The sequence below is a fragment of the Caballeronia sp. LZ035 genome, assembly GCF_031451175.1.
GTDB lineage: Bacteria > Pseudomonadota > Gammaproteobacteria > Burkholderiales > Burkholderiaceae > Caballeronia.
Genome location: NZ_JARUXS010000001.1, coordinates 3,128,228 through 3,184,464 on the forward strand (window position 1 = coordinate 3,128,228; position 56,237 = coordinate 3,184,464).

General features: G+C 61.1%; 54 protein-coding genes and 1 pseudogene (1 of these 55 cut by a window edge). 28 read left to right on the forward strand and 27 right to left on the reverse strand.

What is annotated here, in order from left to right; translation table 11 throughout:
* Positions 1-193 (forward strand): hypothetical protein (locus QCE88_RS14630; protein ID WP_309903001.1); only part of this gene is annotated, 193 nt, incomplete at its 5' end.
* Between the two features lie 40 nt (positions 194-233).
* Here the strand turns inward: QCE88_RS14630 and QCE88_RS14635 are convergent.
* Entirely contained in the window at positions 234-1,010 is a 777-nt protein-coding gene (locus tag QCE88_RS14635; RefSeq protein ID WP_309903003.1) for an enoyl-CoA hydratase, read from the reverse strand.
* Between the two features lie 136 nt (positions 1,011-1,146).
* Here QCE88_RS14635 and paaN point away from each other — a divergent pair, with 136 nt between their 5' ends.
* The 4 genes from paaN (at position 1,147) to paaK (ending at position 5,646) form a co-directional block, all read left to right on the forward strand.
* Positions 1,147-2,856 carry a phenylacetic acid degradation protein PaaN gene (paaN, locus tag QCE88_RS14640; protein WP_309903005.1) on the forward strand — a complete coding sequence of 570 codons (1,710 nt, stop codon included), beginning with the start codon at positions 1,147-1,149 and terminating at the stop codon, positions 2,854-2,856.
* 169 nt (positions 2,857-3,025) lie between these two features.
* The gene (gene paaG, locus QCE88_RS14645) at positions 3,026-3,817 is read left to right on the forward strand and encodes a 2-(1,2-epoxy-1,2-dihydrophenyl)acetyl-CoA isomerase PaaG (protein ID WP_309903007.1); all 792 of its coding nucleotides are present in this window, start codon (positions 3,026-3,028) and stop codon (positions 3,815-3,817) included.
* A 71-nt stretch (positions 3,818-3,888) separates the two neighbouring features.
* Positions 3,889-4,275 (forward strand): hydroxyphenylacetyl-CoA thioesterase PaaI, encoded by a 387-nt coding sequence (paaI, locus tag QCE88_RS14650; protein ID WP_309903600.1) that lies wholly within the window; start codon positions 3,889-3,891, stop codon positions 4,273-4,275.
* A 69-nt stretch (positions 4,276-4,344) separates the two neighbouring features.
* Complete coding sequence (gene paaK / locus QCE88_RS14655; protein ID WP_309903009.1) at positions 4,345-5,646, forward strand: phenylacetate--CoA ligase PaaK; 1,302 nt, start codon at positions 4,345-4,347, stop codon at positions 5,644-5,646.
* A gap of 65 nt (positions 5,647-5,711) precedes the next feature.
* Here the strand turns inward: paaK and QCE88_RS14660 are convergent, their stop codons facing one another.
* Positions 5,712-6,911, reverse strand: coding sequence for an MltA domain-containing protein (locus tag QCE88_RS14660; RefSeq protein WP_309903010.1), 1,200 nt, complete (start codon positions 6,909-6,911; stop codon positions 5,712-5,714).
* A gap of 65 nt (positions 6,912-6,976) precedes the next feature.
* Here QCE88_RS14660 and QCE88_RS14665 point away from each other — a divergent pair, with 65 nt between their 5' ends.
* Genes QCE88_RS14665 through QCE88_RS14680 form a run of 4 tightly spaced genes read left to right on the forward strand, consistent with a single transcriptional unit; the run spans position 6,977 to position 7,990 of the window.
* Positions 6,977-7,204, forward strand: a complete 228-nt coding sequence (locus QCE88_RS14665) for a hypothetical protein (protein ID WP_309903013.1) — start codon at positions 6,977-6,979, stop codon at positions 7,202-7,204.
* Between the two features lie 9 nt (positions 7,205-7,213).
* Complete coding sequence (locus QCE88_RS14670) at positions 7,214-7,360, forward strand: hypothetical protein (protein ID WP_309903015.1); 147 nt, start codon at positions 7,214-7,216, stop codon at positions 7,358-7,360.
* On the forward strand, positions 7,357-7,524 hold the full coding sequence (locus QCE88_RS14675; protein ID WP_309903017.1) for a hypothetical protein: 168 nt from the start codon (positions 7,357-7,359) through the stop codon (positions 7,522-7,524). Before QCE88_RS14670 ends, QCE88_RS14675 begins: the two co-directional genes overlap by 4 nt.
* Positions 7,525-7,534: 10 nt before the next feature.
* Positions 7,535-7,990 (forward strand): hypothetical protein, encoded by a 456-nt coding sequence (locus QCE88_RS14680; protein ID WP_309903019.1) that lies wholly within the window; start codon positions 7,535-7,537, stop codon positions 7,988-7,990.
* Positions 7,991-8,045: 55 nt separating this feature from the next.
* Here the strand turns inward: QCE88_RS14680 and QCE88_RS14685 are convergent, their stop codons facing one another.
* The 4 genes from QCE88_RS14685 to QCE88_RS14700 all read right to left on the reverse strand — a co-directional run bounded on the left by QCE88_RS14685 (position 8,046) and on the right by QCE88_RS14700 (position 14,379).
* Positions 8,046-10,226 (reverse strand): hypothetical protein, encoded by a 2,181-nt coding sequence (locus tag QCE88_RS14685; RefSeq protein ID WP_309903021.1) that lies wholly within the window; start codon positions 10,224-10,226, stop codon positions 8,046-8,048.
* A 13-nt stretch (positions 10,227-10,239) separates the two neighbouring features.
* Entirely contained in the window at positions 10,240-12,477 is a 2,238-nt protein-coding gene (locus QCE88_RS14690; protein ID WP_309903023.1) for a lytic transglycosylase domain-containing protein, read from the reverse strand.
* Positions 12,478-12,479: 2 nt separating this feature from the next.
* The gene (locus QCE88_RS14695) at positions 12,480-13,082 is read right to left on the reverse strand and encodes a hypothetical protein (protein WP_309903024.1); all 603 of its coding nucleotides are present in this window, start codon (positions 13,080-13,082) and stop codon (positions 12,480-12,482) included.
* A 490-nt stretch (positions 13,083-13,572) separates the two neighbouring features.
* A complete protein-coding gene (locus QCE88_RS14700) occupies positions 13,573-14,379 on the reverse strand; it encodes a hypothetical protein (RefSeq protein ID WP_309903026.1) in 807 nt (268 codons plus the stop codon).
* A 769-nt stretch (positions 14,380-15,148) separates the two neighbouring features.
* On the opposite strand from QCE88_RS14700, the gene QCE88_RS14705 reads away from it, so the two are divergent.
* Positions 15,149-15,733: a recombinase family protein gene (locus tag QCE88_RS14705; RefSeq protein ID WP_309903028.1), complete on the forward strand. Its 585-nt coding sequence runs from the start codon at positions 15,149-15,151 to the stop codon at positions 15,731-15,733.
* A gap of 164 nt (positions 15,734-15,897) precedes the next feature.
* Here QCE88_RS14705 and QCE88_RS42050 read toward each other — a convergent pair whose 3' ends face one another.
* From QCE88_RS42050 to QCE88_RS14755, 12 genes are all read right to left on the reverse strand, one after another.
* On the reverse strand, positions 15,898-16,260 hold the full coding sequence (locus tag QCE88_RS42050; protein WP_409018094.1) for an STAS-like domain-containing protein: 363 nt from the start codon (positions 16,258-16,260) through the stop codon (positions 15,898-15,900).
* 3 nt (positions 16,261-16,263) lie between these two features.
* Positions 16,264-17,139, reverse strand: coding sequence for a hypothetical protein (locus QCE88_RS14710; protein WP_309903030.1), 876 nt, complete (start codon positions 17,137-17,139; stop codon positions 16,264-16,266).
* Between the two features lie 278 nt (positions 17,140-17,417).
* Positions 17,418-18,296 (reverse strand): hypothetical protein, encoded by an 879-nt coding sequence (locus QCE88_RS14715; RefSeq protein ID WP_309903032.1) that lies wholly within the window; start codon positions 18,294-18,296, stop codon positions 17,418-17,420.
* Between the two features lie 148 nt (positions 18,297-18,444).
* Positions 18,445-18,882 (reverse strand): hypothetical protein, encoded by a 438-nt coding sequence (locus QCE88_RS14720; protein WP_309903034.1) that lies wholly within the window; start codon positions 18,880-18,882, stop codon positions 18,445-18,447.
* A gap of 624 nt (positions 18,883-19,506) precedes the next feature.
* Positions 19,507-21,960, reverse strand: coding sequence for an AAA family ATPase (locus QCE88_RS14725; RefSeq protein WP_309903036.1), 2,454 nt, complete (start codon positions 21,958-21,960; stop codon positions 19,507-19,509).
* Positions 21,961-22,619: 659 nt separating this feature from the next.
* Complete coding sequence (locus tag QCE88_RS42055) at positions 22,620-22,817, reverse strand: helix-turn-helix transcriptional regulator (RefSeq protein ID WP_409018095.1); 198 nt, start codon at positions 22,815-22,817, stop codon at positions 22,620-22,622.
* Positions 22,818-22,969: 152 nt separating this feature from the next.
* Positions 22,970-23,119 (reverse strand): hypothetical protein, encoded by a 150-nt coding sequence (locus tag QCE88_RS14730; RefSeq protein WP_309903038.1) that lies wholly within the window; start codon positions 23,117-23,119, stop codon positions 22,970-22,972.
* Between the two features lie 10 nt (positions 23,120-23,129).
* Positions 23,130-23,366 (reverse strand): hypothetical protein, encoded by a 237-nt coding sequence (locus QCE88_RS14735; protein ID WP_309903040.1) that lies wholly within the window; start codon positions 23,364-23,366, stop codon positions 23,130-23,132.
* A gap of 11 nt (positions 23,367-23,377) precedes the next feature.
* Entirely contained in the window at positions 23,378-24,061 is a 684-nt protein-coding gene (locus QCE88_RS14740; protein WP_309903041.1) for a hypothetical protein, read from the reverse strand.
* Positions 24,058-24,267 (reverse strand): AlpA family phage regulatory protein, encoded by a 210-nt coding sequence (locus QCE88_RS14745; RefSeq protein WP_309903042.1) that lies wholly within the window; start codon positions 24,265-24,267, stop codon positions 24,058-24,060. Before QCE88_RS14745 ends, QCE88_RS14740 begins: the two co-directional genes overlap by 4 nt.
* On the reverse strand, positions 24,264-24,551 hold the full coding sequence (locus QCE88_RS14750; RefSeq protein WP_309903043.1) for a helix-turn-helix domain-containing protein: 288 nt from the start codon (positions 24,549-24,551) through the stop codon (positions 24,264-24,266). The genes QCE88_RS14745 and QCE88_RS14750 overlap by 4 nt, the downstream gene beginning before the upstream one ends.
* A 526-nt stretch (positions 24,552-25,077) precedes the next feature.
* Positions 25,078-26,274, reverse strand: coding sequence for a phage integrase central domain-containing protein (locus tag QCE88_RS14755; protein WP_309903044.1), 1,197 nt, complete (start codon positions 26,272-26,274; stop codon positions 25,078-25,080).
* Positions 26,275-26,471: 197 nt separating this feature from the next.
* On the opposite strand from QCE88_RS14755, the gene QCE88_RS14760 reads away from it, so the two are divergent.
* Positions 26,472-26,621 carry a hypothetical protein gene (locus QCE88_RS14760; protein ID WP_309903046.1) on the forward strand — a complete coding sequence of 50 codons (150 nt, stop codon included), beginning with the start codon at positions 26,472-26,474 and terminating at the stop codon, positions 26,619-26,621.
* A 40-nt stretch (positions 26,622-26,661) separates the two neighbouring features.
* On the opposite strand, the gene apaG is transcribed toward QCE88_RS14760, so the two are convergent.
* Positions 26,662-27,036 (reverse strand): Co2+/Mg2+ efflux protein ApaG, encoded by a 375-nt coding sequence (apaG, locus tag QCE88_RS14765; protein ID WP_309903048.1) that lies wholly within the window; start codon positions 27,034-27,036, stop codon positions 26,662-26,664.
* Between the two features lie 267 nt (positions 27,037-27,303).
* Between apaG and rpe the strand changes: the two genes are divergently transcribed.
* The 8 genes from rpe (at position 27,304) to QCE88_RS14805 (ending at position 34,523) form a co-directional block, all read left to right on the forward strand.
* A complete protein-coding gene (gene rpe / locus QCE88_RS14770) occupies positions 27,304-27,993 on the forward strand; it encodes a ribulose-phosphate 3-epimerase (RefSeq protein ID WP_309903050.1) in 690 nt (229 codons plus the stop codon).
* Positions 27,990-28,730 carry a phosphoglycolate phosphatase gene (locus QCE88_RS14775; RefSeq protein ID WP_309903052.1) on the forward strand — a complete coding sequence of 247 codons (741 nt, stop codon included), beginning with the start codon at positions 27,990-27,992 and terminating at the stop codon, positions 28,728-28,730. Before rpe ends, QCE88_RS14775 begins: the two co-directional genes overlap by 4 nt.
* 392 nt (positions 28,731-29,122) lie before the next feature.
* Complete coding sequence (trpE, locus tag QCE88_RS14780; RefSeq protein ID WP_309903054.1) at positions 29,123-30,619, forward strand: anthranilate synthase component I; 1,497 nt, start codon at positions 29,123-29,125, stop codon at positions 30,617-30,619.
* Positions 30,620-30,631: 12 nt separating this feature from the next.
* Positions 30,632-31,219 (forward strand): aminodeoxychorismate/anthranilate synthase component II, encoded by a 588-nt coding sequence (locus QCE88_RS14785; RefSeq protein ID WP_309833461.1) that lies wholly within the window; start codon positions 30,632-30,634, stop codon positions 31,217-31,219.
* 14 nt (positions 31,220-31,233) lie between these two features.
* Entirely contained in the window at positions 31,234-32,268 is a 1,035-nt protein-coding gene (gene trpD / locus QCE88_RS14790) for an anthranilate phosphoribosyltransferase (RefSeq protein ID WP_309833463.1), read from the forward strand.
* A gap of 11 nt (positions 32,269-32,279) precedes the next feature.
* Positions 32,280-33,065, forward strand: coding sequence for an indole-3-glycerol phosphate synthase TrpC (trpC, locus tag QCE88_RS14795; protein ID WP_309903056.1), 786 nt, complete (start codon positions 32,280-32,282; stop codon positions 33,063-33,065).
* A gap of 21 nt (positions 33,066-33,086) precedes the next feature.
* Positions 33,087-33,734 (forward strand): CYTH domain-containing protein, encoded by a 648-nt coding sequence (locus QCE88_RS14800; protein ID WP_309903059.1) that lies wholly within the window; start codon positions 33,087-33,089, stop codon positions 33,732-33,734.
* A gap of 9 nt (positions 33,735-33,743) precedes the next feature.
* Entirely contained in the window at positions 33,744-34,523 is a 780-nt protein-coding gene (locus QCE88_RS14805; RefSeq protein ID WP_309903061.1) for a uracil-DNA glycosylase, read from the forward strand.
* A gap of 99 nt (positions 34,524-34,622) precedes the next feature.
* Here the strand turns inward: QCE88_RS14805 and QCE88_RS14810 are convergent, their stop codons facing one another.
* From QCE88_RS14810 to QCE88_RS14825, 4 genes are all read right to left on the reverse strand, one after another.
* Positions 34,623-35,219, reverse strand: coding sequence for an NAD(P)H-dependent oxidoreductase (locus tag QCE88_RS14810; RefSeq protein WP_309903063.1), 597 nt, complete (start codon positions 35,217-35,219; stop codon positions 34,623-34,625).
* A 182-nt stretch (positions 35,220-35,401) separates the two neighbouring features.
* A complete protein-coding gene (locus tag QCE88_RS14815) occupies positions 35,402-37,201 on the reverse strand; it encodes a PDZ domain-containing protein (RefSeq protein WP_309903602.1) in 1,800 nt (599 codons plus the stop codon).
* A gap of 148 nt (positions 37,202-37,349) precedes the next feature.
* The gene (locus QCE88_RS14820; RefSeq protein ID WP_309903065.1) at positions 37,350-38,081 is read right to left on the reverse strand and encodes a DsbC family protein; all 732 of its coding nucleotides are present in this window, start codon (positions 38,079-38,081) and stop codon (positions 37,350-37,352) included.
* Positions 38,082-38,158: 77 nt separating this feature from the next.
* The gene (locus tag QCE88_RS14825) at positions 38,159-39,331 is read right to left on the reverse strand and encodes a UbiH/UbiF family hydroxylase (RefSeq protein ID WP_309903067.1); all 1,173 of its coding nucleotides are present in this window, start codon (positions 39,329-39,331) and stop codon (positions 38,159-38,161) included.
* Between the two features lie 231 nt (positions 39,332-39,562).
* Between QCE88_RS14825 and ychF the strand changes: the two genes are divergently transcribed.
* From ychF to QCE88_RS14855, 6 genes and pseudogenes are all read left to right on the forward strand, one after another.
* On the forward strand, positions 39,563-40,657 hold the full coding sequence (ychF, locus tag QCE88_RS14830; protein WP_309903070.1) for a redox-regulated ATPase YchF: 1,095 nt from the start codon (positions 39,563-39,565) through the stop codon (positions 40,655-40,657).
* A 206-nt stretch (positions 40,658-40,863) separates the two neighbouring features.
* Positions 40,864-42,075 carry an integrase arm-type DNA-binding domain-containing protein gene (locus QCE88_RS14835; protein ID WP_309903072.1) on the forward strand — a complete coding sequence of 404 codons (1,212 nt, stop codon included), beginning with the start codon at positions 40,864-40,866 and terminating at the stop codon, positions 42,073-42,075.
* 345 nt (positions 42,076-42,420) lie between these two features.
* Positions 42,421-43,482 carry a Fic family protein gene (locus tag QCE88_RS14840; protein ID WP_309903076.1) on the forward strand — a complete coding sequence of 354 codons (1,062 nt, stop codon included), beginning with the start codon at positions 42,421-42,423 and terminating at the stop codon, positions 43,480-43,482.
* The gene (locus QCE88_RS14845; protein WP_309903077.1) at positions 43,482-46,358 is read left to right on the forward strand and encodes an SNF2-related protein; all 2,877 of its coding nucleotides are present in this window, start codon (positions 43,482-43,484) and stop codon (positions 46,356-46,358) included. The genes QCE88_RS14840 and QCE88_RS14845 overlap by 1 nt, the downstream gene beginning before the upstream one ends.
* Positions 46,355-48,025 (forward strand): annotated as a pseudogene (locus QCE88_RS14850) (ABC transporter); the annotation flags it as partial. The gene QCE88_RS14845 and the pseudogene QCE88_RS14850, both read left to right, overlap by 4 nt.
* A 37-nt stretch (positions 48,026-48,062) precedes the next feature.
* Positions 48,063-48,719, forward strand: coding sequence for a hypothetical protein (locus QCE88_RS14855; protein WP_309903081.1), 657 nt, complete (start codon positions 48,063-48,065; stop codon positions 48,717-48,719).
* 48 nt (positions 48,720-48,767) lie between these two features.
* On the opposite strand, the gene QCE88_RS14860 is transcribed toward QCE88_RS14855, so the two are convergent.
* On the reverse strand, positions 48,768-49,619 hold the full coding sequence (locus tag QCE88_RS14860) for an integrase domain-containing protein (RefSeq protein WP_309903083.1): 852 nt from the start codon (positions 49,617-49,619) through the stop codon (positions 48,768-48,770).
* A gap of 251 nt (positions 49,620-49,870) precedes the next feature.
* Here QCE88_RS14860 and ettA point away from each other — a divergent pair, with 251 nt between their 5' ends.
* Together ettA and QCE88_RS14870 are read left to right on the forward strand one after the other, a co-directional pair.
* Positions 49,871-51,538, forward strand: a complete 1,668-nt coding sequence (ettA, locus tag QCE88_RS14865; protein ID WP_309903085.1) for an energy-dependent translational throttle protein EttA — start codon at positions 49,871-49,873, stop codon at positions 51,536-51,538.
* A 184-nt stretch (positions 51,539-51,722) separates the two neighbouring features.
* On the forward strand, positions 51,723-52,850 hold the full coding sequence (locus QCE88_RS14870; RefSeq protein WP_309903087.1) for a DUF748 domain-containing protein: 1,128 nt from the start codon (positions 51,723-51,725) through the stop codon (positions 52,848-52,850).
* A gap of 24 nt (positions 52,851-52,874) precedes the next feature.
* Here QCE88_RS14870 and QCE88_RS14875 read toward each other — a convergent pair whose 3' ends face one another.
* The 3 genes from QCE88_RS14875 to QCE88_RS14885 form a co-directional block, all read right to left on the reverse strand.
* Complete coding sequence (locus QCE88_RS14875) at positions 52,875-53,498, reverse strand: HAD family phosphatase (RefSeq protein WP_309903089.1); 624 nt, start codon at positions 53,496-53,498, stop codon at positions 52,875-52,877.
* A 19-nt stretch (positions 53,499-53,517) separates the two neighbouring features.
* Positions 53,518-55,347 (reverse strand): aminopeptidase P family protein, encoded by a 1,830-nt coding sequence (locus QCE88_RS14880; protein WP_309903091.1) that lies wholly within the window; start codon positions 55,345-55,347, stop codon positions 53,518-53,520.
* Between the two features lie 96 nt (positions 55,348-55,443).
* Complete coding sequence (locus QCE88_RS14885) at positions 55,444-55,716, reverse strand: hypothetical protein (protein WP_309903094.1); 273 nt, start codon at positions 55,714-55,716, stop codon at positions 55,444-55,446.
* A 353-nt stretch (positions 55,717-56,069) separates the two neighbouring features.
* On the opposite strand from QCE88_RS14885, the gene hemA reads away from it, so the two are divergent.
* Positions 56,070-56,237, forward strand: partial view of a glutamyl-tRNA reductase gene (hemA, locus tag QCE88_RS14890; protein ID WP_309903096.1) — the start only. 1,128 nt of this gene lie beyond the right edge of the window; only the first 168 of its 1,296 coding nucleotides appear in the window; the start codon lies at positions 56,070-56,072; its stop codon lies beyond the right edge, outside the window.

Sequence of the window (56,237 nt, forward strand, 5' to 3'; positions counted from 1 at the left end):
TCTTGCGTCGCTGCATCAGCAGCAGAGAAACGAGATTATGAACAACGTTTTGAAGTCTGTCAACAAGAAATTCGAACTTTCTTTCTCGCCAACCGCGCTTGAAGCATTCAACCACCTGCCCCGCAACGCCCCCTTCAAACCGCCTTTCCCGCTCCCTTCGCGTTCATCGAATCGCGAAGGAACGAAATTCTAGTTAGCCGCCTCGAGAAGCGCAAGCACTTTTTGATGGCCCATCACCGATGTTTGAATACCGGCTTCCTCTTCTCGACGAACGCCGCCATACCCTCTTTCTGGTCCTCAGTCGCAAACAGCGAGTGGAACAGGCGCCGCTCAAAATGCACACCCTCGGAAAGCGTCGTCTCGTAGGCGCGATTGACAGCTTCCTTGGCCATCATCACGGCAGGCAAAGAGAAGCCGGCAATGACGGTGGCGGCCTCGATGGCTTCTTCGAGAAGTCGATCGGCGCCGACGACGCGCGACACCAGACCTGCACGCTCAGCTTCGTTCGCGTCGATCATGCGCGCGGTGAGGCACATGTCCATCGCCTTGGCCTTTGACACAGCGCGCGGCAGACGCTGCGTGCCGCCCGCGCCCGGAATCACGCCGAGCTTGATCTCCGGCTGACCAAACTTGGCCGTGTCCGCGGCGATGACGATGTCGCACATCATCGCGAGTTCGCAACCGCCGCCGAGCGCAAATCCCGCCACCGCTGCAATCACCGGCTTCCGGATGGAGCGGATGGCCTCCCAGTTGCGCGTGATGTAGTCGCCTTTATAGACGTCCATGTAGGAATAACCGGACATCATGCCGATATCCGCGCCCGCGGCGAACGCCTTCTCGCTACCAGTCAGAACGATCGCGCCAATGTTCTCGTCGGCGTCGAATGCCTTCAACGCACTTCCCAACTCGTTCATCAGCGCGTCGTTCAACGCGTTCAGCGCCTTCGGACGGTGCAGCGTGATCAGTCCGACGCGATCGCGCGTCTCGACCAGCAGATTCTCGTATGCCATTCGCTCCTCCTTGCGATCCTCAGGTAAGCCCTAATGAAAACAGTTCGTCACCCCAACCCGATGATGCTAACATTACCAACCAACCGGTCGGTTAATTATTTAACCCGGCGCCTTCCTCCGTTCTCCTCAAGCGACCATGACACATCCGCTATTCACGAAGCACGAAGCGACGCTCGATCGGGCGCTCGCCGCCATCGAAACGCGCGGCTACTGGAGCCCCTTTGCCGAAATGCCGAGCCCCAAAGTGTACGGGGAAACGGCCAATGCCGACGGCGAAGCCGCGTTCAAGGCGCATCTCGGAAAGACGTTCGAACTGGATCAACCCTCAACGGGTGACACCGTCGGAAGCGAGCGTTCGCCATTCGGCATCGATCTCGATATCCGCTACCCGAAATCCTCTCCCGACGCGCTCATCCAGGCGGCCTCGAAGGCACAGGCCGGATGGCGCGCCGCCGGACCCCGCGCGTGGGTCGGCGTGAGTCTCGAAATTCTCGCGCGCGTGAACCGTGCGAGCTTCGAGATCGGCTACAGCGTCATGCACACGACCGGTCAGGCATTCATGATGGCCTTCCAGGCAGGCGGTCCGCACGCCCAGGATCGCGCGCTCGAAGCCGTGGTCTATGCCTGGGACCAGTTGCGCCGCATTCCGGCCGAGGCACACTGGGAAAAGCCTCAAGGCAAGAACCCGCCGCTGGCGATGCAAAAACGCTTCGCGGTCGTTCCGCGCGGCACCGGCCTCGTACTCGGCTGCTGCACGTTCCCGACCTGGAACGGCTATCCGGGCATGTTCGCCGATCTCGCGACCGGCAACACGGTCATCGTCAAACCGCATCCGGGCGCGATCCTGCCGCTGGCGATCACCGTGCGCATCGCGCGTGACGTACTGCGCGAAGCGGGCTTCGATCCGAACATCGTGACCCTGCTCGCCACCGAACCCAACGACGGTGCGCTGGTCCAGGAACTCGCCGTACGCCCCGAAATCAAGCTCATCGATTTCACCGGCAGCACGCAGAACGGCACCTGGCTCGAGCGCCATGCGCATCAGGCCCAGGTCTATACCGAGAAGGCGGGCGTGAACCAGATCGTCATCGACTCGGTTGACGACATGAAGGCTGCCGCCCGCAATATCGCATTCTCCCTCGCGCTCTACTCGGGCCAGATGTGCACGGCGCCGCAGAACATCTATGTGCCGCGCGACGGCATTCGCACCGCCGAGGGCCAACTGAGCTTTGCCGACGTGGCCCGTACGCTCGCCGGCGCCCTCGAAAAGCTGACATCCGATCCGGCCCGTGCCGTGGAACTCACCGGCGCGATCCAGAACGAGGGCGTCGTGGAGCGTATTGCCGAGGCACGCAAACTCGGCGACGTGCTGCTCGACAGCCAGTCGCTCACCCACCCGAGCTTCCCGCAAGCGCGAGTTCATACGCCGCTGATGCTCACGCTCGACGCCCGGACGGACAACGCGAAGTTCACCCGTGAATGGTTCGGTCCGATCTCGTTCGTCGTCGCCACCGATTCGACCGCGCAGTCGCTCGAACTGGCCGGCGCCATTGCGCACGAACACGGCGCGCTGACGCTTTCGGTCTACAGCACCGACGACCAGGTGATCGACGCCGCGCACGAAGCGGCCATCGAGGGCGGCGTCGCGCTCTCGATCAACCTGACCGGTGGGGTCTTCGTCAACCAGACCGCCGCGTTCTCCGACTTCCACGGCACGGGCGCGAACCCGGCAGCCAACGCCGCGCTCTCGGACGCCGCTTTCGTGGCGAACCGCTTCCGCGTGGTGCAAAGCAGGGTCCATGTTGCGCCGAAGGCCGCGCCCGCGGAAGTCGTCCAAACGGCATAAGCCGCGCGACACAAGAGGTGCAAGGCCGGATGCACCTGCTGCAGGGTGCATTCGTCCTATGCCATTCGGCCGAATGGAAAGCAGCGCGGCGCGCGGCTAGTATCGGAACGGTAACGAAACCCACCAGCCGGGCGCCGCTGCGGCAAGCATCGGCGACAGAGGAGAGCTCATGTCCGAAAAATCCGTGTTGTTCCATGTCGATGCCGAAACCCGCGTCGCAACCGTGACGCTCAATCGCCCCGACAAGCTGAACAGCTTCACGCGCGAGATGCATCGCGAGCTGAATCAGGCGCTCACCGAAGTCGAAGCGAGCCCTGCGCGCGCGCTCGTCATCACCGGCGCGGGCCGGGGGTTTTGCGCGGGGCAGGACCTGGCCGACCTCGACTTCACGCCGGGCGCCATGTCGGACCTCGGCGATCTGATCGAGGCGCACTTCAATCCGCTGGTGCGTCGCCTCCAGGCATCGCCGCTGCCGATCATCGCCGCGGTGAACGGCACGGCGGCGGGCGCGGGCGCCAATCTCGCCATGGCCTGCGACCTCGTGATCGCAGCCCGCTCGGCGAGCTTCATCCAGGCGTTCGTGAAGATCGGGCTCGTGCCCGATTCGGGGGGCACCTGGCTTCTGCCTCGCCGCGTCGGCGAAGCCCGCGCGCTCGGTCTGGCGCTCACGGGCGAAAAGCTCGGCGCGGAAAAGGCGGAAGCGTGGGGAATCGTCTGGCGCGTCGTCGAAGACGGCGAGTTGCAGCACGCCGCGGCTCAGCTTGCCGCTCAGCTCGCCCAGCAGCCTGCCCGCGCCGTGACTGCGATCAAGCAGGCCATGCGTGCCAGCGCCACCCAGTCTTTCGACCAGCAGCTCGACCTCGAACGCGATCTGCAACGCACGCTCGGCGCATCGCACGACTACATCGAAGGCGTCGCCGCATTCAAGGAGAAGCGCTCGCCGCGCTTCGAAGGGCTGTAAGCGCACGCAGCCGCAGACACGGAGATACACCTGTGACACCTCAAGAACTTGCCGAAGCCACAGCCCGCACCATGTACGAAGCAGACGCCTGCTCGCGCGCGCTCGGTATCGAATTGATCGAAGTGCGGCCGGGCTATGCGCGGCTGCAAATGGACGTGCGGCCCGACTTCCTCAACGGCCACGCCATCTGCCACGGCGGACTGATGTTCACGCTCGCAGATTCCGCGTTCGCCTTCGCGTGCAACTCGTACAACATCAGTACCGTCGCGGCGGGTTGTTCGATCGAGTTCCTGCGACCCGTCCGGGGCGGTGATCGTCTTACCGCCGAAGCGGTCGAGCAGACATTAAGCGGACGCACCGGCATCTACGACATCCGCGTGACGAACCGCGAAGGCGAGCCGGTCGCAATGTTCCGCGGCAAGTCGGCGCAAATCAAGGGCACCGTGATACCCGTCTGACGGAACTCATTCATGAAAGCGGATGGGGATGAAAAGCCGCGCCGCACAGTCAGCATCAAGGAGACAGCAATGAACGCACCGCTGCCGCTCGAGCCGATCGAGAAGGCGAGCCGCGACGAACTCGTCGCGCTGCAACTCGAGCGCCTCAAATGGACGCTCAAGCACGCCTACGAGAATTCGCCGGTCTACCGGCGCAAGTTCGATGAAGCCGGCGTGCATCCGGACGAAGTCACGTCGCTGGCCGATCTCGCGCGCTTCCCGTTCACGACGAAGAAGGACCTGCGCGACAACTATCCGTTCGGCATGTTCGCCGTGCCGCAGGAACGCGTGTCGCGCATTCACGCTTCCTCGGGTACCACAGGCAAGCCCACGGTGGTCGGCTATACGACGCAGGATCTCGACAACTGGGCGAATCTCGTCGCGCGCTCGATTCGCGCGGCCGGCGCGCGGCGCGGCGACAAGGTTCACGTGAGCTACGGCTACGGGCTCTTCACCGGCGGTCTCGGCGCGCACTACGGCGCGGAACGCGCGGGTCTGACCGTCATTCCGTTCGGCGGCGGCCAGACCGAGAAACAAGTCCAGCTGATCCAGGACTTCCGCCCCGACATCATCATGGTCACGCCGAGCTACATGCTGTCGATCGCGGACGAACTCGAACGCCAGGGCGTCGAGCCGGCGAACTGCTCGCTGCGCATCGGCATCTTTGGCGCCGAGCCGTGGACGAACGACATGCGCCGCGCCATCGAGACGCGCATGGGTATCGATGCCGTCGACATCTATGGTCTTTCGGAAGTGATGGGGCCGGGCGTGGCGTCGGAGTGCGCCGAGACGAAAGACGGTCCGACCATCTGGGAGGACCACTTCTACCCCGAGATCATCGATCCCGACACGGGCGAAGTGCTGCCCGACGGTGAATTCGGCGAACTCGTCTTCACCTCGCTCACGAAGGAAGCGCTGCCGATCATCCGCTATCGCACGCGCGACCTGACGCGGCTGCTGCCCGGCACAGCGCGCACGATGCGCCGCATGGAGAAGATCACCGGCCGCTCCGACGACATGATGATCGTGCGCGGCGTCAACGTCTTCCCCACGCAGATCGAGGAACTGCTGCTGAAGCGTCCCGTTCTCGCGCCGCATTATCAAATCGTGCTGACCAGGGAAGGGCCGCTCGACGTGCTGACCCTGAACGTCGAACCCTGTCCCGAATCGGCGCCGGACTCGGGCGCGCTGGACTCGGCGAAAGCCGCGCTCGCCTACGACATCAAGGCGATGATCGGCGTCAGCGCCGTCATCAACGTGCTAGGCGTGAACGGCATCGAACGTTCCGTGGGCAAGGCGCGGAGAGTCGTCGATCGCAGAAACCTGGCGTGAACGCATAAAAAAAGCTCGCGGACACAACGGCCGCGAGCTTTCATTACCGCGGAGACATGCCGCGATCAGGAGTTCGGCAACAGCAGCCACATGCGGCCGCCCTGCTTCATGCGTCCCGCCAGGTCGCCGGCGTCGTCGCCCAGTCCCCAGAAGTAGTCGGCGCGCACGCCGCCCTTGATCGCCGACCCCGTGTCCTGCGCGAACACGAGACGGTTCATCGGCTGATTGCTGAGCGGACGCGTGGTCTGGAGGAACACCGGCGTGCCGAGCGGAATCGCCGAAGGATCCACGGCGATCGATCGTTCCGGCGTCAGCGGCACGCCCAGCGCGCCGACCGGACCGTCGCCGAGACTCGCGGCCATCGTCTCGTTCGACGGCATGTCGCGGAAGAAGACGAAACGCGGATTCACGTCGAGCAGTGCGTCGACCCGCGCCGGATTCGCTTTGGCCCATGCCTTGATGCCCTGCATGGTGGCCTGCGCGGGCGTGAGTTCGCCGCGATCGAGCAACTCCCTGCCGATCGACCGGTATGGCTGATTATTCGTGCCGCCGAATCCGACGCGCATCACGCTGCCGTCTTCCATCGTCACGCGCCCCGAACCCTGCACTTGCAGGAAGAATGCTTCGATCGGATCGTCGACCCAAACCAGCTCGTTGCCGTTCAATACGCCCGAACGTTCGAGCTGCGCGCGCGGCGGCAGCGCCGAGCCCGCCTTGTAGCGATACGGAAAGCGATACAGCGCGTACTGATACGGCCCGTGCCGCGTGCGCGAGCCGCGTAGCAAGGGCTCGTAGTAGCCGGTCACGAGACCGTCGAGCGTGCCGTCGGTATTGGCGAGCTGGAAGGGCGTGAAATAGGCCTCGAAGAAACTGCGCGCGGCCGACATGTCGAGGTCATCGAGCTGCTGCGCTGCCGCGCATGCCTTCTGCCAGGTGGCCTGACGCGCAAGCCGGCTGCAGTTCTGACGCAGTGCCGCCGTGGCGCCGATCAGTGAATCGTCCTGCCAGCCCGGCACCTGCTGCCAGCTCACGGGCGTGAGGCGCGACGCGGCGCGCTGGCCCGGTACGATGGGCGTGCCCGTCGCCGTGGTGGGACCCGGCTTCACGTAATTGCCGCCTCCGCACGAGGCGAGCAGGACAGCGGTTGCGATCGATGCGGCCCAGGCTGCTGCCTGCGCGGCTGTGCGTGCGGCTGTCCGCGAGAAACACCTACAATGCTCGTTCTTGATGGGAACTGCGCTAGTCTTCCGAAAGGCAAGCTGCATAAGGCTCTGCTGGATTTTATGAATTTCTCATCCCCGTAGGATCCCCCAAAAAGGAACCCGACGAAATGAACGAAGAACAGAAACAGACTCTAGCGGATATGGAGCGTGAGTGCGACCAAATGTGTGATCGACTCGAATGGCTCAAAGCGCGCTACAGCCTGACAGAGCAAGGCGAAGTTAATTTGGAACTTGAAGACGAGATCGCCCGGGCTGAAGGGAAGTTCCTTAGTTTGGTCGTTGCTTGCATGGCCCACCGCGGCACGCCGCCGACAATCCCCGGCTACATCAACTAGGAGCCCGCCGTGCTCGAATTCTTCCTGATCGGCGTAGCGCTCGCCGTGTTGGTCCTCATCCTGTCAATTGGCGGTGCGCTGCTGACCAACTGGCTGTTTCCCAAACCGCTGGACCTGGGCTCGATTTTGGACGACAAGAAGGAGAACGGGGTATGAAAAAAGCGATTCGCGTCCTCGCCTGGGGCGTTCTCAGTCCCGTGTATATCGCGCAACTGATCCCGCTTCTGACCGTGTTCTACACCCGCCATCTCTTCCGCCGCGCGGTTCGCAAGCAGCCCATTCCGGGACTACGCGAATTCTGGGCAAACCCCAAAGCATAAGGAGCTGGACATGCTCACCTTGCTTCTGATCGTTGTCGGCTTTTTCGTCTCCGTGGTGCTTCTGGCGCTTATCCCCGATGAGAAGGTGGAGGCGGGTTTGGGGAGGCTTCTGATAGGCGTTGCGATGGGCATAGTCGGGCTGGCGCTGCTGTCCCGCACGTTCGCTATGCTGCTTGGGAGTCTCGTCGCCGTGACCCTGGGCGGTCTTCTGCTGTCATACACCATCATGACGGCGCTGGGTCTTCTGCTTTACCCGTTCTGGGCGCTGTCAGCCTACAAGAAGACCGGCAGCAAGCCTTCCAAAGCGCAGTTTCTTGACTGCCTGTTGTGGGTTCGAAGCAAGCAGCGCCGAGCCGTGACCGAAGAAGCGGACCGGGTACGCCGCGAAGCGGCGCGGGAATCCCGCATGATCGCTCGGGATCGCCGTGAAGCCGAACGAGAAGCACGCAGACACCGAACCGCGTAATCTGCAAACCCCGAGCCCCAAACGAGAAGCCCCTCTTTCGAGGGGCTTTTTTCATTTAACCGCGTTCGTCGTTCCTGTCACGGTAGTTAGGCGGGAGAGTAGACGAGGCTTTCAGGTTGTTGCTCGCCGCACGGGTCACCGCTGCGGTTCCTGTAGCGTCACCTTGAGCGCGGTAAAGAGCCTCTACAACCTTACGGGGCCATCCTTCGCTGCGGATGGATTTCATCCCGCCTGGAGCCATTGCGCGATCAATCAAACGCTTGGCAACGCCTTCGGTCATCCCCTGCCCCTTAAGGGCGTTCAGCGCCATGCGGCCCGCGAATCCCAAACCCGTGGCGTGCGCGATGCCATGCACCGCCACATGCGACAGCACGTCGCCTACCTTTTCGTCATCAAGGCCCTTGCCTCCTGATGCGACCTTGGAGTTTGTCCGCATGCGGCTCGCCTCCTTGGCAAACACCCTGTACGCTTCGCCGGCAACCTTGGGGCCGAGAATCGCCTCGCTTTCAGCACTCTTCAGATTGGCCGCAATCTCTTTCATGCGGGTGGGACCAAGCTGTGCGGCGTGCGTCAGATATTCATCCATCGAATTGATCGCGCCCACCGCGACGTACTTGCGCTGCTCATCGGTGTAGTTCGCCATCATCTTCTGAACGTCGATACCCTTCCAACCCTTTGCCCAGCCCCAGCCAAGAGACTGCGCGCCATGGATCCCCGTATTGTTCGTTTCGGAACCCAGGCGGGCATTCATAGCACGCGCAGCGCCAAGCGTGCCCGACACTTCCGCCTTCAGATTGTTTTGCAACGACTGGAGCGCGCCATACCGCAGCGTGCCTGTGCCTTCCTGCTTCAGCGCCTTACCAACACCCTTGATAGTGTCATCGAGGACCGCGGCAGGCACTTCCGATCCAACCTTGAACTTGGGGGCCTTCGCAACATCGCTGCTCGGATCGCTCTTGCGCAGCGTGTGGTAATTGTCCATCGAGTCACGATAGACGGTCTTGATTTCCGGATGGTCAAGAAGCTTCTTGAGTTCCGGCGATACCGGGATAATCTCTTGCCGGCTTTGGCTGTACAGGTCGTTCTTCTTGTCCGTCAGGTCTTTGACGTTATCGAGCGCTTCCTTACGGGCGCGGTCCAGATTACCCGGCTTCATGCCCAAACCAACCGTACCGGGCGCTTGGTCCGCCATCACGTCGCCTGTATTCCGCACCAAGCGGCCTTGGCGGTTTGCCGCGTCCGCGTCAAGATGTGCTCCCGCACGTTCTGCGGCGCCTTCAGACGTACCCGCGGCCTTGGCAACGAGGCCTTGCAGTGAGCGCGACGGAAAGTCCACCATGCGAGCGCCGGGGTTCAGTTTCAGGAAGTTATCCACCTGCGCTTGCGTCACGCCGTCCTTAGCCAAAGCGCGCGCGATCTCGGTTCCAGAAACACCTTCCGGAGCCAGCTTACCCGCGATGGTGCGACCGCCCAGGCGGTTCGCGACAACCCCCGCAGCGCCACCAATCAGCGCCCCCTGGGCTGCACCAGGCAAAGCGCCCTGTACTGCACCTTGCATCCGGTTGCCTTCACCCGCGTCCGCAGCGCCTGATACCGCACCTTGGATGCCGCCGTAGCGTGCGCCCTTGCCTGCGGTGGAATCCAGCGCCTTACCCGCGAGGTTTGCGCCGCCTGCCACCGTGCGGCCTACTGCGGTATCCGCGATTGCGCCGCCCAAGCGGGCAGCGCCGGGGATGTTCTCCGCTGCGAGTCTAGCGCCGAGCTTACCGACAGAGGCAATCGCCTTGCCCCCGGTAACTGCATCGACGCCCGGAATCGCCATCGTAATGGCGGCGACTGCGAGGTCGATACCCGCTGCCGCCCACGGCGAGTCGTGGTCGAATTGCGACGACTCCGCTTTGATGGTCTTGTAGGTGTCGTCGTTAATCAGTTTCATCGCGTGCAGCGCATCCGCACCGCCCCCGAGCGTGGCGCTTTGCAGCACCTTCGAGCCAACTTGATGCAAGGTCGTCCCCTGCTTGGGCTTCACTTCAGCGGGACCGTTATCCGACTTGGAGGCCTGCGGCTGTTGTTTCGGAGCTTGCGAGGGCTGCCCGCCAGATTGCGGCGAAGACTGGAACGGGTTGGGCGCCGTACCCGTAACCGGCGCGTTACCCGCCTGCGTCGAGGCATCGGGCTTACCGTCATCGCGTCCGCCCACTTCGATTTCAACGCCACCAAGATTAATTTTTGCCATGATCGATTACCTCTTATTTGACGTTCGAAAAGTAGGAGTCGGGAGAGACGTATTCCGGGTTGTCGCGCCCATCGGGGAGCCGGGCTACGCTCTTACGGTTGATGTGCTGAACTCCGTCCTTATCCGTCCAGTACGGCGCGCCAAGTGAGCGTTCGTACTGCCCGTAAAGAGCCCGGCCTTGTTCAACCGTGGCTGAGGGGTTGGCTTGGTGGAAACGATTCATCCAATCATCCATCGACACCTGCGCTTGCGCTCCGTAATACAGGTTGTCCGACAGATCAATGAACGCTTCAGGCTTGAGCGACAGATTGGGCTTGGTGGTCGCGAAGACTTTGCCCATCGCGGCGGTTGCGGCGGAACGTTGTGCCCCGGGCGGCGCCGAACGCTGCATTTCGACAACAAGCGAATTTGTGTTCTTCAGGATCTCTTGTTGCTGCGCATTCAGCATCCACGGGTGCTCCGCTTGAAAAGCGGTGATGCCCCCGCCGACTAGGCTCGGATCGGCGCGCACCTTGCCTGCAATATCCGCACTGATCTGCGCGACGTTCTTCGCGCCGGTTATCGCCGTTTCGGTGCCCTTCGCACGGTCCGCCCACGCCTTATCGTTCGTTGCTGCGACCTTGGCTGCTACTGCGGGCGTCGTGGCCTGGGGAAGCGTCTTCGAGTAGCCAGGCACATAGGGCATGCCAGAAGCAAGATTAGCCGTGCGGCGTTGGTCTTCCTGTTGCGCAATGACTTGCTTGTCTGCCGCCGCGGTGTCGCGTGCCTGTTGCTCTTGAACCTGCTTCCGGTCGAACTCTTGCTGTTCGCGGGCGTTCTTCGCTTCCTTGAGTTGCTGATCCTGCTGCTTGATTTGCAGTTCCTGCTGATCCTTAAGCGTCTGTGTGCGGCTCGCGAGAGTAGCGATAGCGGGGCGGTCAAGATCGAAGTTGCCCGTGATCTTGAGCCCTGCAAGCGCCGAATGCATCGCCGGGTTCTGGCCGATCTGGGTCAGCGCCGCATCCCAAGAGCGTTGATCCGTAACGCCCGCCGTCAGCGTTGCAACAGCTTCATTCGCGGACTTCTGGACAGAGTTGCGCTTGCCTGCGAGGTCCAATTGCTGGCCCCGCAACGCATCCGCACGCGCCATCAAGGTTTGCGCAGCCGGGACATTACCGGCAGCCGCAGCGTTTTGCGCCGCACGCTCATAGCCCGCGATCATGCGACTTTGGGCGTCCACCGCTTGACCCATAGAGACAGGCGTTTGCGTAACACCCGCGCGCTCTTGCGTCTCAACGTGATCCGCCGGCGTGGGCGTGTTATCCGCCTGCTTTGCGGCCATGCCCGCGTTGTATTGCGCGGTGTACTTGGCGTTCTTGCCGAGATAGCCTTGCATCGAGGGCGATTGCAGCGCGCCGGGTTGCTGCGCGGCTTTCGGTCCAAGGTAATAGTAGGCTAAGCCCTTGTTGAAATCGCCGCCCGCAGCGTCCACATAGCCTTTCAGAACCTTGAAGCCTGATTCCGGGTCGTTCGCGTCGAGATTGTCCGGGATGCCGTAGCCCGCATGCTTCGCAGTGGCCGGGAGAATCTGCCCGGGGCCGGTTGCGCCGGATTGCGGGTTGTAATTATCAACACCGCCAGACGATTCCGTAGCCAGAAGAGCGTAGCTTTTGCCAGGCGGGAAACCGTATTTCCGATCCCATTCGGCGTATTGTTCCGCGCTGTACTTGCCCATCGGCTTGAACCCGGAAGTGCTGCCTCCGGGTTGCATGCCACTTGTGGACGTGCCCGGCAGCATGCCTGTGCCGGTCTGCGTGCCACCTGCCGGGCCTTGCTGCCCACCAGCTTGCGGACCGTCGTTACCGCCTTGGAACGGGTTCGGCGTCGTGCCCGTTTGGCGCGGAGCGTTGGGCGTCATCTGCCCAGCGATTTGCTGCCCCTGCTGCGGGGGCGTCGAGTTGTCAGTACCGGCGAGCGTGTTTCCAGCCACGTCACCCGGCGAAGAGAAAGCCTGCTTCGCAAAGTTGTTGACCGCCTCCGCCTGATCCAACTCGGCGTGCTGCTGCTGCAACTTCAAAGCGTTGGACTGGTTCGCGAGTTGACCCGCCACAAGCTCCTGAGAGCGTGACTGCTTCAGGAAGTCAAGGTTCTGGGCTGTCTGGGACTGATTCTGCATCCCTTGAGCCATGCCCGTAAGCAGACTGCCCAAGAAGCCCGTACCGGTCGGTTGGCCGTTGTTGTCGTTACCGGGAAATCCCCATGAGTTCGCCATTTTTACGCTCCCGCCTTTTCGATTTGTTCAATTGTTTGCGCCATGAATTCCCGTGCGCGCTCACGTTCGTATTGAGGAGATATGCGCCACCGCTTTACAGCCGCAGTACGCGCTACCCATTCGCTCGCGTTCTGCTTGGTGGACGGTCCCGTCTTAGGCGCCCGCACGGCCATTACCGCGATTCGGTCGCTTCTCAAACCGAAATACACGGGTTCGCGCTCAAGAGCGTTCGCAAGGATTTCCGTCCGATCTGCGGGGATCCACCAGCCCGTTGGGTAACGGCACTCTGTAGGGATAGTCACGAGCCAGACATCGTCATTTGCTCGATAGAGCGTCATGTCGAAAAGGCCAGTGCTCTTGTCGCGCCAGAATTCGATGCTTATCTCGTTCTCGGAGATATGCGTGTACACCTGATGCTCCGCATCGAACCACTTATGCGTGGATTTAAGCGTGGCGCTGACGTTAGGCTGTTTAGCGGCCTTCATGGCGCGCGCCATATTGAAAGCGCCGAGTCGCTGAGCAACACGGACAGTCAATGCGGTAGCCAAACGGCAGCGCGCACGATCACGTGTCGAGATAATAACTTTCTGGGAATTAGCCATCATGAACACCTTCGGAGTCGATCCCGCGCATAAGCGCAGGGAGCTATAGGCTTTGTCAGAAACGCGATGTTCTGCAAAGTAGGCAAACCAAAGCTTGCGATTGGAAGGCGAAACTTGAGGGCTCTGATTCCGCGGAGTCGGAAATGCGCGGGTGCAGGCCAAGAGAATTACTTGCGGGTCGTTGTGCCCAGTACAGCGGAGGATTACTGCTTATCCGGCGTTGTGTCAGATCGGCCCTTGTGGCCTGTGTGATGTAAGAGCGCATTGAGCGCCTAGGTATTACGGGTGATTCGAGGCGATACGCTCAGTCTTTGAACTGGCCGGCCAGTTGTGGCCTAGAGGGTACTGCGGGGTAAAAAAGGTAAATCGCGGTAAAACTGAGTCTTGTGCTCAGCGGCCATTAGGGCCTCGTTAAAAGAACTATACAGTCCTGTTTTACCGATTGCAAGGGACTACGTGAAGAAAGTTACTCAACAAGGTATTACACGACACTTTAGCGCATGCGCCGGAAGTTAATCGTCCCGATAGACGAGAGAGTCCCGCCGCCTGTATAGCCCGCTTGCGCGACAAGATATACGGTCGTCGGGATCGCGACATTGATACGGCGCGAAGGCGCTACGATACTGCACGGAACCTGAATCTGTCCGGAGGCGAGCAGGATTTGGTTAGCCTGGATGGCGTTGTTCCCAAAATTTTGAAACGTTTGGCTAATCAAACTAATACCCGTCTGAAGGTTCAGTAGGTTGATCGTTCCTGTACCGAAAACCGCGGTTGTCGCCGTTACATCCCAGTCGCCCGCTTGGATTACGAACGCCGCAGCATTACGCACTACGTTAGTCGGAGTCACGATACCTGCGCTTGAGAAGGTTACGTATTCCCCGACAGCGCCGGGTTGCGCGTCATCAGCCAAGATCGTCCCCGCAACGCCAAGGGTAGAACTCGGAGTGATCTGGACGTTGTTCAGAATGAAATTCCCCTCTGCCGCGTTCTGAAAAGCGTTTAGCTCAGCCGCAACAGTGCGCTGGGATATTTGATCTCCGGCGTTGAACGATAGCGCGGTCGTTCCGTCCTGCCCGCGTGTGATAGAAAAAATATTTCCGCTCACCGCAGTTACCAAAACAATCTCGATCTGCGAACCGGTCGCGGTATCGGACAACGTCGCGTAGAACGATTGGCCGGCGCCAACCGCGGGGAACAGCGCAGCGCCAGCCCCGAGCGTAACTGTCGGCGAGGTATTCGTGATCGGCGCCGATAGCGTGCCGATGGGGTTGTTCTTGTACAAAAGGCGTTGGGTTGCCATAGTTCGCACTCCTTAGTCAATAAGGGTCATGATACACCCTCGTTGATTCATATTGTGCGTCTATGTCTCTCTTTGTAGCTTATTGCCCCTCTAAACCCTTAGATGTCTATATCAAATGCTACAAAATAAGGCCCCTGTAAAATTTTTTCGCGCAGAATTTTGGAATTGGGCCCAAGGCTTAGTTCTGCCCGCGCGGGGGCTGGAGGCCAGCACGAAAGGTATTTGTAATAAATGAAAAGCGTTTCTTTTTTGCAAGATTTTGGACGCAGGGATAATTAAACAAATAGATACCTTACTTTTCCTCGCCGGGGCCCCTACATATTCTGGGAGCGTGAAAATGGGGCCCCAAAAACAGCCGGAAACGCGAAACTGCAAGAGACATACAATGCAGTGAGCGCTTACACCGTTATCCAACTAGGACCGGCCTGCCCGGCTGCGGCTCGTGCGGATGCCTCGCAGGAAATAAGGAGGGTCCCTCTGGAGAGAAGGGTTCTCGTAGACGCCTGGCCCTCGCCGGCTTCATGCCTGGGCCCTCTGCCCGCTGGGCGCAACGCCTGGCTCTTGCCTGGCGCTCTATATAGAGCACGCGCGTTCCTACACACGACACGCCATGAATGCACACGTGTAGACATGGTTCATAAACGACCGGTTGAGGCACACGTCGCGGGGTATCTAATGAATGTTCCAAAAACTAGGTTGCATTAGTTTTGCAACGTGATAAGATTCGTTCATGGTTTTTGAAACACAGCCCTGCAACGGAGAGAACAACATGTCCCGCACCTTCGCATACTGCCGCGTGAGCACGACTGAGCAAACAACCGCCAATCAAGTTCTGGAGATTCAGAACGCGGGCTTCTCCCTCGATCCGAAGCGCATCATCGAGGAGAGCATCAGCGGCTCGACCGTCGCAGCCATGCGCCCGGGGTTCGCGAAGCTTTTGGAACGCATGGAAGAAGATGACGTTCTGATCGTCACGAAGCTGGACCGCCTGGGCCGTAACGCGATGGATGTACGCGCCACGGTAGAACGGCTCCAAGACGCGGGTATTCGCGTCCACTGTCTTCAGCTTGGCGGCGCGGATCTGACTAGTCCGACTGGCAAGTTGACCATGACCATTCTGAGCGCGGTAGCGGAGTTTGAACGGGGTCTGCTGATCGAGCGCACGAACGCCGGCCTCGGGCGCGCGAAGGCCGAAGGCAAAGCGCTTGGCCGGCCCGCTGCGCTGTCCGAGGCGGAGGCAGAAGAGGCGCTTGCCCGTCTCGACGCGGGAGAATCGATGGTGAAGGTCGCTGAAGACCTCGGCGTGTCGCGCACGACGCTGCATCGACTGAAGATCGCGAAGGCGGCAGCGTAAATCGATTGGCGCCGCAGCGCGCGAAGCACCTGGGCGCTCGGTGCGCCACTTTCTTGGCCCGCTGGCAACAGCGGGCTTTTTCTATGCGCGATCCCGCCCGTCAAACAGAACGATCTTCGACCAAACAAAAACGGCCCTGAGGGCCGTTTCGTCACACTTTCGGTTCAACAGTGTCGATGCTGGAGCCTTTGCGCGTGCTTAGCAGCTACCAGAGCCTGGATCTGCGCTCGTGCCGCGCTACCTCGCTCCTTTTCCAAGCGTTCCTTCAGGGCATGAGCGATGACGCGAAGAACGTGCTTATCGGCATGTAGGATCTTCACTTGCTGAACAAAGCCTGCGATTCCCAAACCAACGGCGAGCATCCCGAAAAGCTCGTCGGCATACGACTCCGAGATGCTCTGTACGCGGCTAAGGTCGATCGAGACACATCCGCTCCGGCGAAGCTCCGCTAGCACATTGGCGCGCAGTTCCGTTGCCAGACGGCGAGACGACAAATCGGTATGTTCAGGAGTTAAGGCGCAGTTCATAACTCACCCCTCAAGTAATGTAATCAGGTTCGCCGTAGTTTCGTCTGTAGTCTGTGCGGAACCCGTTGCTTCCTGCACAAGAATTTCTCTAATTACTCGTGTATCGAAGCGGACGGCTAGGGCCACACCCTGGCAGTGACTTGGTGCCGCCCGAATGACATGCGGCACTACCGGGGGCTTGTACAGCAAGCTACCGCCCGATGCCAACCAAAGCCGACCACGATACTTCTCAACAAGCGACATCAGCTTCGCCAAGCCGAGACCCATGTGATGGTTGTCGCTCTCCTTGATCGCGGCAAATCCGCCCATGGGGTTCCCCATCATATCCGGAGGAAGCGATTGCATCATATCGTCAACGACCTTGGTCTTCTTAGACGTATTCCCTTTCTGAATACACCAACTGATGGCTTCAGCGTCCGACCCGATGCCCGCGATTCCGGCGCGCTGGGTTTCTCGAAGGAAACCCATGCCGCAATCAGCCAAGGAAAACTCAAACCAGTTGCTGTCTTGCCGCTTCGTGTTACGCCATGTCTGCGCCATCGAGAAACCAGTGCTCTTGCCGTGCGACCAGACGTTGTCATGCAAATCGCCCACAACCTCAGCGAGATCATGCACGAACTGGTCCAAGCCCTTCGCCGCAAAAATATGGCGAATGCAATCGTTGACCCTTTCACTGGCCTGATCAGTGGTCTCGGCGCTCTTTAATAGGACCAGTCCACTGTAGTTTCGACCCTCATTTCTCCGATCGTACGGGTACTCGTCAACTGCGCCCAACGCCGTGGGCAGTCGAAGCGCTTGCGCGTAACCCTGGTTCTGATCGTAATCGAAGCGAAGATCCTCGAAGCGGATCCCGGCGTGTCGCCCCGTAGCCGCCAGCATTGTCCAGTACCCCGGTGAGTAGTGACCCCGCGGGATCTCTTTCACTACTCCCCCGCGTGCACCGTGAAGAAACGCCACCAACCCATCCGTCATCTGCCGTATTCCCGGTTCTTGGTAACGCTAGTCGCTTCTACGCGAATAGCCTTGTTCGCAACGACATGCGCCGGAACAGAGATTCAGCAGCGCTTTCTGCGCTGCTGCTTTGAAAATATCAATTATTGACCGTTTGGTCAATGCCTCGCGTGGAGCGGATGTGGCGCGCGAAGCCTTAGCCAAAGTCATCGGTGAGCGTCTAGCACGCCAGACTGGCGAACGGCGTCCGATGGATATTGGTCGTCCAGCCAGCGCCACGCTTTCATCATTTCCGCTGTCTCGCGATCAACCCGCCCGGACGCAATCGCGGTGCTGGCTGAACTGCCCATGACCGAAGCAATATCGGCACTGCCCTTCGAGGCCGGAACCGCATCCGCCATATCCAGACGATAGAGCGTCTCGGAAACAGTGTTCATCTTCTTGATGAGTTCGACAGCAACAAGGTAGGAAGCAACGTTGTCCGGGACAGCATGAGCACCGTTGCCTGAGGAAAGGGTCTGCATGAATTCCTGCGCGTACGCAAGTCCATCTCCGATTGAGCAAGCGCCAGGACCGGCCCCCGGGGCGGCTACAGTGGCCTCTTTGTAGTTATTCTGAATAAGCAAAAGCACGCCCTGAATCGCGAAATCGGCGTCTGTTTTCTCGGTTATGATTTCCGACTTCAGCCAGTTCCGCCCGGCTAACAAGTCCATTCGCTGAAGCAATTCGATGTGGCGCTGCCGGGTGCTCTCCACCGCATATCGAAGTCGCCAAAGCGTTAGGTCGTCGGCCAGCGCGTCAAATCGCTGTCGTTCGACGGGCGTCAGGTAGTCCCCTATCGGTCCTCCGCCCTTGGCTTTGCTGCTCAGAGCGGCAAGCTTCGCGGACGCCGCCATGACCCGCTTCAAGTCAATCGTTACGCGAGCGTTTGACGCGCCGTATGCCGCGGTAAATGCGGTTGGCACATCGCACTGCGCGCTTGCAGTTGAAGACAGGGCCAAAGCAGACGCAATGGTGACTCCAGCAAACAGATGAACGGGCTTCATTAAGCACCTTCGATTGATTGTTTTGGTCGTGAAGGGCATAACGGAGCGCCGGCCAAGAAACTTAAGTCGCGGATCTGCCTAGGCTCCTAGGCTTGACGGGCTTGCTTGCTGTAACAAGACTGGCGCAAGATGAAAGGCTGTTCCGGGCGCGGAATTATTGGAATCCTGTATATACATACAGGTGAAACTATGGGGTCGCTTTTCTCTCACCGTTCTTAGGTGAGGCCACGCGAGTGCTGGGCTTCACCGTTCGAGGGACGTGGCGCCCGTAGTTATGCGGAGACGGACACCCAGACCGCATACTCGGCGGATAAATGTTGCGGTCGCAGTGCGGGCACCGGCGGGCTTTGTAGGCTGCTAGATCGGCATCCGGCCTCATATCGCGTGCTTCCAACGGAAATCCCGCAACGCGCTCTAGAAGCAATGCGGCGCGCACCGGAATATAGCCCCTCTTCACCCAGTTATATCCGGCGGGGCGCTCCATGCCGATGGCTACCGCCAAGTCTCCGGGCGAGTCGTTCGCCCAGGCGATGGCTTTCAACAGCGCCTTTGCTTTCATCGCCATGTAGAACAATTCGATCTCGGCGCGGAACGCCGCGTCCTTTCCCGCCTTCAGCTTAGCCATGATCCCTTCGCCCCAATTTCGTAACTGCGGCCTCTCCGAGGCCCTGGTTGATCGATACCTGCTGCTGTACTTCCCATATCCGTCCTACGCTTTCTACCCCGCGAACTCGATACCGCCACCTGTTGCCGACACGCCTGCGCTGCTCCTATTTCTACCCGGCGCTTCGTCCAGTGCTTCTTACCAAATGCTACTTTTCACCTTTTGCTCCAAGCATTTCAGGGGGTCGCCTTGCGCCCCTGAGTCTTGCTCTCTCTACACGTAGAAGACGCGCTGGAAAGCGTCTTTCTACGTAGTAGATAGGAGAGTTTGTTTTTCCAAACCTGTTTCCCCAAACTCCTTGCTGGGTAAGAGGTTTGGGGAAACAAAGTGGAAAAACAAGATTTTGGCTACTTTTGTTTCTCCACTTTGCCTTTCGCCCCAAAACCCTTGCTGGGTAAGGGTTTTGGAGAAACAAAGCGATTAACCAACTTGTTCAAAAAAACTTTGTACCGGACAGTTCAAAATCTGCCTCTCCGCAAACGCAATCCCAGCAAGGGTTTTGGGGAAACAAGGGGGTGGAGAGCGGGGTGAAAATGTTGTTTCTCCACTTTCCCTGTTTTCCTTTTGCTACAAGCGCTTTTCTACTCAATTTCCCGGAAAATCCAACACTTCGGGCAAGGTTTCGGCGCCAAAAGCCTCCGTCTCGTCGATCAGCTTCAACCCGTCCGCGGTGAAATTCAGGGTATCGATCGGCTTGCCGCGCTTGCGCATTTCGACAGTTCCGAGATACCCGTCCGACAGCGCGTCTTCGATAGCATTGGTCACGGCACGGGAGACCACGCCATCGAACTCCGCGCATTGTTTGTAGAGCGCACGGGCCAGGGTCGCTTTCGTGAAGGGTTCCAGATCAGTGTCCACAGTGTTGCGGGCATGCACGGCGCGGACGATGGCCTTGTAGCGGTCCATTACCATCTCGCCCATGCTTCGGACCGGTTCTATGCGCGCCGGGCGTGCGTGCGGGTCTTTCTCTACCGGCGCAACAACGATGGACGTGACGGGCTTGCCCTTGGGCGTTTCGCCCACTGGCAGGACGGTGAAGCGGTACTTGAATTCGATACCCTCCTGACCGCCCTTGATCTTCACCACGCGCACGGTACGCAGGTGCTTATCGTCTTTGTCGCGCAGCGCCACGATGGTGTAATCCGCCGCACCTGTGAGCGAGCTCGCGCCTCGGATACCCTTGTCTTCGTGAGCCTCGCCTTTGGGGGAGTGGGCGACGATGAGCACGTTCGCATTCATCACACGCGCAATAGTGTTGCAGTTGCGGGCCACCGCGGAGATTTCGCCGTTCTCGTTCTCGTTGATGCCGTCCGTGACTTGCGCAAGCGTATCGAGCACGATGAAGCAGGGGCGGTTCTTGGGCCCCGTGGACTCCTTGAACTCCAGCAAGTCCCCGATGAATTTGCGCAACCCTTCTTCCGTGTTGACCGTCACCCCGGCTTCGACGGTGTAGAAAGGAATGTGCGTGTCTCCCAAGCCGTGGAACTGTCGATAAGCGTCTGCACGGTTGTTGAAGTCGGACGCGCCTTCCGCCACGACATAGAACACGTCCCGCTGTTCGACTTCCCGGCCGTGCCAAGGTGTACCGCGCGCAATGCTGTGCGTCATATCGAGGGCAACACCTGACTTGCCGGTAGTGGGCTGACCGTAGATAACGCCGACAGCCGCGTCCGGGATAAATCCTTCAACCAACGGGTCTAGGTACTTCGAACGGCGGTCACGCTGATTCGCCCACTGGTGCGGCGAGGGTCCGCTTCGCTCACCCTCTTCAACGGTATCGAAGCCCTCATCTGCCGGCGCTTCAGCCGGGCGCTTGGCCTTGTTCCATGCGCGCTGCGATTGACGATGCGGCTGAGCGGCGTAAGACTTGCCCGCGGCCGGCCAGTTAGGCATAAGCGTGTTGGCATAGTTGTCGAATGAGATGCCTTTGAGACGAATGATTTTCGCCATCGCAATGTGTGCGCGCGACGGGTCATGCGCGCCCTGGAACACGCCCTCGTGCCACGCCTTCATAAGCCAGGGAGTCTTCGCAACGATCTCCGTCTCCCAGCGGGTAAGCGCGTCCAGACCGTCTTCGTCTACGCGTGCGTACTTATCTTCCTCAGGGTCAAAGTCGAAATCGCGATCCGAAGCCGCGGAGGGAGACTCCGCCGCGAAGCCCTCAAGGAACGACACATCCACCGTATCCCGGTCGCCGTCCGTGTAGAAGCCGCTGCGCACGGCGACCGGATTGCGCTCACGAATGATCGGGGCCGCTGTGTAGTGGACCTGGATAGGATCGAACACAGACTCGTCCACGCCATCCGTGGCAGTCGCCCACGGGCGCATTTCGGCGCTTGTCTTCGCTTCGGAGAGCCAGAACCATACGTGCGCCTTCAGCGTGTCGCTGTTGTCCTTCGTCTCTTCTTTCTTCTCATCTGCGAATCCCACGAAGCCTGCTGAGGCGGAAAGCTGCCAGTGGAAATTGACGCCGTGGAACTGCTCCGGCAGGCGGGTTTCGATGAAATGCAGGATCCACGTTTCCGGCGCCACGTGCGGCATATCTTCGACGAGTGAAAACGATTCGTCGCGGAACGCGTCAACGTCCACCATGATGGCGTGCGACGGGCGATCCTTGAACAGCGTTTTGCGCCTCCACGTGCGTCCCTCAGACGGGCTTTCGTCGTCTTTCGAGGCGCGCGCCAGCTCCACGGCGGCGAACCCCTCAAACCCGCCACGGATTACGCACGCACGGCGTTCATTTTCGAGTTCGTCCAGCAGCGCCGAGAGTTCACGGATACTGCTCACGCGGCGCACTTCAGGAACATAAGAAGTGGCCTTGTCATACTCGCCAATCGTGCCATCGTCCTTCCATACCTTCGTCAGCAGCGCGGGTTGACTGCCCGATCCCGTACCCTTACGAGCATCTCGCAAGAGCGTTATATCGTCATGCGCCGTGGCAACACGCAGATCAGCGTCGTTAGTTTTTCCTTGCTCAGTCTTATCGCTGTTGCTATAGTGATAACCGTTGAGCTGTTTGCCGTTCTGATGCATATCCATTAGAATGGTTCCTGTGCATAAGTTGTGGATAAGGCGTTGATAAGTGTTGCAACCCCTTGATCCGCCAGTGTTTCCTTCCTCCCGCAAAGATTCGGGAAACACGCCTGGACTACCTTAAGACCCTGCCCTTGCGCAGGGTTTTTGTTTTTGATCTACGCATCGATCCGATCGACTTCCGATGCGATAGCCCGCATCACGGCTTCTCTTCAGTCTCCGTCTCAAAAGTCTCAACGCGACCCGCTAGAAACGTCTCCAAGACATTCCTAGGCCACCCAACACATTTCGGTCCAAGCTTCACCGCGGGCGGCAGATTGCCATTAGCACGCCAACGCTTGATAGTGATCGGGTTGACGTTGAACATCTTAGAAACGTCCTTGACCCGAATGAACTCGTCTAGCATCACAGCTGTAGACATATTCAGCTCCTTCATTAGGTACATTGAGATTCAATGTACCGAGTATACGACTCATAAAATAGATTTGTCAAATCGATAGCCGTAATCTATAGCAGTTGCTATAGATTATCTGCGCACTCCGCAATGGTGATTCGATAATGCACGCTACGCCCAGGCAACCCGGCCAATGTTGTTGCGGACTTTGAAAAAGAAAAAGCCAGGCTTCCCCGGCTCTTTCTCCCTGCTCCCTACCAATCTCGCTAGTCTAAACTGCGCTTCCCGCTTCCCGCTGAGCGATGAAGGCCTCAACGGTCGCCGGCCGATAAACCGCGACACGCGGCGCCAGCTTAATGGGCTTCGGAAAATATCCTTGTGCGATCCAAGACCAAAGCGCGCCCTCGGTGATTCCGAGAATCTCCGCTACTTGGCGGGGCCGGAGAAGATCAAGGTTAGTGGTTTCCATAATGCTGCGTCCTGTTAGCTCTGTGAGTACCGTATATAGTAACTCGCGGGAGCGGACTAGTGGGCTAGGCCGTCGCCTAAATCGAAGTCATTGGAAGCACCGCGATATTCATATATCTAAGTCAAATTCATTTCCGTTCTCCAGTCAGGGCGTCAAACGGCGCCGCTGTCTTCGGCTTCGCCGTCCAGAATCGACGACAGATCGAGCGGACGCGGGAACAGCCAGTTCCAAACTACCGAAAGGCCGATGGACAGAAGCACGGCGAGGAACATCGTTGCGATTGTGAGAACGAGCGCTTTCATGATGTTTTCCTTAGTTCAGAGTTTCGGTTTCGTCGAATTGATAGCCCGCCCAAGCCGTGCGGGTCATTACAAGGGCCATCCAAACTTTCCTTGCGCGGTCTAGATCGTCTTCCAACCGCTGATTCACTTCTCCCACCGGGGTCCATCCGTTACGCGCTTGGAGCCATTCAACGACTTCCCAAGCGGCTTCTATTCTGGCGTCCAAGTCAGCGATTACCGCTTGGACGTATTCAGGGGAGTGGTTCATTTCCGTTTCTCCTAGAAGCGGTATTTGAATTCGACGACATTGGCGCCTTTCCACAACGCCGGCGTATGCGTTTCGTCGAACTTGGTCGGGAGGAAGTAATGCTTGAGGCTCAGAGTCGCATTACCGCGGCCAATACTGACGCCCACTACCTGCCCCAATTGCAAACCGTGAGGCGTGGAGACAGCCAGCGTACGCGGGGCCGCGCCTTCAGTTACCTGCCAGTTGTAGACGCTCACGTCCCACGATGGCCGATACGGGAACAGCCCGGCTTCGATTCCGAACCGCGTGCCGCCATACATAATCCACGGCTCCAGCGTGAGCGCGATGCCTTGCGCATTGCCATTGCCCACGAACGTAGCCAGCGGGGCGTTATAGCCCGGTTGCTTGATCAACGCCTGACGGGGAACGCTGTAGTTCGCGTCAATCGGCGTGCAATCGCAGCTTGAAGACACATGGCCAAGATTTACGTAATCGACGTGCCAGTCCATGCCATACGATCCGCGGGAATACAGTGTTCCCGTCACGCCGGCAGAGAACCCGTAGGTATGCAGGTTGAGAACGTGCGGCAGGCCCTGCTGATACCACGTGCCGTCTCCTTGGGTGCCGTAGTTCGTGCTGGAAACCCCCGCTTCAAAGGAAACCGCGTGGGCAAGAACAGGAAGCGATAAAGCCAAAGCAGCGAGGGCGCATTTCATGATTGCGATTCCCCGCTGAAGTCTCTCGCCTGGGCTTCACGCTGCGCAATGAACGCTTCGATGTATTCCGACCGCCAAGCGACGCTGTTCGGCCCAATTTTGATTGGGCTCGCAATCAGGCCTTTGGCTTGCCACTTGTCGATTGTCGAAAGGCTCACGCTGAGCATTTCCGCCAGTTGCTTGCGCCGTACCATATAGAAACTCATGCCGACTCTCCCGGAAGGTCGGGAGCGCCGATAACGCGCGCCGGCCGATTGGCAAGCCAGTTTTCTAAGTCTTCCCGGCGATAGCGAATCTGCTTGCTGATCGTCCCGTTGATCGGAACATCAACGATGGTGAAGGGGATGTTCTGATAGCCCGTGATGCGCCAGTCATTGAGCGTCTGGCCGGTCACGCCCAGGCGGGCGGCGGCATTCGTGGTATCGAGAAGCCCATCGGTTGAGATGGGAGGCACACCAATCGGTGCGCCGTTATTGAAGTCGAGAAGCATCAAGCAACCCCTGAAGAGGAGTCGCCAGCCCAGAAAGGCGAAAAGGGAGTTAGGCCGGCGACTTGTCGCCATACCTAACCCCCTTCAGGGTTCCAACTTGGTGTTCCCGATAGCTTCCAGCGGGTATGAATCGCCGGGTCGTCTATCGCACCCTGAGGATTTATTAAGACGCCTCAGCCGCCTGCGCACCGATAGAGAGATGTGCGCCTGAGATGAATAGTAAGACCTGTTCCAGCGGAATACAAGCCGCTACGACTCGTTACAGCATTTTTTTCGACTACTGTTTGCGAATAGAAAATCGCGTTTATGCAACATGCATAGAGGGGAAACCCTTTAAAATCAGTCATATACAAGAACTAAGGACCGCTAATCATGGGGAAGTTAAGAAAGGCATTCACCCTTATGGTGATGTCAACTGCCTGCTGGATCATGACGAAAGAGAATGCCCGCCTCTGGGGGCCACTGCGCTTTGCGCTGACTGCCGTGGTAGTGGAGCGGGTTCCTGCTATACCCGTCTCCGCCACGGTCAAGGATTCGCCTTAACCAACTCGACCAGATAGTTACTCCAGAACGCCATCATTTCGCGACGTTCCGCAAGATATTCTCCGCGGTGGTAGATCCCGCGAACCCCCGGACGCTTATGGGCTAGTTGCGCCTCGATAACGTCGCTGTTGTAGCCCTTCTCATGCAGTAGCGTCGAAGCAGTGGAGCGAAAGCCGTGCGGCGTGTGTGCAGTCTTGCCGTCGCATATATTGCGCATGGCGTTATGCAACGCGCTCGCGCCCATCGGCATGTTATCTGTCCGGTGATTCGGGAACACGAATTCACTCTTCCCGCGAATCGTTCGCAACGCTTCGAAGATCGCAACCGTTGCATCAGTCAACGGAACGATGTGATCGCGACGCATCTTCATGCGCGTAGCCGGTACGCTCCAGACCCGCGCATCTGTGTCCACTTCGCCCCAACGGGCGCCGAGCATCGCGCTAGGCCGAAGAAACGTATGAGCGAGCAGATTCAGCGCGTATCGCGTCCACGGACTTCCGCCGTACGCATCGATTCGGGCAAGCAAGTCCTTCAGATCATCTTCAGCCGTCACAGCGGCTAAATGCTCGGTCTGAACAGGCGTCAATGCTCCGCGCACATCTGCTGCGATGTTCCGCTCCGCCCGTCCGGTAATGACGGCGTACTGGAGCACTTTGGAGACGAGCTGATGAATTTTGATCGCCAGCGCGAAAGCCTTCCGCTTCTCGATTGCTGCGATCAAGTCCAGCACATCGGCAGAACGAATTGCGCCCGCGGGTAAATGTCCGATCTTGGAATACGCATCACCCTTCAGCCGGTTCTTTACAGTCTGCGCGTACTTTTTCGACCAACCGTTCGATTGCTTCTCGATCCACTCTTCTGCAATCGCCTTGAACGAATCCCGCCCGCCTTCCTTCGCTTGGGCAGCGCGCTTCTCCGTGAGCGGGTCTTTGCCATCAGAGAGCAGCCCGCGGGCTTCGTTTCGCTTATCCCGTGCCTGAATCAGAGTCACTGTCGGGTACGCGCCCAGCGCAGTTGTGCGCTCCATGCCGTTGAACCGATACTTCAGGCGCCAGAGTTTGGAGCCTTCAGGCGTGACAGCAATATAAAGCCCGCCGCCGTCAGACAGCTTGTAGGGCTTTTCCCGCGCCTTGGCGTTCTTCAGTTGGGCGTCAGTCAAGGGCTTGACGATGCGAGGCATAGGCAGATTCGGAACGTAGGGGATGCGAAATTATAGCAAGAGAAATACCCCAAAATCCCCGAAAAGATCCTCTACCCCCTGCCATCCCCTTACAGCGCAATACAACACAAACGACAAATTTTCGTTATAATTCAGATGCTTATTACAGCGATTGGTAGCGCGTTACAATTGTTTGTTGATTCTTGATGGGAACCACCATGTCTGATCTGTTCGACGAATACCCAATGCTTATCTTCGCGCTCGAGTCGCTCGTGGCGCTTGGCTTGCTGATCTTCATCGTCGTATGGACGGCGTCAGGCAAGAAGAAGCACCAGAACCGCACCAACGACCCGGCGAAGCGCCGCTGAAACCGGCCTGCACGCCGGGAAAAATTGCCGCTGGCGACGCTCAATGAAGCGTGCGCGGCATGTGCAGCGCAAATTCCGCGACCGGCGCCTCGAAGCGCTCACCGTCTTCCGCCACGCAGAAATATTCACCGCGCATCGTGCCCACCGGCGTCGCGATCACCGCCCAGCTCGTGTATTCGAACTGTTCGCCCGGAGGCAGCAACGGCTGGTGTCCGACCACGCCGAGCCCCTTCACTTCCTGGACGTGATCGTTGCTGTCGGTGATGATCCAGTGCCGCGAGATCAACTGCGCCGCGACGTCGCCGGTATTGCGAATCGTCAGCGTGTAGGCAAAAGCGTACTGCCGGCTGTCGGGGTCCGACTGCTCCGGCAGATACCGCGTCTCCACGGATACGCTGAATTCGTACTGAGCCATCGTGGTTCCAGTTACAGGTCAATGAATGAATGCATCGACCAGGCGACCGGCCGCTGCGCCGCGACCAAATCCGGGAAACGGCGCGCCGCCGCGCCGCCATTGGTCTGGCATTCTGCTTCATGCGCGGGCTGCCCGCAACACGAACGGCGCCGCGACGCCATATCCGTGCATTCCGTGGATTCCTCCTAGGCCGTTCGGACGAAGGACTCGTTTGAACAACGCGAGTTAAAATCACGCTTCCAAGTCGCTACTTCTCTCTATACGTCCATGGCGCCATTCCATATCGCTCCCAGCATCTTGTCGGCGGATTTCTCCCGCCTCGGCGAGGAAGTCCGCAACGTCGTCGCCGCCGGCGCCGACTGGATTCACTTCGACGTCATGGATAACCACTTCGTCCCGAACCTGACCATCGGACCGATGGTGTGCGAGGCCATCCGCCCGCACGTCGACGTGCCCATCGACGTGCATCTGATGGTCGAGCCCGTCGACCGCATCGTGCCCGATTTCGCCAAGGCCGGCGCCAACGTCATCAGCTTCCATCCGGAAGGGTCGGTTCACATCGACCGGACGCTCTCGCTGATCCGCGATCACGGCTGCAAGGCCGGTCTCGTGTTCAATCCGGCCACGCCGCTCCACTATCTCGACTACGTGATGGACAAGCTCGATCTCGTGCTCATCATGTCGGTCAATCCGGGCTTCGGCGGCCAGTCGTTCATTCCCGAGGCACTCGTCAAGCTGCGTGAAGCCCGCAAGCGCATCGACGCCTATCGCGACCGCACGGGCCGCACGATCCATCTGGAGATCGACGGCGGCGTGAAGATCGACAACATCGCGGAAATTGCCGCGGCCGGCGCGGACACGTTCGTCGCGGGCTCGGCCATCTTCGGCAAGCACGACTACAAGCAAGTGATCGACGCCATGCGCGCCGAACTCGCCAAGGCAGGAGCACAGGCATGAGCGAGAATGCGGCAGCGCAGACGCCCTTCGTGAATCGGCCCATCCGGGCAGCCATCATCGATCTCGACGGCACCATGGTCGACACCGCGGACGACTTCGTCGCCGCACTGAACGCGATGCTCGCGCGCATCGCAGTGGAACAGCCCGTCACGCGCGCGGAAGTCACGGACTACGTCGGCAAGGGTTCGGAGAATCTGATTCGCAGCGTGCTCGCGGCGCGGTTGCCGCACTCGCAGGCGGTTGCCCAGTTCGACGACGCCCTCGCCATCTATCAAAGCGAATACGCGAAGGTCAACGGCAAGCATTCGACGCTGTTTCCAGAAGTGCGCGAAGGGCTCGAAGCCATGCGCGAACTCGGCATCGCGCTGGCCTGCGTGACCAACAAGCCGCATCGCTTCGCGGTGGAACTGCTCGCGCACTTCGGCATCGCGGATTACTTCAGGGTGATTCTTGGCGGCGACTCGCTTCCCGCAAAGAAGCCCGATCCCCTGCCGATGATCACCGCCTGCGAACGTCTCGACGTGCTAACGCGTGAAACCGTGGCGGTCGGCGACTCCGAGAATGACGCTCTCGCGGGCCGTGCGGCGGGCCTCGCAACCTTGACCGTTCCGTACGGTTACAATCATGGCAAGCCTGTGCAATCGGTGAAGTCCGATGGTATAGTCACCTCGCTGCGCACGGCAGCACTGGCGATAGCCGCCACCTTGGCGCCGCCGGACACCACCCTGACTGAATAAGTCCATCAATCATGTTTCTCAACAGAAAACGGAGTCTGAGCAGCATCGACCGGGGAGCCTGGCCCTGGCGTCGCTGGTCGCGCTAACCTCGCCCGAGGTCTGCTGAAGCCATGTCGCTCCCTGCCGCATCCGCTTCAGCATCCGTTTTTTGTTTCGCTGCGCACTTCCGCGCCGTTTCTGTCGAACCGTTTTACGTGCATCTTGCGCCCACCGCGCATCGAGCCGAACTTCCTTCGCGCGTCCCGCGTGAATGATTCGCCCGGAGCCGCTTCGCCTCGTCGAAGCGGCAAGGTCGCCGTATGCGATGATCACGGGAAACGACCGCCCGCAGCGCCCGCTTTTCCCCGATGCCGCGCCTCCCGAACCCCGCCCGGCACGCAAAGGATCGCAACATGACCGAACTCGAATTCCAATCGCTGGCGAACGAAGGCTACAACCGCATTCCGTTGATCGCCGAAGCCCTCGCCGACCTCGAAACACCGCTCTCTCTTTATCTCAAACTCGCGCAGCCCGAGCGCAATGGCGCGAACTCGTTCCTGCTGGAATCCGTCGTGGGCGGCGAGCGCTTCGGGCGCTACTCGTTCATCGGCCTGCCGGCGCGCACCATCCTCACCGTGCAGAACGGCAAGTCGCACGTGCTCACCGACGGCAAGGTCGTCGAGACGGATGAAGGCGATCCGCTGGCGTTCATCGAGACTTATCAGAAGCGTTTCAAGGTTGCGACCCGTCCGGGCCTGCCGCGCTTCTGCGGCGGCCTGGCCGGCTATTTCGGTTATGACGCGGTGCGCTATATCGAAAAGAAGCTTGCCGACACCGCGCCCCCCGACGATCTCAATCTCCCCGACATCCAGTTGCTGCTGACCGAGGAAGTCGCGGTCATCGACAATCTCGCGGGCAAGCTCTACCTGATCGTCTACGCCGACCCGACCCGCCCCGAAGCCTATGCCCGCGCGAAGCAGCGCCTGCGCGAACTGCGGTCGCGGCTGCGCGCGACGGTGCAGCCGCCGGTGACGTCGGCCAGCGTGCGCACCGAAACCTTCCGCGAGTTCAAAAAGGACGATTACCTGAACGCCGTGCGGCGCGCGAAGGAGTACATCGCGGCGGGCGAACTGATGCAGGTGCAGGTCGGCCAGCGCCTGATCAAGCCGTTCCGCGACAATCCGCTGTCGCTGTACCGCGCGCTGCGCTCGCTGAATCCGTCGCCGTACATGTACTACTACAACTTCGGCGGCGAAGTGCATGTGGTGGGCGCGTCGCCGGAAATCCTGGTGCGCCAGGAAAAGCGCGCCGACGATCACATCGTCACCATCCGCCCGCTCGCCGGAACACGTCCGCGCGGCAACACGCCCGAGCGCGACGCCGAACTCGCCACCGAACTGCTGAACGATCCCAAGGAAGTCGCCGAGCACGTGATGCTGATCGACCTCGCGCGCAACGACGTCGGCCGGATTGCGCAGACGGGGTCAGTCACGGTGACGGACAAGCTGGTCATCGAAAAGTACTCGCACGTGCAGCACATCGTGAGTTCGGTCGAAGGCAAGCTGAAGCACGGCATGAACAACTTCGACGTGCTGCGCGCCACCTTCCCCGCCGGCACGCTGTCCGGCGCCCCGAAGGTCCGCGCGATGCAACTGATCGACGAGCTCGAACCCGTCAAGCGCGGGCTGTATGGCGGCGCGGTCGGTTATCTGTCGTTCAGCGGCGAAATGGATCTGGCTATCGCGATCCGTACCGGCGTCATCCACAAGGGCAACCTGTATGTGCAGGCGGCGGCGGGCGTCGTCGCCGATTCGGTGCCCGAATCCGAATGGCAAGAGACGGAGAACAAGGCGCGCGCCGTGTTGCGTGCCGCCGAGCAGGTGCAAGACGGCCTCGACAGCGACTTCTGAGGAGACAAGACCATGCTGCTGATGATCGACAACTACGACTCCTTCACGTACAACCTGGTCCAGTACTTCGGCGAGCTCGGCGAGGACGTGCGCACCTTCCGCAACGACGAGATCACGCTCGATGAAATCGCGAAGCTCGCGCCCGAGCGCATTTGCCTCTCGCCAGGACCGAGCAATCCGCAACATGCGGGCATCACGCTCGACGTGCTGCGCGAATTCTCCGGCAAGCTGCCCATTCTCGGCGTCTGCCTCGGCCATCAGGCGATCGGCGAAGCATTTGGCGGACGCGTCGTGCGCGCGCAGACCATCATGCACGGCAAGGTGAGTCAGATCGAGACAGACTGTAAAGGCGTGTTCGCCGACTTGCCCAAACACTTCAACGTGACGCGCTATCACTCGCTGGCGATTGAACGCGAATCCCTGCCCGACTGTCTGGAAGTGTCCGCGTGGACGCCGGACGGCGAGATCATGGGCGTGCGCCACCGTGAACTCGAAGTGGAAGGCGTGCAGTTCCATCCGGAATCGATTCTGTCGGAACACGGCCACGCGCTGCTCGAAAATTTTGTGAAGCACACGGCCACGTCCGGCCAACGCGCTTGAACGGGCTCGAGAACATGACCATCACTGCACAGGAAGCGCTGCAGCGCACGATCGAGCACCGCGAAATTTTTCACGACGAAATGCTGCATCTGATGCGCCAGATCATGCGCGGCGAGATGTCGCCCGTCATGTCCGCCGCCATCATCACCGGCTTGCGCGTGAAGAAGGAAACCATCGGTGAGATTGCCGCGGCCGCCACCGTGATGCGCGAGTTCGCGAATCACGTCGAGGTCGAGGACAACTCGAATTTCGTCGACATCGTCGGCACCGGCGGCGACGGTTCGCACACGTTCAACATTTCCACCGCGTCGATGTTCGTCGCCGCGGCCGCGGGCGCGAAGGTGGCGAAGCACGGCAACCGCGGCGTGTCGAGCAAGTCCGGCAGCGCCGACGTGCTCGAGGCGCTGGGCGTGAACATCGACCTGTCGCCGGAACAGGTGGCGGCATCGATTGCCGAGACTGGCATGGGCTTCATGTTCGCGCCCAACCATCATCCGGCGATGAAGAACATCGCGCCGGTGCGCCGAGAACTCGGCGTGCGCACCATCTTCAACATCCTCGGTCCGCTGACCAATCCGGCCGGCGCGCCGAACCAGCTCCAGGGCGTGTTCCATGAAGACCTCGTCGGCATCCAGGTGCGCGTGATGCAGCGCCTGGGCGCGAAGCACGTGCTCGTCGTGTACGGCAAGGACGGCATGGACGAAGTCTCGCTCGGCGCCGCCACGCGCGTTGGCGAGCTGAAGAACGGCGAAGTGACCGAGTACGAGATTCATCCCGAGGACTTCGGCCTGCAGATGGTGTCGAACCGCTCGCTGAAGGTGCAGGACGCGCAGGAATCGAAGGCCATGCTGCTCGGCGCTCTCAACAACAAGGCCGGCGTCGCGCGCGAGATCGTCACGTTGAACGCGGGCACGGCGCTGTATGCCGCCGATGTCGTCGAGTCGATCGAAGCCGGCATGGCCGCCGCGCGCGAGGCCATCGAGAGCGGCGCGGCGCGCGAGAAGATCGACACGCTCGTCAAGTTCACGCAGCAGTTTGCGAAGAAGTAAAGGAAGCCAACATGAGTGACATCCTGGACCGCATCATCGCGGTCAAGCGCGAGGAAGTGCGCGCGGCGGAACTTAGCGCGCCGCTGGAAGCGCTGCGGCTCGAAGCCACGTCGCGCGATCTGCGCGACTTCGTCGGCGCATTGCGCGCGAAGCATGCGGCCAATCAGGCAGCGGTCATCGCCGAAGTGAAGAAGGCGAGTCCGTCGAAAGGCGTGCTGCGCGAGCATTTCGTGCCCGCCGAGATTGCGCGTTCCTACGAGCAAGGCGGCGCCGCGTGCCTCTCCGTGCTCACCGACGTGCAGTTCTTCAAGGGAAGCGTCGCCTATCTGCAGGAAGCGCGCGCCGCGTGCAGCTTGCCGGTGCTGCGCAAGGACTTCATCGTGGACCCGTATCAGATCATGGAAGCGCGCGCGATGGGCGCGGACTGCATCCTGCTGATCGCTGCCGCGCTCGAGCTTTCGCACATGCAGGACCTCGAGGCCTACGCGCATTCGCTCGGTCTCGCCGTGCTGGTCGAAGTGCACGACGCCGACGAACTGCGCGACGCACTCACGCTGAAGACGCCGCTCATCGGCATCAACAACCGCAATCTGCGCACCTTCGAAACGAGCATCGAGACGACCATCGGCATGCTGGAGATGGTGCCGGAGGATCGCATTGTCGTGACGGAGTCGGGCATTCTGTCGCGTGTCGATGTCGAGCGGCTGCGCGCGATGCGCGTGCATACCTTCCTGGTCGGCGAAGCGTTCATGCGCGCCGACGATCCTGGCGCGGAACTCGCGCGCATGTTTGTCTGACTTCATCGACGGGACCGGACCTTGGGCATCGAACGGGAACTGAAACTCGCGCTTGCGCCGTCGCAGCATGACGACGTCGCACGCTTCTTCGACGAACACACCGGCCCGGGCCGGCCGATCGAACTGACCAACGTCTACTTCGACACCTCCGCCTGCGCGCTGGCGAAAGCCAAGTCCGCGCTGCGCCTGCGCCGCACGCCGGAGCAATGGCTGCAGACCTACAAGACGCTCGGCAAGAGCGTCGCGGGCCTGAGCAACCGTCAGGAGTGGGAGTTGCCAGTCGAGCGTGACGCGCTCCAGATCGACGCGCTGCTCGCCGCTTGCGACGACGAAGCCGCGCGCGAGACGCTGGAACGCGCCGCGCCCGAACTGATCGCGCTGTTCAAGACTGATTTCCGCCGCATCGTGTGGGACCTCGAACGCGAGGGTTCGCAGATCGAAGTGGCGCTGGACCGGGGCGACATCACCGCCGATGTCGACGGCGAGACGCGTCGCGCGGAAATCAGCGAACTGGAGCTGGAATTGAAATCCGGTGAGGAAAGCGCGTTGTCGATGCTTGCCGCCGAACTGCGCGGCGCGTTTCCGGAACTCACGCCGGAAGATCTCAGCAAGGCGCAGCGCGGCTATCTGTTGCGCCAGCCGCCAGATGAAAAGCATCACGACGCCTGATCGCCCCGCATGAGCCAACAGCCTTCTCTCTTCGAGGATGCGGGCAACGCGTCCGCATCGCCCGGCACGACGCTCGAAAGCCAGTTCGCGGCGCTGCCTGACGACTGGCGCCTCCATCTGCGGCCGTTCATCGACGGCAAGCACTACGCGACGCTATGCGCGTTCGTCGATGCCGAGCGCGCCGCCGGCAAGATCGTCTATCCCGCCGATGTCTTTCGTGCGCTCCGGCTCACGCGCCCCGCCGACGTGAAGGTCGTGATTCTCGGCCAGGATCCGTATCACGGCGAGGACAAGGGCACGCCGCAGGCCCACGGGCTGGCGTTCTCGGTGCCCGCGCCGGTGCGCCCGCCGCCGTCGCTGCGCAACATCTTCAAGGAGATCCACGCGAGCCTCGGCTTCCCCGCGCCCACGCACGGCTGCCTGGATTCGTGGGCGAAACAGGGCGTGTTGCTGCTCAACACGTCGCTGACGGTGGAACGCGACCGCGCCGGCAGTCACGCGAAACGCGGCTGGGAGCAATGCACCGACACGCTGATCCACGAAATGGCGCAGCGCCACGACGGACTCGTGTTCATGCTGTGGGGCGCGCATGCACAGGCGAAACGCGGTTTGATCGAAGGCACGGGCAAGGCGCATTGCGTGCTGGAGGCGGTGCATCCGTCGCCGTTGTCGGCGTATCGCGGCTTTTTCGGCTGTGGTCATTTCGCGCTCGCCAACGACTATCTGACGAAGCATGGCCGTGAAGCGATCGACTGGCGGCTGCCCGCCGAGCCCGAACTGCTGGCCTGACGCTTCCGCGCAAGCCATGAAACGTAAAACGCCCCGCTGACACAAATCAGCGGGGCGTTTTGCTTGATGCCTTGATGCCTTGATGCCGAAGCGAAACGCTTACAGCGCCGCGATGGCCTCGCGCGCCGACGCCAGCGCCGCACCCGCCACGTCCGGACCCATGTTCAGGCCTTCGGCGTAGATGAAGTTCACGTCGGTCAGGCCGATGAAGCCGAGGAAGGTCTTCAGGTAAGGCGTTTGCGAATCGTTCGGGGTGCCCGCGTACTTGCCGCCGCGCGCCGACACCACGAACACCTTCTTGCCCTTGACCAGGCCTTCCGGGCCGTTCGCGCCGTAGCTGAACGTCATGCCCGAGCGGGCGATCCAGTCGAAATACGTCTTCAGTTGCGACGAGATGCCGAAGTTGTACAGCGGCGCCGCGATCACGACGATGTCCGCTGCCAGCAGTTCGTTGATCAGCGCTTCGCTTTTCGCGTTGATGGCGGTCTGTTCCGCGTTGCGCTGGTCGGCCGGCGTGAAGAAGGCGCCGAGCGTGGCGTCATCCAGATGCGGAAGCGACGCGCCGAGCAGGTCGCGCACGACAACCTTCGCGCCCGGGTTGCTTTGTTGCAGTTTTGCCGTGAGTTCGTCGGCGAGCAGCGTCGATTGGGCGCCTTGCGAACGAGCAGCGGAATTGATTTGCAGAATCGTCGTCATGATGGCTTCCTGTTCCTTGGCGGGACAGCGTGCGCGTTGATCGCCCACGATGTCCCATGCAGAGCTTTCGGGATTCGGGCGCTGTCTGCACCCGGCTTAGGAAGCATTCTCCCCTTTCGGCGATCTATAAAAAGCCGTTCGGCCGCGACGGATTGTTGCAGGGGTAGAACAATCCGACCGCCTCAGCCCTTCAGCCAGCGTTCGCGCCATTGTTTCGACGGACCGCGCCCGTCGATGGCCGTCAGCAGGTAACGCACGACCTCGGGCCCGTCGAGCTTGAGTTCCGTGCGGCGCAGTTCGTCGCGGCGAAATGCATGGATCTCCACCTTCGCGCCCGGCAGATAGCGCGACAGCAGGCCCTCCAGATTGGCACCGGTGACGCGCAGCCCGTCGATCGCGACCAGCACATCGCCCGCCGACAATCCGGCTTTCTGCGCCGCCCCGCCCTCGTGAACGACCGCGAGCGCGCACTCCGCCCCGCCGCGCACGCGCACGCCGAGCGTGGGCTTGAGCGCCGCGCCGTTGCCGGGCAGATCGGGCGCGAGCGCGATGCCGAACGGCTCCAGCAAGGCATCCAACGGCAGGTCGCGGGTGCCGCGCACGCCGTCGCGGAACAGCGCGCGCAGGTCCGCGCCGGTGGCTTCGGCAAACAGCGCCTCTACGTCTTCCTCGCGGATGCCGCGCGCCTTGCCGTGATAGAAGTCGCGTCCGTAGCGCTGCCACAGCAGGCGCATGACGTCGTCGAGCGACTTGCGGTTGTCAGTCTGGGCGCGAATCGACAGATCGAACGCCAGCGCGACGAGCGATCCTTTCTGGTAATAGCTGACGATCGCGTTCGGCGCGTTTTCGTCGGCGCGGTAGTACTTCACCCACGCGTCGAACGAGCTCTGCGCGACCGACTGCTTGAACCGTCCCGCACCGCGCAGCACGCCGCCGATCGTCTTGCCGAGCAGGCTGAAGTAATCGCCGGCCGTGATGAGGCCGCTGCGCACGAGCATCAGGTCGTCGTAGTACGACGTGAAGCCTTCGAAGAGCCACAGCAGCGTCGTGTAATTCTCCTGCGACAGATCGTATGGAGCGAAGGTGGCGGGCTTGATGCGCTTCACGTTCCACGTATGGAAATATTCGTGACTGCACAGGCCGAGATAGGTGCGATAGCCGTCGCTCAAATCCGGCCGGCCCTGCACCGGCAGGTCCGTGCGATTGCAGATCAGCGCCGTCGACGCGCGATGTTCGAGCCCGCCATAGCCGTCGCCGACGGCCAGCGTCATGAACACGTAGCGGTCCATCGGCGCGCGCTTCGTGCGCGGCTCGAACAGCGCGATCTGCGCTTCGCAGACGCGCTTGAGATCGGCCTGGAGCCGGTTCATGTCGAGATTGACGACGCGCCCCGAGATCACGATGTCGTGCTTCACGCCATGCGCGGTGAAGCTGCCGAGCGCGAATTCGCCGAGCGTGACGGGGTGATCGGCGAGTTCGTCGTAGTTGTCCGCTTCGTACGTCCCGAACCCGTAGCGCTTCGTGCCACGCGCCTCGCGCAGCGCCGTGCCGACGCGCCAGTTGCGATACGCACCGCCTTCTGGCGGCTGGATGTCGATCACGCACGGCGCGCCCGACTGCCCTTCCACCGCGAGGAACACGCTCGTGGCATTGAAGAAGCCGATGCTGTCGTCGAGATGCGCCGCGCGCACCGACAGATCCCACGCGTAGACCTCGTAGCGCAGCGTGAGCGGGCCCTCGACGGGCGCCGCTTGCCACGCGTGCTTGTCGATCTTGTCGATCGCGACCTTGCGGCCCGCCGCGTTGAACGCCTGCAAGGTCACGATGTTGCGCGCGAACTCGCGGATCATGTAGCTGCCCGGAATCCACACCGGCAGCATGAAGCGCTGGCCGGCCGGATCGGTTTCGGCGACGGTCAGCGTGACTTCAAAGCAATGCGCGGCGGGTTTTTTCGGAACGATGCTGTAATGCACCGGTTGCAGGGAGGGTGTCATCGCGTGGTCCTTGTTCTTGTGCCGGGCGCGCCGCTTGTGCTCGTTATGTCCGTCATGCCCGCGGCTCCGGCCGGCGAACCGGAGCCCGTAAAACAAAGGAGGCGCCAGGCGCCTCCGTCCTCATGCCGCGTCGCGCTCACTGCGCGGCCGACAGTTCCTTCTCCAGCCGGTCTGCGGGCACGGCGCCCGGCAGTCGGCGGCCATCGGCGAGGAATACGGTCGGCGTGCCGGTCACGTTCATCGTGCGGCCGAGCTTCAGGTTCTTGTCGATCGCGGTGGTGTCGCAATTCGCGGCCGTGGCCGGCGCCTTGTGATCCAGCATCCAGCTTTCCCACGAGTTGCCGCGATCCTTCGCGCACCAGATCGACTTCGACTTGACCGTGGAATCCGGCGACAGCACCGGGTACAGGAAGGTGTAGACCGTCACGTTGTCGATGGACTTGAGCGTGGTTTCGAGCTGTTTGCAATACGGGCAGTTCGGGTCCGAGAACACGGCGATCTTGCGGCTGCCGTTGCCCTTCACCACCTTCACCGCGTTCTCGAACGGCAGCTTCGCGAAGTCGATCTTGTTGGTTTCCGAGAGCCGCGCCTCGGTCAGGTTTTTGCTGCTGCGCGTATCGACGAGATCGCCGATCAGCACGTAGTTGCCGGTGGCGTCGCTGTAGATGATCTGCGAGCCGAGATTCACTTCGTAGAGACCGGGAATCGCGGTCTTGTCGATGCTCTTGATGCTGGCGTCGCCCATGCGCGACTCGAGCGTCGACTTGAGTTTGTCGGTGGTGGCGTCGGCGTGGGCCGGGCCGGTCATGCCGAGCGTGACGGCAAGCGCCGCAGCCGTCGCGAGCGCAGAACGAAGAATGGTTTTCATGCGGTTTCCTGTGAGTCGGCCAGCGTCGCGCGAAGGCCGCGCGTCTGAATATCAATCAATGTTTCGTTTCAACCGTTTCAACCGAGCGCCGCCGACACCAGCCAGCGCTTGACCAGCGGCTGCGCGCCGACGAACGCCATGCCGGTATTGCGCACCGCGCGCGCGAACGTGCCGGGCACGGCGAAGAGCCGCTGCAGGCCGTCTGTTGCGAACATGAGCTTCTGGATGTCTTCGCGGCGCGCGCGTTCGTAGCGGCGCAACAGCGTCGGGTCGCCGAGATCGCGGAACGATTCCTTGTTGGCGATGACATCCGCGAGCGCGGCGACGTCGCGCAGGCCCAGGTTCATGCCCTGGCCCGCGAGCGGGTGAATCAGGTGCGCCGCATCGCCGACGAGCGCCACGCGCGGCGCGATCAGCCGGTCGACGGTTTGCAGCCCGAGCGGAAAACCTTGCGCGGGCGTCACGCAGTCGAGCGTGCCGAGCTGGTTTTGCGTGGCGGTTTCGACCTGGGCGGCGAGTTGCGCGGGATCGAGCGCGAGCAGGTCGTCGGCGTGCTCGGTGCGCGCCGACCAGACGAGCGACACGTGGTCGCCCGGCAGCGGCAGCAGCGCGATGATTTCGGAATCGCGGAACCACTGGTAAGCGGTCTCGCCGTGCGGCCGTTCGGCCTTGAAATTGGCGACCACGCCGGTCTGGCGATAATCGCGGCGGTTCATCTTCGCGCCCATCTGCGCGCGGACCCAGGAATGTGCGCCATCGGCGCCGACGATCAGATCCGCTTCGAGCGCTTCGCCGCTCGCGAGCGCGATGTGGGCCGCGTCGGCCTCGACGGTCATGCCTTGCGCGCGCGATTCGAACCAGGACAGGCTCGGCTGGAAGCGCAAGGCGGCGTCGAGCGATTGCTCGATCAGCGACGATTCGACGATCCACGCCAGTTGCGGCACCGATGCCTGGAACGCGGAGAAGTGCAATTCCGCGTGGGCGTCGCCGAATACGCGCATGTCGAACACCGGCCCCAGGCGTGAGCGGTCGAGCGCCTGCCACACGCGCAGCCGTTCGAGCAGCGCCTGCGAGCTGGACGACAGCGCGTAGATGCGCGAATCGAACGCGGCGCCCGGCGGCAGGCCGGCGGCGCGCGACGCGACGAGCGCGGTGCGCAGGCCGGATTGCGCGAGCGCCAGCGCGGCCGTCTTGCCGACGAGCCCGCCGCCGACGACAACCGCGTGGAATTTCAGGGGGTGCGAAGTCATCCGGGCATTATAGCCGTGGGGGTCAGAGGGGTTTGGGGCTTGCAGAGCGAGAAGCAGGCACGGGCGGCCCGACCGTCGACGTCCGGTGCAACGGTACGCAACGGTACAATAGCGGCTTGCCTGGCCGCGGCACGCGGCCGCCGGTCGGAGCGGGCGTCATCGTCCGTCCATCGTGCACCATTTTTGACGAAAAAGCGCGACTCGCGCCGTCTCACCAGTTCGAAGGATCCCATGAGCCTCCAATGCGGCATCGTCGGCTTGCCCAACGTCGGCAAGTCCACCCTCTTCAATGCGTTGACCAAGGCGGGCATTGCCGCCGAAAACTATCCGTTCTGCACCATCGAGCCGAACGTCGGCGTGGTTGAAGTCCCCGACGCGCGTCTCCAGGCGCTCGCCGACATCGTGAAGCCCGAGCGCATCCTGCCGGCCGTGGTCGAGTTCGTCGATATCGCCGGACTGGTCGCGGGCGCGTCGAAGGGCGAAGGCCTCGGCAACCAGTTTCTCGCGAATATCCGTGAGACCGACGCCATCACGCACGTCGTGCGCTGCTTCGACGACGAAAACGTGATCCACGTCGCGGGCAAGATCGATCCGATTTCGGACATCGAAGTCATCAACACGGAACTCGCGCTCGCGGACTTGTCAACCGTGGAGAAGGCGCAGTCGCGCTACTCGAAGGCCGCCAAATCGGGCAACGACAAGGAAGCGATCAAGCTCGTCGCCGTGCTCGAAAAGGTGCGCGCGCAGCTCGACCAGGCGAAGCCGGTCCGCGGCCTCTCGCTGAACGAAGACGAGTTGCTGCTGATCAAGCCGTTCTGCCTGATCACGTCGAAGCCGACCATGTACGTCGCCAACGTGAAGGACGACGGTTTCGAGAACAACCCGTATCTGGACGCGGTGCGCAAGCACGCCGACGCGGAAAATGCGCCGGTGATCGCGGTGTGCGCGGCGATCGAAGCCGAAATCGCCGATCTCGACGACGCCGACAAGACCGATTTCCTCGCCGACATGGGCATGACCGAGCCGGGCCTGAACCGCGTGATCCGCGCCGGTTTCAAGCTGCTCGGCTTGCAGACGTACTTCACGGCGGGCGTGAAGGAAGTGCGCGCGTGGACCATTCATATCGGCGACACGGCGCCGCAAGCGGCAGGCGCCATCCATACGGATTTCGAACGCGGCTTCATCCGCGCCCAGACCATTTCCTTCGATGACTATGTCGCGTACAAGGGCGAACAAGGCGCGAAGGAAGCCGGCAAGATGCGCGCGGAAGGCAAGGAATATGTCGTGCATGACGGGGATGTCATGAATTTCTTGTTCAACGTGTGATCAACGTCGACGACTTTTGCTGGATCTCGATGGCGCTCAGTAGCGCTTGGTGGACAGGTTAGCCCATTTGAAATCAATGGGTTGCGTAAACAATACGGTCTGCTGAGCGTTCCTATTGTTCATCGAGGTCTGAAAAAATCGGGGGTAGCGTTGGGGGTACTCGTGTTCAACCGTGGGGGTACATCTCCCCGCAGTGGAGTCCAACGATGCCCGAAAATCTACTCACCGACCTCAAGGTCAGGTCGGCCAAATCGACTGATCGAGACTGGAAACTTTCAGACGGCGGAGGCTTGTTCCTGCTGGTCAAGCCGACCGGCGGCAAACTCTGGCGGTGGAAGTACCGCCTGCACGGCAAGGAGAACCTCTTTGCCATCAGCGGCTTTCCTCAAGTAAGTCTTGCGGAGGCGCGCGCGGTTCGAGAGAAAGCGCGTGCTTTGGTCAAGCAAGGCATCCATCCTGCTCATGAGCGGCAGCAGGTCAAGCAGCGCAACCTGGAAGCACTGGAGGAACGCAAGCGCGCTCGTGAAAGCTCGTTCGCCAAGGTAGCGCAGGCGTACCTGGCCGAGATCAAACCTGTTTTTGCGCTCAGTTCCTACCGCACCAAAGAGTCCCGTATCAGGAAGTACCTGTCGCCGAAGTTCGACGGGATGCCGATGAGCGACATAGGCGTGAAGCAAATCCGCCCGCTGCTGGAGGAGTGCAAGGCCCACGGCGCGTGGGCGGCCATCCATGTCAAAGGCGATCTTTCAGCCATCTTCGAATTCGCGGTGGTGCGGGGTCTGGTCGAGGCAAATCCAATTCCCAGCCTGCGCCGGCTGCTACGCGTGCCGTTCAGCGAGAGCAAGGCGGCGATGACGCGAGAGCAAATCCAGAAGTTCTATCAGGAGTTACGCGGCTACCGGGGCTATCCGGAAATCTCTTTGTGTCTGCGGTTGATTGCTCTGACGGCTTGCCGCCCAGGGGAAGCGGCGGATGCCGAGTGGGACGAGTTCGACTTTGAGGATGCTCTGTGGCGTCGGCCTGAGGCGAAGATGAAAGCGCGGCGTGACCATGTCAGCCCGTTGTCCACGCAGGCCGTAGCAGTGCTGAAGGATTTGCAGTGCATCACGGGCGGTGGCCGCTATCTGTTCCCACACCGTGGTGACAAGGGCTTCACTACGCCCAACCGGCTGACCTACGCGATGCGCGACATGAACCTGGGCCGGGGCACGACGCCGCATTGCTGGCGGACGACCTTTTCGACTTGGGCCAATGAGAACGGATACAGGCCCGATGCGATCGAGCGGCAGCTTGCCCACGTGGAAAGCCACAAGGTTCGGGCAACCTACAACAAGGCGCTGCTGCTGGATCAGAGAACGACGCTGTTGCAGGATTGGGCCGACTATCTGAGTGCGGCCGAAGACAGCGGCACGGCATAGGGACAATTTGGCCGGGTGTTGCAGAACGAATGGACAGGGGGCGGCCTTCCTTTTCTGGATAGGGCCGTGGTCCCTTGAGAGTCATTGTCCCCTTGCCATTTGCCTTTGCCCCGAGGCTGGGCGCCAGGAATGGGATAAACAATGGATTAAATGGGGTAATTATGACTTTATTACCCTTTAAAATTGATGTCGCTCATTTCCTACCCAGACGGCCATGCCAGTCCCTCAAGACCGGTCCGATTCAGGAATGGGGTAGTCAAACAACGGTAATGAGGCATTTTTAGAGAAATTACCCCATTTTTCGGCTATGATTACCCCATTTACACAGCCCGGGCTTACATCTCCATGTACTCGCTCACACCCGAGTACCTTACCGCGCTTCGCTTCGATGGCACTCAGGCCGCCACGTTGCGGTTGCTTGGCGAGTACCAAGGTAAGCAGCAACTCTACGCTGCGCAGTCGCCCGAGGTCCTCAGGGGGCTACGCCAGATCGCGGTGGTGGAGTCCACCGAGTCGTCCAACCGGCTGGAAGGTGTTGTCGTAGCGCCCTCGCGGTTGAAGTCTCTGGTCACCCGTAACGCAACGCCAAAGAGCCGTTCTGAGCAGGAGATCGCCGGCTACCGTGACGCCCTGGCGCTGATCCACGAATCGGCCGCGCACATGCCCTTCAGCGAGGGCGTAGTGCTGCAACTGCACACCCTGCTGTACCGCTATATGCCGCAAGCGGGCGGGCGCTGGAAGGCTACCAACAACGACATCATCGAGCGTCACCCAGACGGCACTTCGCGTCTGCGCTTCCAACCAGTCGCTGCGCACCTGACGCCGATGGCAATGACCGATCTGACCGGGCGCTACGCCACCGCGCTGGATCAACATCTGGCCGATCCGTTGGTGCTGGTGCCACTGGCGATGCTCGACTTCTTGTGCATCCACCCTTTCCCGGACGGTAACGGTCGCATGTCCCGCTTGTTGACCTTGCTGCTGCTCTACCACTTCGATTACGCAGTGGGCCGCTACATCAGCTTGGAACGCATCTTCGAGGACACCAAGGAAGGCTATTACGAAACGCTGGAAGCCAGCTCGCAGGGCTGGCACCAGGGGCAGCACGACGTCAAACCCTGGCTCGACTACTTCTGGGGCTCCTTGCTACGGGCCTACCGCGAGTTCGAGGAGCGTGTCGGCACCATCGAGCGTGGCCGCGGTAGTAAAGGCGACCGGGTGCGGGCGGAGGTCCTAGGGCGCAGCCAGCCGTTTTCGATTTCCGAGATCGAGGAAGCGTGCCCGGGCGTGAGCCGAGACATGGTGCGGTTGGTGCTGCGGGCAATGAAGTCAGAGGGATTGATCGAGTCCATGGGCAAGGGACGAGGAGCGAAGTGGAAACAAGTCAAGGTAGAGGGGGGAGACTGATGCAACAGCCCCTTACTCAGTATCAAAGCCAGTACTACGCATGGCTTCTGACGCGCCGCGCGGCAGGCGACTCCGTAGAGTCGCTGGCATCAACGCTGGTCGACTCGCAGGTTGATCTCAATCCACATCAGGTCGATGCCGCGCTCTTCGCCTGCCGCAATCCCCTTTCGCGAGGTGTGCTCCTCGCTGACGAAGTGGGGCTTGGCAAGACCATTGAAGCAGGGTTAGTCATCTCGCAGCGTTGGGCCGAGCGACGCCGCAAGATTCTCATCATTGTCCCGGCCAACCTACGCAAGCAGTGGCACCAGGAGCTGCAAGACAAGTTCGGCCTGCAAGGATTGATTCTCGAGGCCAAAAGCTACAACGCGATCCGCAAGCAGGATCGACAGAACCCATTCCTGTTCGCCTCCGGTCCAGTCATCTGTTCCTACCAGTTCGCCAAGTCCAAGGCTGACGATGTCAAGAGCATTGACTGGGACTTGGTCGTCCTCGACGAAGCACATCGCCTGCGCAACGTCTACAAGACCAGCAACGTCATTGCCAGGACCCTCAAAGAGGCGTTGTCGCACGTTCACTCCAAGGTGCTTCTGACCGCAACGCCATTGCAGAATTCATTGCTTGAACTCTATGGGCTGGTCACCTTCATCGATGACCGCGTGTTCGGAGACCTCGATAGCTTTCGCTCGCAATTTGCTGGCCGGGAACAGGCCTTCAACGGCCTGCGTGACCGGCTGGCTCCCATCTGCAAGCGCACTCTGCGCAAACAGGTCCAGCCCTATGTGTCGTATACCGCGCGCAAGGCCATCATCCAGGAGTTCACGCCGTCGAGTGAGGAGCAAGAACTGTCCGGACTCGTCGCTGATTACTTGCGCCGTCCCAACCTGAAGGCCATGCCCGAGGGGCAACGCCAACTGATTTCACTGGTGCTGTGGAAGTTGCTCGCGTCCAGCTCGCACGCGATCGCGGGCGCGCTGGAGACGATGGCCAAACGGCTTCAGGGAGTGCTCGATGAACCCATCGAAGTTCCCGACCTGACCGAAGAACTCGACGAGGACTACGAATCGCTGGACGAAACCGCCGATGAGTGGAGCGACCAAGACTCCGCTTCTGCGGCACCGAACCGCTCAGAGCGAAATGCCATCGCGCAGGAAATCGAAGAGCTTCGCCACTTCAAGGCGCTGGCAACCGACATCCGCGACAACGCCAAGGGCAAAGCGCTGCTCACCGCGCTGGATCGCGCCTTCGCCGAACTGGACCGGCTGGGCGCGGCACGGAAGGCCATCATCTTCACCGAGTCCAAGCGCACACAGGAGTACCTCCTCAGTTTGCTGGCTGACACGCCATACGGCGACGGTATCGTGCTTTTTAACGGCACAAACAGCGATCAGCGTGCACAGGCGACCTACAAGGATTGGCTGACGCGCCACGACGGCACCGACCGTATCACCGGCTCCAAGACCGCCGACACCCGTGCGGCACTGGTCGAGCACTTCAAGGAGCGCGGCAAGGTCATGATTGCCACCGAAGCCGGAGCCGAGGGCATCAACCTCCAGTTTTGCTCACTCGTGATCAACTACGACCTGCCGTGGAACCCGCAGCGCATCGAGCAACGCATCGGGCGCTGCCATCGCTACGGTCAGAAGCACGACGTGGTAGTTGTGAACTTCGTTGATCTCAGCAATGAGGCGGACAAGCGCGTCTACGAATTGCTGGCGCAGAAGTTCCAGCTTTTCGAGGGCGTGTTTGGCGCCAGCGACGAAGTGTTGGGCGCCATCGGTTCTGGCGTCGATGTCGAGCGGCGCATTGCTGATATCTATCAGAACTGCCGAGAGCCCGAGGAAATTAAATCCAGTTTCGAGCAACTCCGACTTGACCTTTCGGGAGAAATCAGCGAGGCCATGGTCAAGACGCGCCAACTCCTCTTAGAGAACTTCGACGAGGAAGTACAAGGCAAGCTCCGCGTCCGCGCGGAAGACAGCCGCAGCGCCCGGAGTCGTTTCGAGCGGATGCTGATGGAGCTGAGCCGAGCGGAACTGGACAAGTTCGCGAGCTTCGATGACGACGGCTTCCATCTGGAGCGTGTGCCAGACGGTATCAATACTAGCGAACGTGCCGGTATCGAGCTCGGACGTTATGAATTGCCCCGCCGCTCCGGCGACGCGCACCTGTTCCGAGTCCATCATCCGCTGGCCATGTGGGTTACCGAGAAAGCCAAGGCCCGCATGCTTAACGCCGCCAAGCTCGTATTCGACTACGACGCATACGGCACCAAGGTGAGCACTCTGGAGCCTTGTCGCGGCAAGGCGGGTTGGCTCACAGTGAGGCTCATTGAAGTTGATGCGCTGGGTAACCAGGAGCAGCATCTGCTGGTCACGGCCGTCACGTCGGACGGTATTGCTTTACTAGAAAACGATCCTGAGAAGCTCCTCCGCCTGCCCGCCGTTGCCCAACCGCCCAGCCTGTTTAGGACCGAGGCGGACTCTGCGCTGTCGTCCAACGTTGAGATTCGCAAAGCTGAGCTGCTGCGCGAGATCAATCAGCGCAATCTCGGCTACTTCGAGCAGGAAGTCCAAAAGCTGGATGCGTGGGCCGATGACTTGAAGCTGGGCCTTGAGCAGGAAATTAAAGAGACTGACCGGCAAATAAAGGATGTGCGCAGCACTGCGGCCACCGCGCCGACGTTGAATGAAAAGCTGGCCTGGCAGAAGAGACAACGGGAGCTTGAGGCCAAGCGGAGCAAGCTGCGGCGGGAATTGTTCGCCCGGCAAGACGAAGTGGAAGCTCAGCGCAACGACCTCATCAGCCAGTTGGAATTGCAGCTTCAGCAGCAAGTGGAGGAGCACATGCTGTTCACCATCGAGTGGGAACTGAAATGACGACAAAAAGAGAGATTTCTCGGGGGGCAATCTGGAGGCAATGGGACCTGCATGTCCACACGCCCGCATCGTTCCATTGGTCAGGAGATAGGTTCGATGTCGATCTCTCTTCTGCAAAAAGCAAGAAGCTGGTCGATGAAATGATCGAAGCGATGAACCATGCCGAACCGGCTGTGTTCGCGATCATGGATTACTGGACCTTTGACGGCTGGCTTGCACTACGAAGGCGCCTCAAGGACGAAGACGCCCCTGCCCTGAAAAAGCTCGTCCTTCCAGGAATCGAACTTCGGCTTGCCGCGCCAATGAAGGGGCGACTGAACGCACACGTACTGTTCTCGAACGAGGTCGATGAACAGGTCCTCAGGGATTTCATATCTGCCTTGCGCATTGAGTTGGTGGACAGACCGCTTTCTGAGCCTGCGTTGAGAGAGCTTGCCAGGAAGGTCGGCGAGGACAAGTTGAAGCATCATGGCTTCAAGAAAGCCGATGTAGATTCTTCCGACGAGAAAGCTCTGCTCGCTGGAGTGGTGATTGCGGAGATCAATGCTGACTCGTACAGAGAAGCGATTCGGAAGGTTCCGAACGAGCACGCGATCGGCCTTATGCCATTTGATACGAATGACGGACTGGCAGAGGTCGGATGGCAAGAGCACTACGCCTATGCCATGAACCTCTTTCAAACCTCTCCGATCTTCGAGACACGAGACGCCGATCTGCGCGGCGCGTTTGTTGGCGAGCAGACAGCCGGCAACGCCAAGTGGTTCAAGAACTTTCAAGCGGGTCTGAATAATATTCCGCGCTTGGCAGTCTCAGGAAGCGATGCCCACTGCTTCGTTGGAACAACTGGCGACAACAACAAACGGGGCTATGGCGACTACCCCTCCGGGAAACGGACGTGGATCAAAGCGGACCCAACGTTCCATGGCCTCAAGCAAGCCATTCTTGAGCCGGCGAAGCGCTCCTTCATTGGTGACAAGCCGCCCAAGGTTCATGAAGTCGAGTCCAACAAGACCTTTTACATCGAGTCGATCGAGATCAGCAAAACAGGGAACAAGGCCGGTGTCGGGCGGTGGCTGCACGGCTGTGACATCCCGCTGAATCCCGATCTTGTCGCCGTCATTGGGAACAAGGGAAGCGGCAAGAGCGCTTTGGCGGATGTCATCGCGACGCTCGGCAACTCCAAGCAATCCAAGCACTTCAGCTTCTTGAAGAAGGATCGCTTTTGGGGTAAGACCGGCGAACCCGCACGCCACTTCACCGGAACACTGACCTGGCGAGACGAAAGCACCGAGTCCAGGCCATTGAATGAGACGCCATCAGAGGAGAAGGCGGAGCTTGTTCGCTACATCCCGCAGGGCTACTTCGAAGAGCTTTGCAATGAACACGTATCGGGTAAGTCGAACGCATTTGAGAAGGAGCTGAGGTCAGTGATCTTCTCCCATGCGAGCGAAGAAATGAGGCTTGGCGCGCTCGACTTCGATCAGTTGACAGAGCAGCAGGAGCAGTCGCTCAGGAATCGATTGGGCGAGTACCGTAAGGAATTGGCATCGACCAACGCAGACATCGTTCGCATCGAGGAGCAGCTTCAACCCATTGAGCTGAAGAAACTCACCGATCTACTCTTGCTTAAAGGCAAGCAGATCGAGGAACACGACAAGCTGAAGCCTGCGGAGCCCGGCGCTGCTGTCGTCGCCCTTCCTGCTGGTGGTGCTGGCGTATTTCGGACACAGCCGCAACTATGCGCTGAGCAACGATGAGGCCCGCCAACTGCGCTATTGGGCGCTGATGGCTAATGCCAAAGGCCGCTTCTCCCGAGGCTCCAGCGAAACCATTCTGGATCAGGATTTGGCAAGTATTCGTCAGGGCGGCGCGGTGAGCGAGCTGATCGACCGACTGCGCCTGCAGTTCGGCCGCCTCGACATTACCGCGGAGGAGCTGGAAGGCCGCAACCAGCGTAGCGCGCTGTTCAAGACCATGTTCCTGGCTTTCCGCGCTGCCGGCGCGAAAGATTGGCGCAGCCATCTGGCCATTGCTCTGGATCATTCGGGCGTCCAGCATCGCTTGCAGTTCCATCACATTTTTCCCAAGGCCGTACTGAAGACCAGCTTTACTGCCCGCGAGGCGGATGACATCGCCAATCTGGCCTTCATCGGCGGCAAGACTAATCGCGCGATCAGCGACAAGGCCCCGGCGGTTTACCTGCCTCCGCTGGTGGACCAGCTTGGCGAGCCAGCGTTCGCAGCACAGTGCATCCCGGTTGAAGCATCGCTGCTGGAAGTGGAAAGCTACAAGGCTTTCTTGCTTGAGCGACGCAAGAGGATTGCAACGGCGCTGAATACGTTTGTTGGGCCTGCAGATTGAGCCGGTGGACGGCTGTGTATGTAGCCTGCGGGCCTCATACTGCCTGACCTAGCTACCGAGGTAGATGGCAGTGATTTGAACGCGCTCGTGTCCCAACTCACGGCTGATGGTCTGAAGAGCATGGCGGTCTTCTATGCGCTGCGTTGGACTCAACTCCGTGACTAATGGTCCACCTGCCGCAGGCGGCGGCCTCCCCGTTAACGCCTCATAGCGGCTTTGCGCGTACTGATGGCGAAGGCCATGCATATGACTCAGACCCACCGCCTTGCACTGTCCATCGTAGACGTGCCGTTGCTGGATGTAGGTCTTGTTTGCTGGTATCAATGACCCTGTGCTTGCGAGGTGGTGGGCGGCCTGGAGCGCGTCGCGTTGCTCTGCCGTGATGACGGGCACAGTTCGGTCCGGGCCGCCTTTCGTCCACGATCCCTTGAGGGCGATGTGATCACCACGATCCGCATAGCTAGGCTGAAACTTGATCGCTTCCTCACGGCGCAGTCCGAAGGCGGCCTGCAGTTGAAGGCTCATGCGTACGTGAGCGTCGGTGACCTGTTCAAGACCTGTGCCGAGTTCCTGGGTCTTGCTGATGTTGGTCACGTAGCGGCGCTCGGGCACGCCAAGCTGTGTGTTGTCAGCCGGCAAGATGCCAGCCTTGCCGATTTTTTCGGCCCACCAGCGCAGGTGAGAGAGCCGATTCTTGATGGTGCCGGACGATAAGCCTTCGCCTTGCCAGTGCTCCAGCAGCGCCTGGACGTGCTTGCCCTTGAGTGACGATGCCTTCATCTGCCGGAAACCGGCCTCGCGCAATCGCCGCGCAGCCAGCGCCAGCGAACGCATCCGGTCGGCCTGCGTGTTATGGCTGCCGTCACGGTTGCACCCACAACAACAAGCAGAGAAAAACAATGAAGAAGAGACATTTCCCCGCCCGCATCTACGCCGCTTGGCTCATCGCCGCCAGCCTCATCTGGACGCCGGCCGCCTTCGCCTAGGCGGATCGCCTCGCGAAGTACAATGACGGTTCGGCCCGCCGCGCACCGCGCGCGCGGGCGGCGCCACCTTCCCGCGCCGCCAGACAGCATCAGCATCAGCATCGGATGCCGCACCACGCACGCGGCATCCGCACTTCTCACCAGACGACCACCCAAGACATCCACATGGCCCAATACGTCTTCACCATGAACCGCGTCGGCAAGATCGTGCCGCCGAAGCGTCAGATCCTGAAAGACATCTCCCTGTCGTTCTTCCCGGGCGCGAAAATCGGCCTGCTCGGCCTGAACGGTTCCGGCAAGTCCACGCTGATCCGGATCATGGCGGGCGTCGATCGCGACATCGAAGGCGAAGCCACGCCGATGCCCAACCTCAACATCGGCTATCTGCCGCAGGAACCGCAGCTCAATCCGCAGCAGACCGTGCGCGAAGCCGTCGAGGAAGGTCTGGGCGACGTGTTCCAGGCGCAGAAGAAGCTCGATGAAATCTACGCCGCCTACGCCGAACCCGACGCCGACTTCGACCAGCTCGCCGCCGAGCAGGCCAAGTACGAAGCCATCCTCTCGACCAGCGACGGCGGCAGCCCCGAGCAGCAGCTCGAAGTGGCCGCCGACGCGCTGCGTCTGCCGGCCTGGGACGCGACGATCGAACATCTGTCGGGCGGCGAGAAGCGCCGTGTCGCGCTGTGCAAGCTGCTGCTGCAAAAGCCCGACATGCTGCTGCTCGACGAACCGACCAACCACCTCGACGCCGAATCCGTCGAATGGCTCGAACAGTTCCTCACGCGCTATCCCGGCACCGTCGTCGCGGTGACCCACGACCGCTACTTCCTCGACAACGCCGCCGAGTGGATCCTCGAACTCGACCGCGGCCACGGCATCCCGTGGAAGGGCAACTATTCGAGCTGGCTCGACCAGAAGGAAGACCGCCTGAAGCAGGAAGAATCGAGCGAATCCGCGCGTCAGAAGGCCATCAAGAAAGAACTCGAATGGGTGCGCCAGAATCCGAAGGGCCGTCAGGCGAAGTCGAAGGCGCGTATCGCCCGCTTCGAGGAACTCAACAGCCAGGAATACCAGAAGCGCAACGAAACGCAGGAAATCTTCATCCCGGTCGGCGACCGTCTCGGCAATGAAGTCATCGAGTTCAAGAACGTCAGCAAGTCGTATGGCGACCGCCTGCTGATCGACGACCTGAGCATGAAGATTCCGGCGGGCGCGATCGTCGGCATCATCGGGCCGAACGGCGCCGGCAAGTCCACGCTGTTCCGCATGCTGACCGGCAAGGAACAGCCGGATTCGGGCGAAATCGTCAAGGGACCGACCGTCAGGCTCGCCTACGTCGACCAGAGCCGCGACGCGCTCGCCGGCGACAAGACCGTGTTCGAGGAAATCTCGGGCGGCGCGGATGTCCTCACCGTCGGCAAGTACGAAACGCCGTCGCGCGCGTATATCGGCCGCTTCAACTTCAAGGGTAGCGACCAGCAGAAAGTGGTCGGCAACCTGTCGGGCGGCGAACGCGGACGCCTGCATCTGGCGAAAACGCTGATCGCCGGCGGCAACGTGCTGCTGCTCGACGAACCGTCGAACGATCTCGACGTCGAAACGCTGCGCGCGCTCGAAGACGCACTGCTCGAATTCGCCGGCTCGGTGATGGTGATCTCGCACGATCGCTGGTTCCTCGACCGCATCGCGACGCACATCCTGGCGTTCGAAGGCGACTCGCATGTCGAATTCTTCGACGGCAACTATCAGGAATACGAGGCCGACAAGCGCAAGCGGCTGGGCGAGGAAGCCGCCAAGCCGAAGCGCCTGCGCTACAAGCCGATCACGCGCTAATTACGCGCTAATTACGCGCTGAATACGCGCTAAGCCGCGACGCCGCCCGCGCCCTTGTGCGGGCGCGCGCACCGACATCCGGCGCAAAAGTGGCGACTGTGGGAGAAGCGGTCGCCATTCTTTTTTGTCAGACAAGACTACACGCTGGAAGCATTCCAGCACGACTTCCGGGAGACACACGCAGATGGCGGGAACGGGCGCGCGGCGGGGAGCGCTTTGGGCAGTCGGGATCATCGTGGCGCTCGTCGTCGTGGCGATCGGCGGATGGCTGTTCGTCGTGCATCAGATGAAAGAGCGGATTCTCGAGACGCTCGGACCCAACGGGTCGGTCGAGGAGATCGACGTGGATTTTGGCCACGTAACGCTGTCGCGCGTGCGCCTGCGCGGCCCGCAGGACTGGCCCGCCGCCGACGCCATGCGCGCCGAACGCATCGTGCTCGACGTCGACATGCGTTCGCTCATCACGCGCCCCATCCATCTGCGCAGCGTGAGTGTCGACAACTACTATCTGTCGATCGTCCGTTCCGCCGATGGCCGCGTGCGCATCCTGCCCGGTCTGAAGGAGACCGCCCGCGCCGCCGACGCAAAGCCGGACAGCCGGCAGGCCGACGAGCACGCGCAAGAGGAAAAGGTCATCGACCGGGTGTCGTTCGAGCGCGGCTCGATGGAGTTCTTCGACAGTTCCGTGCAGAACCCGCCGTATCGCGTGTTGATCGGCGATGCGCGCGCGACCATCGATCGCCTTCACTTGCCCGCGCTTAATGAACGTACTGACCTTTCAATGTCCGGCTCGATCAAGGGTCCGCAGCATACCGGCACGGTGTCGTGGGGCGGCTGGATGGTCATCGCGACCAAGGATTCGCAGACGCGCGCGACGCTGCGTTCCGTCGATGTCCAGACGCTCGATCCGTATCTGCTGAAGAAGGCGGGCGCACGCGCGGCGGTGACGGGCGGCACCATCGACATGAACGTCGATGCCACCGTGAAGGACAACCGTATTCACGCGCCCGGCTCGCTGGTGCTGAATCACCTTCAGATCAGCGACTCGGGCAATCCGCTCGACACCTTTCTCTCGATCCCGACCAAAGCCGCCATCGCCGCGCTGAAAGACCGCAAGGAGCAGATCAAGCTGGATTTCGTGCTCGACGGCGATCTGCGCGATCCCAAGTTCTCGCTGAGCGAGAGCCTCTCGAAGAAGCTGACGACGGGTTTCGCGAAGGCGCTCGGCGTGAGCGTGGAAGGCGTTGCGAAGGGCACCGGCGATACCGTGCGGGGCATCGGCAACGCGCTGAAGAATCTGCTGGGGCAGTAGCGCGTTTCCTCGCGTTTGATTCGGTCAGAAGTCCAGATTCAACGCCCGCAATTGCGCTTCCGTGCCTGACGCGTCCGTATGGTGAATGCCATGCCAGCCGAGCGCAGTCGCGGCCTGGGCGTTGTGGAGGTTGTCGTCGATGAAGACGAGTTCGGAAGGCTGCACGCCCGGCAGATGCTTTCCGATTTCTTCGAACATCAGCGCGAAGATGCGCGGATCGGGCTTCACGAGTCCTACGCGCCCCGACACGACCACTTCGCGAAACCTGCGCAGCACGTCGAAACGGTCCCACGCATAAGGAAAGGTTTCCGCCGACCAGTTGGTGAGGCCAAACAGCGGCACGTCCGCGCGCTCCAGCCGCTCCATCAGCGCGACGCCGTCTTCCAGCACGCCCGCCACCATCTCGGGCCAGCGCGCGTAGAAGGCGCGAATCAACGCTTCATGTCCGGGATGAAGCGCGATCAGCTCGGCCGTGCCCGCTTCAATGGTCTGGCCGCCGTCCTGCTGCACGACCCATTCCATCTTGCAGACGTTGTCGAGAAACCAGCGGCGCTCGCTTTCGTCGGGGATCAGCTGCTTGTACAGATAATCCCGGTTCCAGTCGATCAGCACGCCGCCGAAATCGAACACGACTGCCTGGATGGTCATGGTTCGACGCTCCCTTCGGTCAGATGGCTTGAGTGCGGGCCTCGAGCCACGCCAGCGCCGCGCCCGACACATGCGGCGACACGCGCCTGCGCACCGTCTCGTGATAAGCATTGAGCCACGCGCGTTCGTCCTCACGCAGCAAGCTCAAGTCGATGCAGCGTGTATCGATCGGACACAGCGTCAGCGTTTCGAACTCGAGGAAGTCGCCGAACTCGGTCTTCCCGGCGGCCCGGTTCATCGCGAGATTCTCGATGCGGATGCCCCACTTGCCCGGCCGGTAGAGCCCCGGTTCGATCGAGGTGATCATGCCCTCTTCCATCGCTGTCCACGGCTCGGCGGGCGCGTAATGGGAAATGACCTGCGGGCCTTCATGCACGTTCAGGAAATAGCCGACGCCGTGGCCGGTCCCATGGCCATAGTCCGCGCCCGCTTCCCAGATCGGCGCGCGTGCGATCGAATCCAGCATCGGCGAGCGGATGCCGCGCGGAAAGCGTGCGCGCGAAAGCGCCATCGTGCCCTTCAGCACCACCGTGAAGTCGCGCTTGTGCTCCGCCGTGATCTCGCCGACGGGCACGACCCGCGTGATATCGGTCGTGCCGCTCAGGTACTGGCCGCCCGAATCGATCAGCAACAGCCCGTTGCCCTCGATCACCGCGTGCGAAGCCTCGGTGGCGCGGTAATGCGGCATGGCGCCGTTGGCATTGAAGCCCGCGATCGTGCCGAAGGACAGCGTGACGAAGCCCGGCCGGCGCGCGCGCGCCGCCGTCAGTTTTTCGTCGATGGTGAGTTCCGTGATGCGCTCGCGGCCCAGCGCACCCTCGAACCACGCGAAGAATTCGGCGAGCGCGGCGCCGTCCTGTTCCATCGTCGCGCGGACGTGTTCGGCTTCCGCCGCGGTCTTGCGCGACTTCGCGAATGTGGACGGATTCACCGCTTCGACGATCGCAACCGTCGACGGCACCTTCTCCAGCAAGCCATGCGTGATGCGGCGCGGATCGATCAGCAGCGTGGCGCCCGCAGGCAACGCGGCCAGCGCGCCGGGCGCGTCCGCATACGGCGCGACGCGCACGCGGTCGCGCGCGAGCGATTGCTGCAACGCTTCCGGCACTTTGCCGTCGGCGACGAAGAGCGTCGCGTCATCGGCGCCGATCAGCGCATGCGCGACGAACACCGGGTTGTAGCTCACATCGCCGCCGCGCAGATTGAAGATCCAGGCGAGGTCGTCGAGCGTGGACACGAAATGCCACTGAGCGCCTTTCGCGCGCATCGCCTCGCGCAATTGCGCCAGCTTGTCGGCGCGCGCGACGCTCGCATGCGGCGCCGCGTGTTCGTAGACAGGCGCGTCGGGCAGGCCCGGACGCGCGGGCCAGACGGCGTCGAGCAGATCGAGATCCGTGCGCAACACGATGCCGCGTGCATCGAGCGCATCGGCCAGCGCGCGCGCCGCTGCGACGCCGAGCACCGTTCCGTCCACCGCGACGGTCTCGCCCTCCGGTACGTGGTCCGCCAGCCATTCGACATGCGGTGCGCTCTGCTGGCCGGCCATCATCTTCACCAGCGCGATGCCGGTGCCGGCCAGTTGAGCTTCGGCCTGCGTCCAGTAGCGGCTGTCGACCCACACGCCCGCGAAATCCGCCGTCACGACCAGCGTGCCCACCGAGCCCGTGAAGCCCGACAGCCACTGACGTCCCTGCCAGCGTTCCGGCAGATATTCGGAGAGATGCGGATCGGCGGACGGGATCAGCACGGCGGCGAGATGGTCGAGCGCCATCTGGCGGCGCAGCGCGTCGATGCGGCGCGCAAACGTGGACGGCTCGGGAATGGCGGAGTCTGCAATGCGATCGTTCATGGGGTCACCTGCTTCGAAACGTGCTTGAAAGCCCTTTGCAGCCCTTTACGGGCGCGACGGGCAGCGAGGATCGCCCGCTGTCCGTCAGGAAAAAAATCAGCGGCGCGCCGCCAGTCCGACCGTGAGCGTCACGACGAGCAACGCGAAGACTGCGCACGCGAGCCATTCGAGCGTGTCGCCGTCGTGATAAAGATCGACGATGTTGCCGACCATGCGCGCCACGATGCTCGCCAGTATGCCAGCCGCGACCGCCGTCCAGATCCGGCCGGCCGGTCCGCGACCGACGCGTCCCGCGCGGCGTAGCGGATGCAGCCACCAGCTCGCGGCGCCGATCACCGCGCCGAGGAAAATCAGTCCGAGCCAGCCCATCAGCGGCCGTGCTCCGCCGAAAGCGTCAGGCGGCCGCGTGAAGCGTGTGGAGAGTCGAACATGCGTGATTCCGGGGTCTGTGACGGTGGAAGGCTGAGTTTAGGGGCCGGATTTGGCGAAGGCAAGACTGTGGACCAACGGGCAAAAAAACGGGAAAAGACCGTTCGTGCGTCGATCAGCCGCGTCGTGCCGCATGCGCCTTCAGGACCGTGCCCGCCAATACCGGCAAGGCTTCCAGCCGGTTTGAACCGTGCGCGCGTCAAATAGCCCCTATAAATGAAGATTCACGCAAAACGCTATAATATTGGGCTATTGAAAGGCCATCGGCTTAGGCCAAGAGCATCGTAAAAACAATGCAGCTCCTCACGATCGGAATCAATCATCACACTGCGCCAGTCGCCCTGCGCGAACGCGTGGCGTTTCCGCTCGAACAGCTCAAGCCCGCCCTGGGCGCGCTGAAAGACATCTGGCTCGGCCCGCTCGCGAAGGTTTCGCCTGAAGCGGCCATCCTGTCCACCTGC

What these genes read in the sequence shown, in the direction of transcription:
- QCE88_RS14635 (WP_309903003.1), bottom strand. Translation starts at nt 1,010, where the DNA reads ATGGCATACGAGAATCTGCTGGTCGAGACGCGCGATCGCGTCGGACTG.
- paaN (WP_309903005.1), top strand. Translation starts at nt 1,147, where the DNA reads ATGACACATCCGCTATTCACGAAGCACGAAGCGACGCTCGATCGGGCG.
- paaG (WP_309903007.1), top strand. Translation starts at nt 3,026, where the DNA reads ATGTCCGAAAAATCCGTGTTGTTCCATGTCGATGCCGAAACCCGCGTC.
- paaI (WP_309903600.1), top strand. Translation starts at nt 3,889, where the DNA reads ATGTACGAAGCAGACGCCTGCTCGCGCGCGCTCGGTATCGAATTGATC.
- paaK (WP_309903009.1), top strand. Translation starts at nt 4,345, where the DNA reads ATGAACGCACCGCTGCCGCTCGAGCCGATCGAGAAGGCGAGCCGCGAC.
- QCE88_RS14660 (WP_309903010.1), bottom strand. Translation starts at nt 6,911, where the DNA reads ATGCAGCTTGCCTTTCGGAAGACTAGCGCAGTTCCCATCAAGAACGAG.
- QCE88_RS14665 (WP_309903013.1), top strand. Translation starts at nt 6,977, where the DNA reads ATGAACGAAGAACAGAAACAGACTCTAGCGGATATGGAGCGTGAGTGC.
- QCE88_RS14675 (WP_309903017.1), top strand. Translation starts at nt 7,357, where the DNA reads ATGAAAAAAGCGATTCGCGTCCTCGCCTGGGGCGTTCTCAGTCCCGTG.
- QCE88_RS14680 (WP_309903019.1), top strand. Translation starts at nt 7,535, where the DNA reads ATGCTCACCTTGCTTCTGATCGTTGTCGGCTTTTTCGTCTCCGTGGTG.
- QCE88_RS14685 (WP_309903021.1), bottom strand. Translation starts at nt 10,226, where the DNA reads ATGGCAAAAATTAATCTTGGTGGCGTTGAAATCGAAGTGGGCGGACGC.
- QCE88_RS14690 (WP_309903023.1), bottom strand. Translation starts at nt 12,477, where the DNA reads ATGGCGAACTCATGGGGATTTCCCGGTAACGACAACAACGGCCAACCG.
- QCE88_RS14695 (WP_309903024.1), bottom strand. Translation starts at nt 13,082, where the DNA reads ATGATGGCTAATTCCCAGAAAGTTATTATCTCGACACGTGATCGTGCG.
- QCE88_RS14700 (WP_309903026.1), bottom strand. Translation starts at nt 14,379, where the DNA reads ATGGCAACCCAACGCCTTTTGTACAAGAACAACCCCATCGGCACGCTA.
- QCE88_RS14705 (WP_309903028.1), top strand. Translation starts at nt 15,149, where the DNA reads ATGTCCCGCACCTTCGCATACTGCCGCGTGAGCACGACTGAGCAAACA.
- QCE88_RS42050 (WP_409018094.1), bottom strand. Translation starts at nt 16,260, where the DNA reads ATGAACTGCGCCTTAACTCCTGAACATACCGATTTGTCGTCTCGCCGT.
- QCE88_RS14710 (WP_309903030.1), bottom strand. Translation starts at nt 17,139, where the DNA reads ATGCTGGCGGCTACGGGGCGACACGCCGGGATCCGCTTCGAGGATCTT.
- QCE88_RS14715 (WP_309903032.1), bottom strand. Translation starts at nt 18,296, where the DNA reads ATGCCCTTCACGACCAAAACAATCAATCGAAGGTGCTTAATGAAGCCC.
- QCE88_RS14720 (WP_309903034.1), bottom strand. Translation starts at nt 18,882, where the DNA reads ATGGCTAAGCTGAAGGCGGGAAAGGACGCGGCGTTCCGCGCCGAGATC.
- QCE88_RS14725 (WP_309903036.1), bottom strand. Translation starts at nt 21,960, where the DNA reads ATGGATATGCATCAGAACGGCAAACAGCTCAACGGTTATCACTATAGC.
- QCE88_RS42055 (WP_409018095.1), bottom strand. Translation starts at nt 22,817, where the DNA reads ATGGAAACCACTAACCTTGATCTTCTCCGGCCCCGCCAAGTAGCGGAG.
- QCE88_RS14730 (WP_309903038.1), bottom strand. Translation starts at nt 23,119, where the DNA reads ATGAAAGCGCTCGTTCTCACAATCGCAACGATGTTCCTCGCCGTGCTT.
- QCE88_RS14735 (WP_309903040.1), bottom strand. Translation starts at nt 23,366, where the DNA reads ATGAACCACTCCCCTGAATACGTCCAAGCGGTAATCGCTGACTTGGAC.
- QCE88_RS14740 (WP_309903041.1), bottom strand. Translation starts at nt 24,061, where the DNA reads ATGAAATGCGCCCTCGCTGCTTTGGCTTTATCGCTTCCTGTTCTTGCC.
- QCE88_RS14745 (WP_309903042.1), bottom strand. Translation starts at nt 24,267, where the DNA reads ATGAGTTTCTATATGGTACGGCGCAAGCAACTGGCGGAAATGCTCAGC.
- QCE88_RS14750 (WP_309903043.1), bottom strand. Translation starts at nt 24,551, where the DNA reads ATGCTTCTCGACTTCAATAACGGCGCACCGATTGGTGTGCCTCCCATC.
- QCE88_RS14755 (WP_309903044.1), bottom strand. Translation starts at nt 26,274, where the DNA reads ATGCCTCGCATCGTCAAGCCCTTGACTGACGCCCAACTGAAGAACGCC.
- QCE88_RS14760 (WP_309903046.1), top strand. Translation starts at nt 26,472, where the DNA reads ATGTCTGATCTGTTCGACGAATACCCAATGCTTATCTTCGCGCTCGAG.
- apaG (WP_309903048.1), bottom strand. Translation starts at nt 27,036, where the DNA reads ATGGCTCAGTACGAATTCAGCGTATCCGTGGAGACGCGGTATCTGCCG.
- rpe (WP_309903050.1), top strand. Translation starts at nt 27,304, where the DNA reads ATGGCGCCATTCCATATCGCTCCCAGCATCTTGTCGGCGGATTTCTCC.
- QCE88_RS14775 (WP_309903052.1), top strand. Translation starts at nt 27,990, where the DNA reads ATGAGCGAGAATGCGGCAGCGCAGACGCCCTTCGTGAATCGGCCCATC.
- trpE (WP_309903054.1), top strand. Translation starts at nt 29,123, where the DNA reads ATGACCGAACTCGAATTCCAATCGCTGGCGAACGAAGGCTACAACCGC.
- QCE88_RS14785 (WP_309833461.1), top strand. Translation starts at nt 30,632, where the DNA reads ATGCTGCTGATGATCGACAACTACGACTCCTTCACGTACAACCTGGTC.
- trpD (WP_309833463.1), top strand. Translation starts at nt 31,234, where the DNA reads ATGACCATCACTGCACAGGAAGCGCTGCAGCGCACGATCGAGCACCGC.
- trpC (WP_309903056.1), top strand. Translation starts at nt 32,280, where the DNA reads ATGAGTGACATCCTGGACCGCATCATCGCGGTCAAGCGCGAGGAAGTG.
- QCE88_RS14805 (WP_309903061.1), top strand. Translation starts at nt 33,744, where the DNA reads ATGAGCCAACAGCCTTCTCTCTTCGAGGATGCGGGCAACGCGTCCGCA.
- QCE88_RS14810 (WP_309903063.1), bottom strand. Translation starts at nt 35,219, where the DNA reads ATGACGACGATTCTGCAAATCAATTCCGCTGCTCGTTCGCAAGGCGCC.
- QCE88_RS14820 (WP_309903065.1), bottom strand. Translation starts at nt 38,081, where the DNA reads ATGAAAACCATTCTTCGTTCTGCGCTCGCGACGGCTGCGGCGCTTGCC.
- QCE88_RS14825 (WP_309903067.1), bottom strand. Translation starts at nt 39,331, where the DNA reads ATGACTTCGCACCCCCTGAAATTCCACGCGGTTGTCGTCGGCGGCGGG.
- ychF (WP_309903070.1), top strand. Translation starts at nt 39,563, where the DNA reads ATGAGCCTCCAATGCGGCATCGTCGGCTTGCCCAACGTCGGCAAGTCC.
- QCE88_RS14835 (WP_309903072.1), top strand. Translation starts at nt 40,864, where the DNA reads ATGCCCGAAAATCTACTCACCGACCTCAAGGTCAGGTCGGCCAAATCG.
- QCE88_RS14840 (WP_309903076.1), top strand. Translation starts at nt 42,421, where the DNA reads ATGTACTCGCTCACACCCGAGTACCTTACCGCGCTTCGCTTCGATGGC.
- QCE88_RS14845 (WP_309903077.1), top strand. Translation starts at nt 43,482, where the DNA reads ATGCAACAGCCCCTTACTCAGTATCAAAGCCAGTACTACGCATGGCTT.
- ettA (WP_309903085.1), top strand. Translation starts at nt 49,871, where the DNA reads ATGGCCCAATACGTCTTCACCATGAACCGCGTCGGCAAGATCGTGCCG.
- QCE88_RS14870 (WP_309903087.1), top strand. Translation starts at nt 51,723, where the DNA reads ATGGCGGGAACGGGCGCGCGGCGGGGAGCGCTTTGGGCAGTCGGGATC.
- QCE88_RS14875 (WP_309903089.1), bottom strand. Translation starts at nt 53,498, where the DNA reads ATGACCATCCAGGCAGTCGTGTTCGATTTCGGCGGCGTGCTGATCGAC.
- QCE88_RS14880 (WP_309903091.1), bottom strand. Translation starts at nt 55,347, where the DNA reads ATGAACGATCGCATTGCAGACTCCGCCATTCCCGAGCCGTCCACGTTT.
- QCE88_RS14885 (WP_309903094.1), bottom strand. Translation starts at nt 55,716, where the DNA reads ATGGGCTGGCTCGGACTGATTTTCCTCGGCGCGGTGATCGGCGCCGCG.